Origin of the sequence: Flavobacterium sp. (assembly GCF_039595935.1) — a bacterium.
Lineage (GTDB): Bacteria > Bacteroidota > Bacteroidia > Flavobacteriales > Flavobacteriaceae > Flavobacterium.
Map to the genome: position 1 here is coordinate 115,344 of NZ_JBCNKR010000005.1, position 57,330 is coordinate 172,673.

Annotated in this window: 61 protein-coding genes, 1 tRNA gene and 1 pseudogene (2 of these 63 running past the window's edge); 42 read left to right on the forward strand and 21 right to left on the reverse strand. The window is 34.4% G+C overall.

Annotated features, from left to right (window positions below; genetic code table 11):
• Window positions 1-562: the final stretch of a DUF5686 and carboxypeptidase regulatory-like domain-containing protein gene (locus ABDW27_RS07760; RefSeq protein ID WP_343695375.1), read on the forward strand. 1,928 nt of this gene lie to the left of the window's left edge; only the last 562 of its 2,490 coding nucleotides appear in the window; its start codon lies beyond the left edge, outside the window; its stop codon occupies window positions 560-562.
• A gap of 174 nt (window positions 563-736) precedes the next feature.
• On the opposite strand, the gene ABDW27_RS07765 is transcribed toward ABDW27_RS07760, so the two are convergent.
• The 4 genes and pseudogenes from ABDW27_RS07765 to ABDW27_RS07780 form a co-directional block, all read right to left on the reverse strand.
• A complete protein-coding gene (locus ABDW27_RS07765; RefSeq protein WP_343695376.1) occupies window positions 737-1,615 on the reverse strand; it encodes a cation diffusion facilitator family transporter in 879 nt (292 codons plus the stop codon).
• A gap of 91 nt (window positions 1,616-1,706) precedes the next feature.
• The gene (gene murA / locus ABDW27_RS07770; RefSeq protein WP_073416205.1) at window positions 1,707-3,020 is read right to left on the reverse strand and encodes a UDP-N-acetylglucosamine 1-carboxyvinyltransferase; all 1,314 of its coding nucleotides are present in this window, start codon (window positions 3,018-3,020) and stop codon (window positions 1,707-1,709) included.
• A gap of 97 nt (window positions 3,021-3,117) precedes the next feature.
• Window positions 3,118-3,841: pseudogene (locus tag ABDW27_RS07775) on the reverse strand (DUF4290 domain-containing protein).
• Window positions 3,842-3,845: 4 nt separating this feature from the next.
• Complete coding sequence (locus tag ABDW27_RS07780) at window positions 3,846-4,142, reverse strand: DUF493 family protein (RefSeq protein ID WP_343695377.1); 297 nt, start codon at window positions 4,140-4,142, stop codon at window positions 3,846-3,848.
• A 323-nt stretch (window positions 4,143-4,465) separates the two neighbouring features.
• Between ABDW27_RS07780 and ABDW27_RS07785 the strand changes: the two genes are divergently transcribed.
• From ABDW27_RS07785 to ABDW27_RS07810, 6 genes are all read left to right on the forward strand, one after another.
• Entirely contained in the window at window positions 4,466-5,377 is a 912-nt protein-coding gene (locus tag ABDW27_RS07785; protein WP_343695378.1) for an alpha/beta hydrolase, read from the forward strand.
• A gap of 255 nt (window positions 5,378-5,632) precedes the next feature.
• Window positions 5,633-6,166, forward strand: a complete 534-nt coding sequence (locus ABDW27_RS07790; protein ID WP_343695379.1) for an ATP-binding protein — start codon at window positions 5,633-5,635, stop codon at window positions 6,164-6,166.
• Window positions 6,167-6,232: 66 nt separating this feature from the next.
• The gene (locus ABDW27_RS07795) at window positions 6,233-8,128 is read left to right on the forward strand and encodes an ATP-dependent DNA helicase RecQ (protein WP_343695380.1); all 1,896 of its coding nucleotides are present in this window, start codon (window positions 6,233-6,235) and stop codon (window positions 8,126-8,128) included.
• Complete coding sequence (gene fmt / locus ABDW27_RS07800) at window positions 8,128-9,075, forward strand: methionyl-tRNA formyltransferase (RefSeq protein ID WP_343695381.1); 948 nt, start codon at window positions 8,128-8,130, stop codon at window positions 9,073-9,075. Before ABDW27_RS07795 ends, fmt begins: the two co-directional genes overlap by 1 nt.
• 180 nt (window positions 9,076-9,255) lie before the next feature.
• Entirely contained in the window at window positions 9,256-9,528 is a 273-nt protein-coding gene (locus ABDW27_RS07805) for an HU family DNA-binding protein (RefSeq protein WP_219071075.1), read from the forward strand.
• A 128-nt stretch (window positions 9,529-9,656) separates the two neighbouring features.
• Window positions 9,657-10,217, forward strand: a complete 561-nt coding sequence (locus ABDW27_RS07810; RefSeq protein ID WP_073416430.1) for a YqgE/AlgH family protein — start codon at window positions 9,657-9,659, stop codon at window positions 10,215-10,217.
• On the opposite strand, the gene ABDW27_RS07815 is transcribed toward ABDW27_RS07810, so the two are convergent.
• Both ABDW27_RS07815 and ABDW27_RS07820 read right to left on the reverse strand, forming a co-directional pair.
• Complete coding sequence (locus ABDW27_RS07815; RefSeq protein ID WP_343695382.1) at window positions 10,214-11,050, reverse strand: aminotransferase class IV; 837 nt, start codon at window positions 11,048-11,050, stop codon at window positions 10,214-10,216. The genes ABDW27_RS07810 and ABDW27_RS07815 overlap by 4 nt on opposite strands.
• Before the next feature lie 54 nt (window positions 11,051-11,104).
• Window positions 11,105-11,497 carry an START-like domain-containing protein gene (locus ABDW27_RS07820; protein WP_343695383.1) on the reverse strand — a complete coding sequence of 131 codons (393 nt, stop codon included), beginning with the start codon at window positions 11,495-11,497 and terminating at the stop codon, window positions 11,105-11,107.
• Between the two features lie 151 nt (window positions 11,498-11,648).
• On the opposite strand from ABDW27_RS07820, the gene ABDW27_RS07825 reads away from it, so the two are divergent.
• From ABDW27_RS07825 to ABDW27_RS07860, 8 genes are all read left to right on the forward strand, one after another.
• Window positions 11,649-11,725 (forward strand) — tRNA-Met (locus ABDW27_RS07825).
• 135 nt (window positions 11,726-11,860) lie between these two features.
• On the forward strand, window positions 11,861-12,127 hold the full coding sequence (locus ABDW27_RS07830; RefSeq protein WP_343695384.1) for a hypothetical protein: 267 nt from the start codon (window positions 11,861-11,863) through the stop codon (window positions 12,125-12,127).
• A 221-nt stretch (window positions 12,128-12,348) separates the two neighbouring features.
• Window positions 12,349-14,619: a catalase/peroxidase HPI gene (gene katG / locus ABDW27_RS07835; protein ID WP_343695385.1), complete on the forward strand. Its 2,271-nt coding sequence runs from the start codon at window positions 12,349-12,351 to the stop codon at window positions 14,617-14,619.
• 234 nt (window positions 14,620-14,853) lie between these two features.
• Window positions 14,854-15,375, forward strand: a complete 522-nt coding sequence (locus ABDW27_RS07840) for a sigma-70 family RNA polymerase sigma factor (RefSeq protein WP_343695386.1) — start codon at window positions 14,854-14,856, stop codon at window positions 15,373-15,375.
• 46 nt (window positions 15,376-15,421) lie between these two features.
• Window positions 15,422-15,631: a hypothetical protein gene (locus ABDW27_RS07845; protein ID WP_073416234.1), complete on the forward strand. Its 210-nt coding sequence runs from the start codon at window positions 15,422-15,424 to the stop codon at window positions 15,629-15,631.
• Window positions 15,632-15,643: 12 nt separating this feature from the next.
• Entirely contained in the window at window positions 15,644-16,489 is an 846-nt protein-coding gene (locus ABDW27_RS07850) for a FecR family protein (RefSeq protein ID WP_343695387.1), read from the forward strand.
• A 102-nt stretch (window positions 16,490-16,591) separates the two neighbouring features.
• Window positions 16,592-19,210, forward strand: coding sequence for a TonB-dependent receptor (locus ABDW27_RS07855; RefSeq protein WP_343695388.1), 2,619 nt, complete (start codon window positions 16,592-16,594; stop codon window positions 19,208-19,210).
• Between the two features lie 4 nt (window positions 19,211-19,214).
• Window positions 19,215-20,057: a DUF4249 domain-containing protein gene (locus ABDW27_RS07860; RefSeq protein ID WP_343695389.1), complete on the forward strand. Its 843-nt coding sequence runs from the start codon at window positions 19,215-19,217 to the stop codon at window positions 20,055-20,057.
• Between the two features lie 66 nt (window positions 20,058-20,123).
• On the opposite strand, the gene ABDW27_RS07865 is transcribed toward ABDW27_RS07860, so the two are convergent.
• From ABDW27_RS07865 to ABDW27_RS07895, 7 genes are all read right to left on the reverse strand, one after another.
• Complete coding sequence (locus tag ABDW27_RS07865; protein ID WP_343695390.1) at window positions 20,124-21,044, reverse strand: helix-turn-helix domain-containing protein; 921 nt, start codon at window positions 21,042-21,044, stop codon at window positions 20,124-20,126.
• Window positions 21,045-21,077: 33 nt separating this feature from the next.
• Window positions 21,078-21,911: an SDR family oxidoreductase gene (locus ABDW27_RS07870; protein ID WP_343695391.1), complete on the reverse strand. Its 834-nt coding sequence runs from the start codon at window positions 21,909-21,911 to the stop codon at window positions 21,078-21,080.
• Between the two features lie 168 nt (window positions 21,912-22,079).
• Entirely contained in the window at window positions 22,080-22,814 is a 735-nt protein-coding gene (locus ABDW27_RS07875) for an SDR family oxidoreductase (protein ID WP_343695392.1), read from the reverse strand.
• Window positions 22,815-22,833: 19 nt separating this feature from the next.
• Entirely contained in the window at window positions 22,834-23,586 is a 753-nt protein-coding gene (locus ABDW27_RS07880; protein ID WP_073416239.1) for an SDR family oxidoreductase, read from the reverse strand.
• A gap of 12 nt (window positions 23,587-23,598) precedes the next feature.
• Entirely contained in the window at window positions 23,599-24,069 is a 471-nt protein-coding gene (locus ABDW27_RS07885; protein ID WP_343695393.1) for a DUF1097 domain-containing protein, read from the reverse strand.
• A gap of 11 nt (window positions 24,070-24,080) precedes the next feature.
• On the reverse strand, window positions 24,081-24,821 hold the full coding sequence (locus ABDW27_RS07890) for an SDR family oxidoreductase (protein ID WP_343695394.1): 741 nt from the start codon (window positions 24,819-24,821) through the stop codon (window positions 24,081-24,083).
• A 111-nt stretch (window positions 24,822-24,932) separates the two neighbouring features.
• Entirely contained in the window at window positions 24,933-25,853 is a 921-nt protein-coding gene (locus ABDW27_RS07895; RefSeq protein WP_073416242.1) for an AraC family transcriptional regulator, read from the reverse strand.
• A 161-nt stretch (window positions 25,854-26,014) separates the two neighbouring features.
• Here ABDW27_RS07895 and ABDW27_RS07900 point away from each other — a divergent pair, with 161 nt between their 5' ends.
• The 5 genes from ABDW27_RS07900 (at window position 26,015) to ABDW27_RS07920 (ending at window position 30,507) form a co-directional block, all read left to right on the forward strand.
• On the forward strand, window positions 26,015-27,055 hold the full coding sequence (locus ABDW27_RS07900) for an aldehyde reductase (protein WP_343695395.1): 1,041 nt from the start codon (window positions 26,015-26,017) through the stop codon (window positions 27,053-27,055).
• Window positions 27,056-27,058: 3 nt separating this feature from the next.
• Window positions 27,059-27,706 carry an epimerase gene (locus ABDW27_RS07905; RefSeq protein ID WP_343695396.1) on the forward strand — a complete coding sequence of 216 codons (648 nt, stop codon included), beginning with the start codon at window positions 27,059-27,061 and terminating at the stop codon, window positions 27,704-27,706.
• A 1-nt stretch (window position 27,707) separates the two neighbouring features.
• On the forward strand, window positions 27,708-28,850 hold the full coding sequence (locus ABDW27_RS07910) for an MBL fold metallo-hydrolase (RefSeq protein WP_343695397.1): 1,143 nt from the start codon (window positions 27,708-27,710) through the stop codon (window positions 28,848-28,850).
• Window positions 28,851-28,856: 6 nt separating this feature from the next.
• Entirely contained in the window at window positions 28,857-29,657 is an 801-nt protein-coding gene (locus ABDW27_RS07915) for an AraC family transcriptional regulator (RefSeq protein ID WP_343695398.1), read from the forward strand.
• Window positions 29,658-29,781: 124 nt separating this feature from the next.
• Window positions 29,782-30,507, forward strand: coding sequence for a DUF6193 family natural product biosynthesis protein (locus tag ABDW27_RS07920; RefSeq protein WP_343695399.1), 726 nt, complete (start codon window positions 29,782-29,784; stop codon window positions 30,505-30,507).
• 289 nt (window positions 30,508-30,796) lie between these two features.
• On the opposite strand, the gene ABDW27_RS07925 is transcribed toward ABDW27_RS07920, so the two are convergent.
• Window positions 30,797-31,378 (reverse strand): Crp/Fnr family transcriptional regulator, encoded by a 582-nt coding sequence (locus ABDW27_RS07925; protein WP_343695400.1) that lies wholly within the window; start codon window positions 31,376-31,378, stop codon window positions 30,797-30,799.
• Between the two features lie 144 nt (window positions 31,379-31,522).
• Here ABDW27_RS07925 and ABDW27_RS07930 point away from each other — a divergent pair, with 144 nt between their 5' ends.
• From ABDW27_RS07930 to ABDW27_RS07945, 4 genes are all read left to right on the forward strand, one after another.
• Window positions 31,523-31,963, forward strand: coding sequence for a hypothetical protein (locus ABDW27_RS07930; RefSeq protein ID WP_343695401.1), 441 nt, complete (start codon window positions 31,523-31,525; stop codon window positions 31,961-31,963).
• Between the two features lie 194 nt (window positions 31,964-32,157).
• The gene (gene mgrA / locus ABDW27_RS07935; protein WP_343695402.1) at window positions 32,158-33,153 is read left to right on the forward strand and encodes an L-glyceraldehyde 3-phosphate reductase; all 996 of its coding nucleotides are present in this window, start codon (window positions 32,158-32,160) and stop codon (window positions 33,151-33,153) included.
• A 27-nt stretch (window positions 33,154-33,180) separates the two neighbouring features.
• Window positions 33,181-34,644: a glycoside hydrolase family 30 protein gene (locus ABDW27_RS07940; protein WP_343695403.1), complete on the forward strand. Its 1,464-nt coding sequence runs from the start codon at window positions 33,181-33,183 to the stop codon at window positions 34,642-34,644.
• A gap of 17 nt (window positions 34,645-34,661) precedes the next feature.
• Window positions 34,662-35,315, forward strand: a complete 654-nt coding sequence (locus ABDW27_RS07945; protein WP_343695404.1) for a hypothetical protein — start codon at window positions 34,662-34,664, stop codon at window positions 35,313-35,315.
• An 84-nt stretch (window positions 35,316-35,399) separates the two neighbouring features.
• Here ABDW27_RS07945 and ABDW27_RS07950 read toward each other — a convergent pair whose 3' ends face one another.
• Window positions 35,400-36,422 carry a hypothetical protein gene (locus ABDW27_RS07950; protein WP_343695405.1) on the reverse strand — a complete coding sequence of 341 codons (1,023 nt, stop codon included), beginning with the start codon at window positions 36,420-36,422 and terminating at the stop codon, window positions 35,400-35,402.
• Between the two features lie 200 nt (window positions 36,423-36,622).
• Between ABDW27_RS07950 and ABDW27_RS07955 the strand changes: the two genes are divergently transcribed.
• The 8 genes from ABDW27_RS07955 to ABDW27_RS07990 all read left to right on the forward strand — a co-directional run bounded on the left by ABDW27_RS07955 (window position 36,623) and on the right by ABDW27_RS07990 (window position 44,098).
• Complete coding sequence (locus ABDW27_RS07955) at window positions 36,623-37,138, forward strand: RNA polymerase sigma-70 factor (RefSeq protein ID WP_343695406.1); 516 nt, start codon at window positions 36,623-36,625, stop codon at window positions 37,136-37,138.
• Between the two features lie 49 nt (window positions 37,139-37,187).
• Window positions 37,188-38,087, forward strand: coding sequence for a FecR domain-containing protein (locus tag ABDW27_RS07960; RefSeq protein WP_343695407.1), 900 nt, complete (start codon window positions 37,188-37,190; stop codon window positions 38,085-38,087).
• Window positions 38,088-38,171: 84 nt separating this feature from the next.
• Window positions 38,172-40,619 carry a carboxypeptidase-like regulatory domain-containing protein gene (locus ABDW27_RS07965; RefSeq protein ID WP_343695408.1) on the forward strand — a complete coding sequence of 816 codons (2,448 nt, stop codon included), beginning with the start codon at window positions 38,172-38,174 and terminating at the stop codon, window positions 40,617-40,619.
• 293 nt (window positions 40,620-40,912) lie between these two features.
• Window positions 40,913-41,821: a hypothetical protein gene (locus ABDW27_RS07970; RefSeq protein WP_343695409.1), complete on the forward strand. Its 909-nt coding sequence runs from the start codon at window positions 40,913-40,915 to the stop codon at window positions 41,819-41,821.
• A 114-nt stretch (window positions 41,822-41,935) separates the two neighbouring features.
• Window positions 41,936-42,331 carry a hypothetical protein gene (locus ABDW27_RS07975; protein WP_343695410.1) on the forward strand — a complete coding sequence of 132 codons (396 nt, stop codon included), beginning with the start codon at window positions 41,936-41,938 and terminating at the stop codon, window positions 42,329-42,331.
• A gap of 2 nt (window positions 42,332-42,333) precedes the next feature.
• Window positions 42,334-43,179: a DUF5777 family beta-barrel protein gene (locus ABDW27_RS07980; RefSeq protein ID WP_343695411.1), complete on the forward strand. Its 846-nt coding sequence runs from the start codon at window positions 42,334-42,336 to the stop codon at window positions 43,177-43,179.
• An 11-nt stretch (window positions 43,180-43,190) separates the two neighbouring features.
• Window positions 43,191-43,541, forward strand: coding sequence for a cytochrome c (locus ABDW27_RS07985; protein WP_343695412.1), 351 nt, complete (start codon window positions 43,191-43,193; stop codon window positions 43,539-43,541).
• Window positions 43,542-43,552: 11 nt separating this feature from the next.
• A complete protein-coding gene (locus tag ABDW27_RS07990; RefSeq protein WP_343695413.1) occupies window positions 43,553-44,098 on the forward strand; it encodes a YceI family protein in 546 nt (181 codons plus the stop codon).
• Window positions 44,099-44,393: 295 nt separating this feature from the next.
• On the opposite strand, the gene ABDW27_RS07995 is transcribed toward ABDW27_RS07990, so the two are convergent.
• A complete protein-coding gene (locus ABDW27_RS07995) occupies window positions 44,394-45,374 on the reverse strand; it encodes an aldo/keto reductase (RefSeq protein WP_343695414.1) in 981 nt (326 codons plus the stop codon).
• A gap of 179 nt (window positions 45,375-45,553) precedes the next feature.
• Between ABDW27_RS07995 and ABDW27_RS08000 the strand changes: the two genes are divergently transcribed.
• From ABDW27_RS08000 to ABDW27_RS08025, 6 genes are all read left to right on the forward strand, one after another.
• Window positions 45,554-46,447, forward strand: a complete 894-nt coding sequence (locus ABDW27_RS08000) for a helix-turn-helix domain-containing protein (protein WP_343695415.1) — start codon at window positions 45,554-45,556, stop codon at window positions 46,445-46,447.
• A gap of 4 nt (window positions 46,448-46,451) precedes the next feature.
• Window positions 46,452-48,026 (forward strand): Na+/H+ antiporter, encoded by a 1,575-nt coding sequence (locus ABDW27_RS08005; protein ID WP_343695416.1) that lies wholly within the window; start codon window positions 46,452-46,454, stop codon window positions 48,024-48,026.
• 258 nt (window positions 48,027-48,284) lie between these two features.
• Entirely contained in the window at window positions 48,285-49,751 is a 1,467-nt protein-coding gene (locus tag ABDW27_RS08010) for a glycoside hydrolase family 130 protein (protein WP_343695417.1), read from the forward strand.
• 15 nt (window positions 49,752-49,766) lie between these two features.
• Window positions 49,767-50,342, forward strand: a complete 576-nt coding sequence (locus tag ABDW27_RS08015) for a Crp/Fnr family transcriptional regulator (protein ID WP_343695418.1) — start codon at window positions 49,767-49,769, stop codon at window positions 50,340-50,342.
• A gap of 52 nt (window positions 50,343-50,394) precedes the next feature.
• A complete protein-coding gene (locus ABDW27_RS08020) occupies window positions 50,395-50,805 on the forward strand; it encodes a hypothetical protein (protein ID WP_343695419.1) in 411 nt (136 codons plus the stop codon).
• On the forward strand, window positions 50,802-51,350 hold the full coding sequence (locus ABDW27_RS08025) for a hypothetical protein (RefSeq protein ID WP_343695420.1): 549 nt from the start codon (window positions 50,802-50,804) through the stop codon (window positions 51,348-51,350). The genes ABDW27_RS08020 and ABDW27_RS08025 overlap by 4 nt, the downstream gene beginning before the upstream one ends.
• A 73-nt stretch (window positions 51,351-51,423) precedes the next feature.
• Here the strand turns inward: ABDW27_RS08025 and ABDW27_RS08030 are convergent, their stop codons facing one another.
• The gene (locus ABDW27_RS08030; protein ID WP_343695421.1) at window positions 51,424-52,092 is read right to left on the reverse strand and encodes an SDR family NAD(P)-dependent oxidoreductase; all 669 of its coding nucleotides are present in this window, start codon (window positions 52,090-52,092) and stop codon (window positions 51,424-51,426) included.
• A 17-nt stretch (window positions 52,093-52,109) separates the two neighbouring features.
• The gene (locus ABDW27_RS08035; protein ID WP_343695422.1) at window positions 52,110-52,559 is read right to left on the reverse strand and encodes an ester cyclase; all 450 of its coding nucleotides are present in this window, start codon (window positions 52,557-52,559) and stop codon (window positions 52,110-52,112) included.
• Between the two features lie 162 nt (window positions 52,560-52,721).
• Between ABDW27_RS08035 and ABDW27_RS08040 the strand changes: the two genes are divergently transcribed.
• Window positions 52,722-53,090 carry a helix-turn-helix domain-containing protein gene (locus tag ABDW27_RS08040; RefSeq protein ID WP_343695423.1) on the forward strand — a complete coding sequence of 123 codons (369 nt, stop codon included), beginning with the start codon at window positions 52,722-52,724 and terminating at the stop codon, window positions 53,088-53,090.
• 13 nt (window positions 53,091-53,103) lie between these two features.
• Here the strand turns inward: ABDW27_RS08040 and ABDW27_RS08045 are convergent, their stop codons facing one another.
• A complete protein-coding gene (locus ABDW27_RS08045; RefSeq protein WP_343695424.1) occupies window positions 53,104-53,880 on the reverse strand; it encodes a TIGR03915 family putative DNA repair protein in 777 nt (258 codons plus the stop codon).
• 5 nt (window positions 53,881-53,885) lie between these two features.
• Window positions 53,886-55,145 carry a putative DNA modification/repair radical SAM protein gene (locus tag ABDW27_RS08050; protein WP_343695425.1) on the reverse strand — a complete coding sequence of 420 codons (1,260 nt, stop codon included), beginning with the start codon at window positions 55,143-55,145 and terminating at the stop codon, window positions 53,886-53,888.
• 341 nt (window positions 55,146-55,486) lie between these two features.
• Here ABDW27_RS08050 and ABDW27_RS08055 point away from each other — a divergent pair, with 341 nt between their 5' ends.
• Window positions 55,487-55,729: a hypothetical protein gene (locus ABDW27_RS08055; RefSeq protein WP_343695426.1), complete on the forward strand. Its 243-nt coding sequence runs from the start codon at window positions 55,487-55,489 to the stop codon at window positions 55,727-55,729.
• A gap of 15 nt (window positions 55,730-55,744) precedes the next feature.
• Here the strand turns inward: ABDW27_RS08055 and ABDW27_RS08060 are convergent, their stop codons facing one another.
• Entirely contained in the window at window positions 55,745-56,347 is a 603-nt protein-coding gene (locus ABDW27_RS08060) for a nucleosidase (RefSeq protein WP_343695427.1), read from the reverse strand.
• Between the two features lie 165 nt (window positions 56,348-56,512).
• Between ABDW27_RS08060 and ABDW27_RS08065 the strand changes: the two genes are divergently transcribed.
• Window positions 56,513-57,076, forward strand: a complete 564-nt coding sequence (locus ABDW27_RS08065; protein WP_073416268.1) for a DUF6642 family protein — start codon at window positions 56,513-56,515, stop codon at window positions 57,074-57,076.
• Window positions 57,077-57,079: 3 nt separating this feature from the next.
• On the forward strand, window positions 57,080-57,330 hold the beginning of the coding sequence (locus ABDW27_RS08070; RefSeq protein ID WP_343695428.1) for a helix-turn-helix domain-containing protein. Its footprint extends 670 nt past the window's final position; only the first 251 of its 921 coding nucleotides appear in the window; the start codon lies at window positions 57,080-57,082; its stop codon lies off the right edge, out of view.

Here is a 57,330-nt window from a genome sequence, read left to right on the forward strand (position 1 = left end):
TAAGAATGAAAAATACCCGACTGTATTTCTAGCTTTTGAAAAAGCTTTTGCCGCAAGTGAGAAAAACTATGATTTTGAGCGCATTGGAGCCGCAGTTCAATATGACTTAAAACTAGACAATAAAGGCGTTTTGGGAATGAATTTTAAAGCGGGTAAATTCTTTAATGCCGAAAATATTTCTTTTATAGATTACAGACATTTCAACGGAAACCAAACGCATATTGGCACGAGTGATCGCTATTTGAATGTTTTCAACTTAATGCCATATTATAAAAACAGTACAAACGATAGTTATTTTGAAATGCATTTAGAACACAATGACATGGGATTTATAACGAATAAAATTCCGCTGATTAATCTTTTAAAATCAACAATGAATCTTGGATTTCATTCGCTGGCAATTCCAGACAGAAAACCTTATACAGAGTTTACAGTTGGTTTAGATAATTTAGGTTTCGGAAAATTTAAACTATTCAGAATCGATTACGTACATTCTTATCAAGGCGGAATTCAGCAGAATGGTGTTGTTTTTGGATTGAAGATTTTGAATGTGCTTAATTAAGGTTCAGAGTTGCAAAGGGACAAAGAGACAAAGTTGAAATAGTTTGGCTTCGACTTCGCTCAGCCTGACAAACATATATTAAACAAAAAATCGGTTTATTTCTAAACCGATTTTTTTATTTTTAATCAGGATCGAAAAAACTTTGTCACTTTGAACCTTTGCAACTTTGAACCTCTAAGAATGATAATCATCTGGTTCAATATGAATTAAAACATTTCCTAATTCAGGAATTTGTTCTTTTAAAGTATCTTGTAGTTTATGAGATAAATCATGTCCTTCTTTCACAGAAATCTTAGCCGAAACTATAGCATGAAGATCAACGTGATAACGCATTCCGGCTTTTCTTATGAAACATTTTTCGGTTCCTAAAATTCCGGGTACTGTTAATGATTTTACACGAATTTCTTCGACTAAATCATCATTCATATTTTCATCCATGATTTCGCCAAGAGCAGGTCTGAAAATTTTATAACAATTATATAAGATGAAAAACGCAGCAAAAAGTGCCGCCCAATCATCTGCAGATTCATAACCTTTCCCCATAATCAGTGCAATCGAAATTCCGACAAATGCCGCAACCGAAGTAATGGCGTCACTGCGATGGTGCCAGGCATCTGCGGCAAGAGATGAACTATTGGTTTCTTTGCTTCGTTTCATCACTAAACGATACGAATACTCTTTCCAAAGAATTATAGCTCCTAAAACATACAATGTCCATGATTTTGGTAAATCATGCGAAGATTGAATATTGGCAATACTTTCATAACCAATAATGGTTGCCGAAGTAATTAAAAATCCAACTACCAAAAAGGTTATTAAAGGTTCTGCACGACCGTGACCGTAAGGATGATTTTCATCTGCCGGTTTATTAGAATATTTAATTCCGAATAAAACCAAACACGACGAAAATATATCTGCCGTTGATTCGATTGCATCCGCAATTAAGGCGTATGAATTGCCAAAAAAACCTGCCAAACCTTTTATCAAGGCTAAGCAGGTGTTTCCGACTATACTAAAAATAGTAGCTTTTATAGCTTTTTTTTCATCTGTCATTATAGAAAATTATTTTTTCGCCACTCCCGATAGCTATCGGGATCGCGAATTACAGAAATTTATAATTCGTGAATTTGTGGCTAATAATTTTTTAAGCTCTTACAATTTTTGCTCCAATAGCTCTTAAACGCTCGTCGATACGCTCGTATCCACGGTCGATTTGCTCGATATTTTGAATTGTACTTGTTCCTTTTGCTGAAAGCGCTGCAATCAATAATGAAATTCCCGCACGAATATCAGGAGAAGACATTGTAGTTGCTTTTAATTGAGATTCAAAATTATGTCCCATAACCACAGCTCTGTGCGGATCACATAACATAATTTTGGCTCCCATATCAATTAATTTATCCACGAAGAATAAACGGCTTTCGAACATTTTTTGGTGAATTAAAACGTCTCCTTTTGCCTGTGTTGCCACAACTAAAACAATACTTAATAAGTCAGGAGTAAAACCTGGCCATGGTGCATCGGCAATAGTTAAGATAGATCCGTCGATATCAGTTTTTACTTCATATCCGTCTTTGTGAGCCGGAATGTAAATATCGTCGTTACGTTTTTCGATTGTAATACCTAATTTTCTAAAAGTATTCGGAATTAAACCTAAATTTTCCCAGCTAACATTTTTGATCGTGATTTCGCTTTTTGTCATAGCCGCAAGACCAATCCATGAACCAATTTCGATCATATCCGGTAAAATTGTATGTTCACATCCGCCAAGGCTTTCAACACCTTCAATTGTAAGTAAGTTAGATCCAACACCTGTAATGTTAGCTCCCATAGAGTTTAACATTTTACACAACTGTTGTAAATATGGCTCACACGCAGCATTGTAAACTGTCGTTCTGCCTTTTGCTAAAACAGCAGCCATTACGATGTTTGCTGTTCCGGTTACAGAAGCTTCATCAAGCAGCATATCTGTTCCTTTAAGACCTTCTTCAGGAGTTTCTACACCATAAAAATGATCTTCTCTATTGTATCTGAATTTTGCTCCAAGATTAATAAAACCTTCAAAGTGAGTATCTAATCTACGACGTCCAATTTTATCTCCTCCCGGTTTTGGAATATAACCTTTTCCGAAACGAGCCAAAAGCGGTCCAACAATCATAATAGAACCACGAAGCGCTCCACCTTCTTTTTTGAAAGCTTCCGTTTCTAAATATCCAACATTAACTTCATCAGCCTGAAAAGTAATTGAACCCGGCTCGTTACGTTGAATTTTTACACCTAAATTACCCAGCAAAGTGATTAATTTATTGATGTCTATAATATCAGGAATGTTATTAATTTTTACTTTCTCTCCTGTTAGAAGCACGGCACATAAAATTTGTAACGCCTCATTTTTTGCTCCTTGTGGAGTGATTTCTCCTTTTAAAGGAGTTCCTCCTTCGATTTTAAAAATTCCCATAGATTTTTTTTAAGGTTCTAAGGTTCTGAGATTCTAAGTTTCTAAGGTTGAGCTAAAATCTCAGCACCTTAGCTGCTTAGTATCTTAGCAACTTCTTCTATTTTTGATTATTGTTTTTTTGAAAGTTCTTTTTTTGTCCGCCTTTGTTATTCTTATTATTATTCTGCGTTTTCGTTTGTCCGCTTTGAGTTGTTTTGTTTGAGACACGTTTATTAGTACGCATTAAATCTGTTGTATTCAACAATTCTTCCGTACTGTGCAGACAAATTGATTTTTCCTCCAGACAATTCATATAAATGCTCAAAAATAACATCATCTTTTACCGTGTCTTTGTTCCAGCTCAAGAATGATTTTTTCATGTGGTTGGCAATTACCATGACCAGTGCATTTTTCATCTCGCCTTCTTCCCATTTATTGGCAACATCAATCATGTATTTAATGTTGTTTCCGTAAAATCTGTATTTTGGAAAATTCTGCGGATACTGCAATATCTCAGGTTTTAACTGCAAAACATCTCTTGATGGAATTGGGTAAGGAGATTCAACATTTAATTTAAAATCAGACATAATAAAAAGCTGATCCCATAATTTATGCTGAAAATCGGGTACGTCGCGCAAATGCGGATTTAAGCTTCCCATAACCTGAATGATATATTTCGCCGCTTTGTTGCGCGTTTCATCATCTTCGATTACAGTAGCCTGATCGATCAGTTTTTGTAAATGACGACCATATTCCGGAATAATTAAACGCTGTCTTTCAGAATTGTATTCTAAATTATAAACAACATCACTTGCGGCTTCTCTTTTATATTTTTCGATCATAAGTTTATAATGAAACTATACCTTCAATTGTAGAAACTTCTTTGTATTTACTAATCACATCATCTGAGCTGTTCATAGTAACATCAACAGAAACGCTGGTAAATTTACCGGTTTTAGATTTTGTTGTTTTAATAACTGCCCCCATTCTGTCAAAAGCTTTTTCAACACGCTCTACATTATCAGCAACAGAAGGCACAATGAATTTATATAAGTATTCTGCTGGCCAGATATTTGCATTATCAAGCTCAACTTTTAATCTTTCGTAAAATTCGGCTGTATTTTTTTCTTTATCGTTCTCCATTCGTAATTAAAAATAAACGCAAATATACGGTTTTGATTTTAGACTTTTGATTTTAGATTTTAGATTTTTTTCAGGCTTAAAACTTTGTTTTAAAGGGACAAAGTTACAAAGGCGCAAAGGTGCAGAGAAAAAAGCAATCGAAGATTATTTCTTTGTAAATTTTACTCTTATATTTGAGAAAATAATCTGCTATAATCTATCGCAAAATTTTTATTTAGCCACAGATTTAAAAGATTAAAATGATTTAATAAAATCTGCTCAAATCTGCAAAATCTGCGTGAAACCAAAAGCTTTATTACTTTACGAGATTAAAACACATTATAATGAAAAAAATCCTTTTACTTTTTATTGCATTTACAATCAACCATATTCAGGCGCAGGAAGTTAAAACTTTAACCTATTTCCAAAATGACACTTTAAAACTAGATTTAGATTTATATCTTCCAAAGAAAAAAGCTAACGAAAAGATCCCGTTAGTTATGTTTGCTTTTGGCGGAGGATTTTCTGGCGGAGAACGTACAAGCGAAAAAAACTTCGGTTTGTTTATGGCTCAGAATGGTTATGCGGTTGCAAGCATTTCGTACAGTTTATATATGAAGGGAAAAGATTTTGGCTGTAAAGGAACGTTAACCGAAAAAATAAAAGCAATTCAAATTGGTGTAAGCGATATGTGGCAGGCAACTGCTTTTTTAATCGAAAATGCCGATAAATATAATCTTGATACTTCAAAAATATTTATTTCAGGAATTAGTGCCGGTGCCGAAATTGGTTTTCAGGCTTCGTTTTGGGATTATAAATTAATGAATCTTTATAAAAGCAATCTGCCAGAAAACTTTAAATACAAAGGTTTTATTGGAGGTTCAGGCGCAATTCAGGATATTAATTTAATTACGAAAGAAAAAGCAATTCCGATGTTATTGGCTCACGGAAGTAATGACGAAACGGTTCCGTACAGCGCTGGTTCGCATCGTTCTTGTCCAACAAATGCTTCGGGCTGGTTGATTCTTTTCGGTTCTTATGCGGTTTATAACCAGATGAGAGATTTACATAAAGATGTCGAAATGGTTACTTTTTGCGGCGGCGGACATGAATTCTCCGGTTATCTTTTTCATGACGGACAACAATATGTTCTGGATTTTGTGAATGATGTTTTAAAAGGAAAGAAATTTGAATCGCATATTATTGTGCCTTCTAAAAAGAAAGATTTAAGCGGAAAATATTCGTTTTGTGAATAAATCTTTTTACCTCAAACTGGACTGAAGTCCAGCCCTACAATATTTGGCGAGCCTATGGCTCTTTTCGCACGTCTCAATTTAGTTCCGAAGGAACGTTCCATATTGTAGAGCTGGACTTCAGTCCAGTTTACAGCGACATTTAACGCCCACACACCAAATCCATTTTTTATAAAAATGCCAAATTATTCGCTTTGCATAAAAATTCTTTTTAATTACGAATAAGTTTAGGTAAATTTGCCCTTTATTTTTAGAATAGTGCAAAAACAAATCATAGTACTCATTGGTGGTCCTGGTACGGGAAAATCTACACTTATAAACGAATTAGTCGCTCGTGGCTATTGTTGTTACCCTGAAATTTCAAGAGAAGTTACACTCGAAGCCCAAAAAAGAGGCATCGAACAATTGTTTCTGGAACAGCCTTTATTATTTAGTGAAATGCTTTTAGAAGGACGAATTCAGCAGTTTGAAAGTGCAAAAAATGAGCCTGATGATATCGTTTTTATAGATCGCGGTATTCCCGATGTTGTAGCTTATATGGATTATATTGGCGATGAATATCCAGAAGGTTTTGTAAAAGCGTGCGAGGACTATAAATATTCTAAAACATTTATTTTACCGCCTTGGGAAGAAATTTATCAAAGTGACACAGAACGTTACGAAAATTTTGAACAGGCATTGAGCATCCAGAAACACTTAATTGAAACGTATAAAAAATATGGTTACGATTTAATTGAGGTTCCGAAAGATACGGTTGAAAACAGAATTCTTTATATCTTAGACAAAATTTAGCGGCCGGTTTTAAAGTTGCAAAACTAGAAACTGATTTTCTAAATTTTTAACTTTAAAACACAGGTCATGCAGGACGCACAGGAAATTCTTTTTAAATACTGGAAACATGCCAGTTTTAGACCGCTGCAAAAAGAAATTATTGATTCGGTTTTAGAAGGTCAGGACACATTTGCACTGCTGCCAACTGGAGGAGGAAAATCAATTTGTTTTCAGGTTCCGGCCATGATGCGCGAAGGAATTTGTCTGGTTATTTCGCCTTTGATAGCCTTGATGAAAGATCAGGTGGCAAATTTGCAAAAAAGAGATATCAAAGCCATCGCTCTTACTGGTGGGATTCATACCGAAGAAATAATCGATCTTCTGGATAACTGCCAATTCGGAAATTACAAATTTCTTTATCTTTCTCCGGAACGTTTACAATCAGACTGGATTTTAGAACGCATTAAAAATCTTCCAATCAATTTAATTGCTATTGATGAAGCGCATTGTGTTTCGCAATGGGGTCACGATTTTAGACCGGCTTATTTAAAAATTTCAGAACTTAAAAAATACTTTCCTAAAATTCCTTTTTTGGCTTTGACTGCAACAGCGACTCCAAGAGTTGTTGAAGATATTAAAACCGAACTAGGATTAAAAGACACCAAACTTTTTCAACAGTCTTTTGAAAGAAAGAATATTGCATACATGGTTTTTGAAGTCGAAGACAAATTGTATCGCGTAGAACAGATTTTGAAGAAAAATCCGCAGCCGTCTATTATATATGTAAGAAACCGAAAATCGTGTTTAAATATGTCAACGCAATTGCAATCTTTAGGATTTAGAGCAACCTATTATCATGGCGGACTTTCGGCTCAGGAAAAAGATAAAAATATGCAGTTGTGGATGTCAGAACAAGCTCAGGTTATTGTCGCCACGAATGCATTTGGAATGGGAATTGACAAAGACAATGTAAAAACGGTTATTCATACACAACTTCCTGAAAACCTGGAAAACTATTATCAGGAATCTGGAAGAGCTGGACGAAATGGTGAAAAATCTTTTTCAGTTTTACTATATAATAATTCAGATGCTAATCAAACAGAACAGCAGTTCATAAGTGTTCTTCCTGATAAAAAGTTCCTGAAAACGATGTACGTTAAATTGTGTAATTATTTTCAGATTGCTTACGGAGAAGGCATTGATGATTCATATTCTTTTAAAATGAATCATTTTTGCAATAAATATGATTTCCCAACTTTGAAAACCTATAATGCTCTGCAGTTTTTGAATCAGCAGGGAATTATTACGATGTCTCAGGAATTTTCAGAAAAAGTAACAATGCAGTTTTTAATTGAATCGAAAGAAGTGATTCGATATATGAGTCTGAATCCGAATGACGAAGAAATTATTTTGGCGATTTTAAGAACGTATCCGGGAATTCACGAAATGAAAACACCGCTTAATCTTTCGTTAATTGTAAAAAAATCAAATCATACCGAAGAGCAGGTTACAAATCTTTTAGAAAAACTAAAAGAAAAAGAAATTATCGAATACAAGTCTAAAAACAACGACGCAACCATTTTGTTTAATGAAGTGCGCGAAGACGATTTAACCATAAACCGGGTTTCAAAATATCTTGAAAAACAAAATAAATTAAAACGCGATCAGCTTTCGTCTGTACTTTATTATATAAAGGAAGACAAAACCTGCAAGAACAGATTAGTTCTGGATTATTTTGGAGAAGAAACAAAAGAAAACTGCGGCGTTTGCTCATATTGTATTACTCAAAAAGGAAAAATCACAGAAGCCGATTCAATTGCTGATAAAATTCTGCACTTATTACGAGCAACTGCGTTAACTTCGCGCGAAATTCAAAATCAAATTAAATTAGACACAAAAGACGTACTTTCTGTTCTTCAGGAATTACTCGAAAACAATCATATTGTCATCCTGGCAAATAATAAATACGCTTTAAAATCATAATGGAAAAATTACGAATTATATTTATGGGAACTCCAGAATTTGCTGTCGGCATTTTGGATACCATTATTAAAAACAATTACGAGGTTGTCGGCGTTATTACAGCTGCTGATAAACCGGCGGGACGTGGACAAAAAATAAAATATTCGGCTGTAAAAGAATATGCACTTGCAAACAATCTTACTTTATTACAGCCAACGAATTTAAAAGATGAAAGTTTTTTAGCCGAATTAAAAGCACTAAATGCAAATCTGCAAGTTGTAGTTGCTTTTAGAATGCTCCCAAAAGTAGTTTGGGAAATGCCTGCTTTCGGAACTTTCAATCTTCACGCTTCTCTGCTTCCAAATTACCGTGGTGCTGCTCCTATTAACTGGGCCATTATAAATGGCGAAACCAAAACCGGAGTTACTACTTTCTTTATTGATGATAAAATTGATACCGGAGCGATGATTTTAAATTCTGAAATTGCGATTGAACCAGCAGAAAATGCCGGACAATTACACGATCGTTTAATGAATTTAGGAAGCACAACGGTTATCGATACTTTAAAAGTTATCGAAGCAGGAAATGTTACGACAACAATTCAGGAAGATAATGCAGATATTAAAACAGCTTATAAACTAAACAAAGAAAATTGTAAAATTGACTGGACAAAATCTGGTGATGAAATCAACAACTTAATTCGAGGATTAAGCCCTTATCCTGGTGCGTGGTGTTTTTTGAAAGATAAAAATGAAGAGCTCAATATTAAAATATATGAAGCAAAATTAGTTCCAGACAGCCATTCTTACGAGACAGGAAGCATAATCAGCAGTAAAAAAGAAATCAAAATTGCAATAAAAGATGGTTTCATTCAGTTATTAAGTTTACAATTACCGGGAAAAAAGAGAATGCAAGTGGCCGAATTATTAAACGGGATAACTTTTTCTGATAGTGCAAAGGTCTATTAACCTCAGTAAAACAGGGGTTTCTACCTGTTTTTGATCGATGAACAACATGCTTTATGAACAAAAAAAGCAAGTTATCAACAATTATTGCTAAAATTAGAGAAAACACTTGCACGCAACGGATTTCCTACTAAATTTGTGTATTAACAATTTTTTTTAACCAACAATTAATAACTAATTATTATGAACAAATCAGAATTAATCGATGCTATCGCTGCTGATGCAGGAATTACAAAAGCTGCGGCAAAATTAGCTTTAGAGTCATTTTTAGGAAACGTAGGAACTACTTTGAAAAAAGGCGGAAGAATTTCATTAGTAGGTTTTGGTTCTTGGTCAGTATCTTCAAGAGCTGCTAGAGACGGTAGAAACCCTCAAACAGGAAAAACTATCAAAATTGCTGCTAAAAATGTAGTAAAATTCAAAGCTGGAGCTGAATTAGAAGGTGCAGTGAACTAAGTAAGAAAGTTCTCTAAACTAAATAATATAATTAAAACCCTCTTCTGGAGGGTTTTTTTGTGCGGTTTAACGATTTTTTTTGTGATTTTAATTTTTTTATGACTAAATTTAATAAAAATTGTAGCCGTATGATTTCAGAAAAATTAAAAAAAGGACACCTGCTTATTGCCGAGCCTTCTATAATTGGGGATTTATCTTTTAACAGATCGGTAATTTTATTAGCAGACCATAACAAAGAAGGATCAATAGGTTTTATTATCAATAAGCCATTAAAATATACTATTAATGACTTGATACCGGAAATTGATGCTAACTTCAAAATATATAACGGAGGGCCAGTTGAACAAGACAATTTGTACTTCATTCACAATATTCCAGATTTAATCCCGAATAGTGTCGAGATTTCTAATGGAATTTATTGGGGAGGTGATTTTGAATCAACCAAAGACTTAATAAACGACGGATCGATCAATAAGAACAATATTCGTTTTTTCTTAGGCTATACCGGTTGGGATGAAAATCAGCTCGAAAATGAAATGCAGGGAAACTCCTGGATCATTGCTGATAATAATTACAAAAACAAAATTATCGGAAAATCGACCACTCATTTCTGGAAAGAACAGATTATTGAGCTTGGCGGTGACTATGTTATTTGGTCAAACGCACCAGAAAATCCTTATCTGAATTAATTTTCAGATAGGGTTTCATTTAGTTTTTGCACTAATAAATGAGCCAGATTACTTGTAAACTCCTTTTTTCGATATTTACTTATCGGCTGTATTCCCGTGATTACATTTGTCAAAAATAATTCATCCGCTTTTTGAAGATCAAAAGGCGAAATGATTTCTTCTACAACCTCAACACCTTCTATTTTTTTTGCCAAAGCTAAAATCTGCTTACGCATAATTCCGTTTAAGCAGCCTTCAGAAACTGGCGGCGTAATTAGCTTTTTACCCGAAACCATAAACAAATTGCCCTGAAGTCCTTCGACAACATTTTTAGCATCGTTTATTAAAAGGCAATTGGCAAGACCGTTTTCATCAGCAAAAATACTTCCGGTAACATTAATCATCTTATTAGTCGTTTTAATCGACGATAACAATTGTTTTGTAACATAGAAGTCTTTATACAAATCAACTTCGTATTCAGCTGTATTTAAAACGTATAAAACATTATCAAGAGGCGTTGCGTGTATTAAAAAAGAAACTTCTCTTGTTTTTGGCAGATACAGTCCGCCATCATTTCTATAAACCGTTATTCTCGCTCTTGCCGAAGAAGATATATTTTTTTGCTGAACAAGATTTAAAATCTGTTCTTCAAAATATTCCATTGTAAAACTCATCGGAATCTCCATTCTAACCACCCGCATTGAAGCCATCAGTCTAAAATAATGATCTTCGAGAAACAAGATTTTATTGTTGATTATTTTTACTGTTTCAAAAACGCCGTCTCCGTATAAAAACGCACGATTTTGGGTTAATAAATTTTCTTCCTGCGTAATGTTTCCGTTAAAATTGATCATAAAAAAACCCTGAATTTTGTTCAGGGCAAATATAAGGCATAAAATAGACTTTTACTAAACAGATCCTATAAGATGTTTTAGATCTGAAATTTGATTCTCCCACAATTGTTTAGCCTCTCCTATTTCTTCTTTTTCAGCAAAATCAACTACCATTAATGACACATCTTTAGTTAATTCATCAACTAAAATATGCAATTCAAAAAAATACTCAGTATCCTTACTGCTTTCATCAACCCATTTGAACTTTACTTTTTCACCTGTTTTTTTAGAAGCAAGACGTGCTTTTTCCTGTGAATCATTCCAGATGAACGTAAAAAACTCTCCTCTGGAGTTAACATTGTCAGCAAACCATTCTTGTAAACCTGACGGAGTTGATATATATTGATACAATAATTGTGGCGAAGAATTGATCGGAAACTCGATTTCGTAACGTATTTTTGAATCCATGTGCTACTTTTAATTTTTTTGGAAATATAAGAATATATGTCCAAAAACAAGACGTTTTTAAAAATATTTTTTTTTCTTCATTTTATACTTGTATGCTTTAATATTATTTCTATCTTTGCACCCGCAATCAGGAATTCATGATAGCAGTCCAGGCGAGGTAGCTCAGTTGGTTAGAGCGCAGGATTCATAACCCTGAGGTCACGGGTTCAACTCCCGTCCTCGCTACCAGGTAAAAACATCACTTTTATTAAGTGATGTTTTTTTATTTACAGCAATTTTGATTTATGGCAGAATTTGTAGCTAACATTTTATTTGACCGCCATTAAAAAATAGTATCTTGCAAACTACGTAATTTATAAACAAATGGATATAGTTAAATTTAAAGTCACGTCAAAAACGATAAAAGTAGAAGTACGCAATTCTAATAATTATGTCTTTAATTTTAATACTGCTTTAGAGATCAAAAAAGAAGATAGAGATGTTTTATTAAAACTGTATAATGCATTAGATCTTCTCTTTAAAAAAGATGCCGTTCCAGAGATAAAAAACTATATTTCACCCAACCAGACTAATATATTGGATCAGATTTCTGACATTGATAACTTAGAGCAGAATAAATCAGAAATTTAATTCCATTTTACATATATAATAAACATCACTTTTTAAGTGGTGTTTTTTTGTTTTTACAATACTTCAACCACCAATACAAACTCAATCTCAATTTTCAAAACAATAGTTTTTCTCTATACCACAAGACGCATTTAATATCCGATCGAATCAGTATCTTTTTTCTTAATCCGTAAATTTGAAAGAAGCAAAATTCAAGTTTACTAATTTAAAAATCTCTACTTATGGGTAACACAAATGATGACATCAGCAAATGTCCCTTCCACAACGGCAAATTAAATAATACACCGGGAGGAGGCACAAAAAATCGTGATTGGTGGCCAAACCAGTTAAAAGTAAATATTCTAAGACAGCATTCTCCAAAATCAGATCCTATGGATAAAGATTTCAATTATGCTGAAGCTTTTAAAAGTCTGGATCTTGAAGCAGTAAAAAAAGACCTTCATGCCCTTATGACTGATTCGCAGGACTGGTGGCCAGCAGATTTTGGACATTATGGAGGATTATTTATTCGTATGGCATGGCACAGTGCCGGAACTTATCGTGTAGATGACGGACGCGGAGGCGCAGGTGCCGGACAACAGCGTTTTGCTCCGCTGAACAGCTGGCCAGACAACGTAAGTCTTGACAAAGCACGCCGATTATTATGGCCAATCAAACAAAAATATGGTAAAAAAATCTCTTGGGCAGATTTGATGATACTTACAGGAAATGTTGCTCTGGAATCAATGGGCTTTAAAACTTTTGGTTTTGCCGGAGGACGTGAAGATGTATGGGAACCAGATGAAGCTGTTTACTGGGGATCTGAAACTACATGGCTTGGCGGCGATGACCGTTATGGAAAAGGCTCACCTGGTGTTCCTAAAGATCATGGTGTAGTTTCTTCTGATGATGATGCAGACGGAGATATTCATTCAAGAAATCTTGAAAAACCTTTAGCAGCTGTACAAATGGGACTTATTTATGTAAATCCTGAAGGCCCGGACGGTAATCCTGACCCGATTGCGGCTGCGAGAGATATTCGCGATACTTTTGGACGTATGGCCATGAATGATGAAGAAACTGTAGCACTTATTGCCGGAGGACATACTTTTGGAAAAACACACGGTGCTGCATCATCAGATAATGTGGGTAAGGAACCGGAAGCATCTGATTTGGAAATGCAGGGTTTTGGCTGGAACAACAAATACGGTTCAGGTAAAGGTGCAGATGCCATCACCAGCGGTCTGGAAGTTATCTGGACTAAAACGCCTACACAGTGGAGCAATAATTTCTTTGAAAATCTTTTTGAATTCGAATGGGAACTTACAAAAAGCCCGGCCGGTGCACATCAATGGGTAGCAAAAAATGCCGAAGCTATTATTCCGGATGCTTACGATTCTTCTAAAAAACATCTCCCAACCATGCTTACAACAGATTTATCATTACGATTAGATCCTGTTTATGAAAAAATATCCCGTCGTTTTCTTGAAAATCCGGATGAATTTGCAGATGCTTTTGCACGTGCATGGTTTAAACTGACACATCGTGACATGGGACCTCGCGCTCGTTATCTGGGAGCAGATGTACCACAGGAAGAATTACTATGGCAGGACCCAATACCAGAAGTAAATCATGCCTTAATAGATGCCAATGATGCAGCTCAGTTAAAATCAAAAATTAAAGCTTCAGGCTTAAGCGTATCTCAACTGGTTTCAACTGCCTGGGCTTCTGCTTCTACTTTTAGAGGCTCTGATAAACGAGGCGGAGCCAATGGTTCACGTATTAGATTAGCTCCTCAAAAAGACTGGGAAGTTAATAATCCTGCACAGCTAAAAGAAGTATTGGCTAAACTAGAACAAATTCAAACAGAATTTAATAATACTAATAACGGTAAAAAAGTTTCGCTTGCCGATTTAATAGTTTTGGCGGGTTCAACAGGAATAGAAATTGCGGCTGAGAAAGCTGGAAGTTCTATTACTGTTCCTTTCTCTCCGGGACGTATGGATGCTTCTCAGGAACAAACCGATATTGAATCTGTTGGTTATCTTGAACCAAAAGCAGATGGATTCCGTAATTATCGCAAAATAAAATCTCCTGTTTTTACAGAAGAACTTTTAATAGATAAAGCGCATTTGTTAACGCTTACGGCGCCAGAACTGACTGTACTTTTAGGCGGTTTAAGAGTATTAGAAATTAATACCGACGGTTCTAAAAATGGTGTATTTACAAATCGTCCGGGGCAGCTTACAAATGATTTCTTTGTAAATCTTCTTGACATGAGTACAGAGTGGAAAGCTTTATCAGATGATAAAGAACTTTATTCTGGAAGTGATCGTACAAGCGGCCAGCTTAAATGGATTGGAACTCGTGCTGATCTTGTTTTTGGTTCTAACTCTGAATTAAGAGCTATTGCCGAAGTTTACGCCAGCAGCGATGCCAAAGAAAAATTTCTGAACGATTTTGTAAGGGTATGGACTAAAGTTATGAATCTGGATCGTTTTGATTTAAAATAATTTTTCAAACAAAAAACAATCTGAAAAGCGTCTCTGAGGCGCTTTTTTTTATTTTATATAAAATAATCCGCCCTTTATTGTAACATTTTCTCGCTAGAGCGTCTAACGTTAAAATTAAATTACAGTACTTTGTAACTTATTACATTCAAAATTTGAAACCCTTCATTTTTGAATACAATAATATTAGACTCAATGAGTTTTGACTAGATAAAACTAGCAGCGATATTTTTCGTTATGGACAATAAAAAGTTTATTATAAGTTTAAAAAAAGGTAATGAAGCAGCCTTCAAAGAGGTTTACTTCACTTACTACGATAAACTAATAAATATTGCCAAACGTTTTGATCTTACCGTACTTACGCCGGAAGATTTTGTTCAGGAAAGTCTTTTACGACTATACAATAAACGAGAATTACTTAATGAAGATGTTTTGTTTGACAAGCAATTGTTTACCATCTGCAAAAACATTATCATCAATCACGTTAACAGAGAAAATAAAATCGTTCAGCTTAATCCTTCACAAGCTGAAATCTTAGACGAAGAAACTGATTCAGGAATTTTTGAGGAAAGACAAGAAAAATTACACACCTTCATTAATCAGCTTCCTGAGCAGCAGCAAAAAATTTTTACTTTACACAAACTGGAAAACCTTAGCTATAAGGAGATTGCAGAAATTACGGATCTTTCTGAAAAGACCATTGCCAATCACATTTATCTCGCCAGTAAATTTATTCGAAAAAAAATCGAAAACCATTAGGAACTTTTTTGTTCTCGTTTGTTATATCTAAAAACAAGGACAAAAAATGCACATTGAAGCGTATAAAACGAATATTAGAACAAAAAAGGACGCAAGTTATATTGTGGCTCTTTTGCAGTTCATTATTTCTGATTGTATCATAAATTTTGATTTTAAGAACCGCGAAAGAATTCTAAAAATCGAAACCAATAGAGAAATTCAGGAAATGGTTTATGGTGTTTTTAATAAACAAGGATTTTATTGTAAAAAACTTTAACACCGAGAGGTCATGGATAAAGAAAACTTAGAAGACGAGTTAAAAAAATTATGGGACGAAATCCCGGCTTCGCATTCAGATACTGAAAAAGAAGCTTCGTGGGAAGAATTCCGCTCGAAAGCTTTTGCTCCCAAAAAACGAACGTTTAAACCGTGGCGTTATGCTGCCGCAGCGGCCGTTTTACTTTTTGTACTTATCGGAACTACAATTTATTTTAAGAATGAGCCTTTATCCGAAACTCATCTTGTAGCAGCAAAAAATGTAATCGAAAACCAGACTTCAAAAATAAAATATGTTGTCTTGCCAGATAGTTCAAAAGTAGAATTGAGTCCAAATGCTAAAATTTGTTATGGTGATAATTTTGCTCTAAACAGAAAAATAGAAGTCGATGGTTTGGTATATTTCAAAGTAAAAAAAGACAAACAGCATCCTTTTCAGGTTTTTTCTAACGAAACTACTACTACTGTTTTAGGAACTTGTTTTACTGTAAATGAAACTGAAGACGAAGATGTAATAGTGGAACTTTTTGAAGGAAGCGTTCAAATGAATGTAAAAGGCCAAAATCAAAAATGGATATTAAAACCCGGCGAAAAATTCACATATTCTAACCAAACTGCTTCTGTAACAGAATTTAACCGATTTGTAGATTTTGATAACGAAAAGCTGACTTCTGTAAGCTCTTATATTGAGAAAAACTACGGATATAAAGTAATTCTTCCGGAAGAATACCTGAATCAGAAAATCACGATTCGAATCAATAAAAAAGAAGACTTAAAAACAATTGTACAATTAATATCAGAAATGTATAACCTAAACTTTGAAATAAATGAAGATTTAAAACAGATTACTTTTCAATAGAAAAGAAAAAAGGATGTAAGCCGCGAAACTCCACATCCTCCTCATATTCAGGTATAACACGAGGTTATTCCAGTTAATAATTATTCAAAAATACAAAATTTCATGAAGCATATAATTTCAGCATGCTTTTTTTTATTCAGTTTAGGTATGTCTGCCCAGAACGTTACCGTAACTGTAGATCAAAATGTAACCTTAAAAGAATTCTTCAGGCAAATCGAAAATCAGACTGATTTTAAATTTGCTTTTACGGATCAAATTGACACCAGCAAAAAGTATTTCAATAAAAAAAGCACTTTTAAGCAGATTACTATTGAAAAACTAATTTCAGAATTAAACAAAATTTCATCTGTACAATTTTCTGTTGTGGGGAACAATATTTTTGTGAAACAGAAATCTCAATCTACTAAAGCAGCTAAAAAAAAAAGCACGCTAAAGGGACAGATCTCTGATGATGAAAAACAACCTGTTATTGGTGCCAATGTTTTTATTAAAGAATTAGAAACCGGCACCGTAACAGATTCTAACGGAAAGTTCAGCTTTGAAGTTGCAAACGGAAATTATACGCTTGTAATAAGTTATGTTGGGTTTAAAAATCAGGAAAAATATGTTACAGTTTCCGGTGATGTAAATTACAATTTCAACATCGAATCAGACAGTCAGCAATTGGGTGAAGTTATTGTAACCAACACTAAAGCTGTAGATGTTAAAGCCACTCAAATGAGTGTGAACAGACTTACGATGCAGGAAATAAAACGAATTCCGGTTGCGATGGGCGAACCAGATCCTTTAAAATCAATCTTAACTTTACCCGGAGTTACCAATGCCGGAGAAGCTTCTTCGGGATTTAATGTCCGCGGTGGAGCTGCCGATCAGAACTTGATTCTCTTAGACGGCGCACCAGTTTATGCAGATTCGCACATGTTTGGTTTTTTCTCCATTTTTAATGCCGATATCGTAAACGGTCTGGATTTATATAAAGGCGGAATTCCGTCTAAATTTGGAGGACGTGTTTCTTCTGTTTTAGACGTAACCCAACAAACGGGAGATTTTGAGAATTTTAAAGTTAACGGAGGAATCGGAATTATTTCGAGCCGACTTTTAGTTCAGGGGCCTTTACAGAAAGAAAAAGGTTCTTTTATCCTTTCAGGAAGGACTTCTTACGCGCATTTATTTTTAAAACTGGCAGATAATCAAAACTCGGCTATGTTTTATGATTTGAATGCCAAATTAAATTATCGTTTTGATGCTAAAAATTCGTTGTCATTTTCAGGTTATTTCGGAAATGATTTATTCGATATCAACGATCGTTTTGCAAGTACTTACGGAAGCACAATGGGTATCTTAAGCTGGAAACATAAATTCTCAGATCGTTTAAACAGCAATTTATCTACTTTTTACAGCGAGTACCGATTTAATCTTGAAATTCCGGTTGAAAGTTTTAAATGGGACAGCAGCATTCAGAGTTATGGATTGAAATACAACTGGAATTACCAGCAGTCTGAAAAGTTTAAAATTAGTTATGGTATCGATGGTTTGTATTACAATTTTAATCCCGGAGTGGTTCAGCCTACAGCTTCAGATTCTCAGTTTAATTACAAACAGCTTGACAAAAAATACGCTTTAGAAACTTCTGCATATCTTGATTTTGAAAATCAGATTACAGAGAAACTGAATTTCCGTTACGGATTGCGTTACAGCTCATTTTATCGTTTCGGACCAGAACCAATCAATACTTACGAAAATGGACAGGCCGTAGTATATAATCCGTTATATAAAATTTACGAAGAAGGAACACCAAACGGCACCATAAATTACAAAAATGGTCAGGCGATCAGCACTTTTAATAATTTTGAGCCAAGAGCTGCTTTGTCTTATTCTTTTAATGATAATACTTCTGTAAAAGCAAGTTACAACAGAATGGCACAGTACATTCATATTTTATCGAATACGCAGTCTCCGCTGCCAATGAGTATCTGGACACCAAGCGGGCCATTTACTAAACCTCAGCTTTTAGATCAATATGCTTTGGGTTATTTTAAAAATTTCAGAGACGGCGATTACTCTTTAGAAACCGAGTTGTTTTATAAAAATGTTCAAAACCGTATTGATTATATTGACGGTGCCGATGTTTTGGCGAATAACAATATTGAGCAGGTAATTTTAAATGGTAAAGCCAGATCGTACGGAATGGAATTATTATTGAGAAAAAACACCGGAGTTTTCACCGGATGGATTTCATATACTTTGTCTCGTGCTGAGCAAAAAACACCGGGAAGAACTCCAGAAGAACCGGGAATTGCAAATGGTGACTGGTATTTATCAGGATATGATAAATTACATAATTTGAGCGTTGTAGGAAGTTATGAATTTAGCCCGAAATGGTCTTTCAACGGAAACTTCACTTTGCAGTCAGGTCAGCCGGTTACATACGCAACAGGGTATTATGAAATTGGAGGCATTCATGTTCCGAACTATTCTTTAAGAAACGAAAACAGATTACCGCTTTTCCACCATTTAGATCTTGCAGCTACTTATACGCCAAAACCAGATAAAAAGAAAGGATGGCAAAGCTATTGGGTTTTTAGCCTTTATAATGTTTACAACAGAAAAAATGCAGCTTCTATGAGTTTTACAACTAATGAAGATACGGGAGCAAATGAAACCAGAAGACTTTCTATTTTCGGGATTGTACCTGGGGTTTCTTATAATTTTAAATTTTAATGCTATGAATAAATTGATAAAAAATAGGGTAATGAACAGAGCGCTGGCATTAATAAGTCTTCTTTTTGCTTTTTCTTTTACTTCGTGTGAAGATGTTGTAAATCTTGATCTGGAAACAGGCGAAACAAAATTGGTTATCGATGCCGAAATTATCTGGAAAAAAGGAACTTCCGGAAACGAGCAAACTATCAAAATCAGTAAAACGGCTCCTTATTACAACAATTCAACACCAAAGGTTTCAGGCGCACAGGTTAGAGTTGAAAACAGTAACGGAGATGTTTTTACATTTAATGAAACAGAAACCGGAGTTTATAAATGCACGAATTTTGTTCCGGTAATCGACATGGAATATAAATTGTTTATTACTGCAGAAGGGCAAAGTTATACCGCAACAGAAAAATTAACTTCTGCTACTCCCATAAATAAAATTGAACAGAAAATAGTTCCTGATTTTGGCGGAGAAGATGTTATTGAACTTACGTTTTACTACAACGATCCGGTTGACCAGAAAAACTTTTATGTAACCGATTATCAAAGTGACTTTTTAATTTATCCGGAATACGAAATCACTGATGATGAATTCTATAACGGAAATGAAATAAGCACAAGATATTCTCATGAAGATGACATAAAACCCGGAAGTATTGTAAAAATTACACACAGAGGCGTTTCTAAAAACTTCTTTAATTACTGGAAATTAATTCTTGAAGCTTCAAACTCAAATCCTTTTTCTGTTCCACCGGGAAGTATTAAAGGAAACATTCTAAATACAAGTGATTCTGGCAATTATGCTTTCGGTTATTTTAGACTTTGCGAAGCAGATGAACGCTCTTATGTTGTGCAATAAAAACATTTTCAATAAAAGACAAAACCCTTAAATACTAACATTTAAGGGTTTTGTCTTTTTATAAAATCAATTTAAACCTTGACGAAACTCTGCAGGCGAAATTCCGGTTTTCATTTTAAACAATTTATTAAACGACTGCGGATGTTCAAAACCTAATTCGTATCCTATTTCGGCAGCCGTTAAATTTGTTGAAGTCAGCTTTTCTTTCGCAATATCAATTAATTTTGAGTGAATGTGCTGCTGTGTATTTAATCCCGTTGCACTTCTGAGCATATCGCTGAGGTAACTCGCAGAAAGGTTTAATTTATCTGAAAAGTATTTTACTGTCGGTAATCCTTTCAATATTGATTCTTTCGAATTAAAATAATCAGCCAGAAGATTTTCAAATTTTTCGACATGTGTCGTGTTAACCACTTTTCTGGTAATGAATTGCCTTTTGTAATATCTGTTGCTGTAATTCAGTAAAACTTCAATATACGAAATAATTAAATCCTGACTAATTTCATCGATAGAGGCATTTAATTCCTGATGAATATCTTCAAAAACACTTGTAATTTTCTCTCGTTCACGATCAGACAAATGAAGCGATTCGTTTATGTTGTAAGCAAAAAAACCATATTTAGAAATACTTTTGCTTAACGGATACGATAAGAGAAAATCAGGATGAAAGAACAAACTAAACCCTTCACATTCATCACTGTCATCTACTACTGACAAAGCCTGATTGGGCGAAACAAAAATCAATCCGCCGTCATCAAAATCATAATATCCCTGACCATATTTCATTTTACCTTTCAAATTGGTTTTATATGAAACCATATAAAAATTTGCCACTAAATTTCTAACATCAGAAGCCGGTGAAATTTCACTATGATTAAAAAAAGTAATAAGCGGATGCAAGGGTTTTGACACACCCAAAGCATCTGTCAATTCTGCAATAGAATTGAAATAACGCAGCTGGTTCTTTTTTATTGATTTATCGATCATAATACTGAAAATGTAAATTTACGATAGAAGTCATTAACTTTTACCAGAAAAAATACTGTTTGTGAGAGCATTATATTCTTCTTCAGATGAACTGCGTCGAGCATCTAAAAACAGTTTAATATCATTTGTAGGTGTGTATCTAAATTGATCTGAATTATCATTTGCTGCTTCAAAAATAGAAGCCACTACTTTTTCAAGTGCATCATGATCTACATTATTTTCCAAACCGCCGTATAACTTTCCAATGTGTTCTAAAAACGGAACATAATCTTCAATAAACTGAACATTTCCGCTTTCTCCTCCTACTCGTGCCTGAAAATTAGTTTCTAAAGCCCCGCCCGGTTCAATTACTTTAACTTTAATTCCCAGCGATCCTAATTCATAACGAAGACTTTCTGAAAAACCTTCCAATGCAAATTTTGAAGCGCTGTAAAGAGACGCCATCGGAAAACCAATTGCTCCTGCTCCTGAACTCACATTTATAATAGTCCCTGATTTGTTAGTACGAAAATGCGGCAGAATCGCACGGCTGACATCCATCGCTCCAAATACATTTACATTAAACTGCGCCTGAATTGCTTCTCTTGAAGCGCCTTCAAAAATTCCGAAAAGCCCATAACCCGCATTATTAACAATAACATCAATACGCCCAAAATGTTGAATTCCCGACTCAATAGCTGAATGTATTGTAGTAATATCTTCGACATTGAGTTTTCCAACCCAAACATTTTTCATGTTTAATAGTTTTCCTGCTTTACTTACATCTCTCATTGTGGCAATAACATTCCAATTATTTTCTGCAAAGAATTGCGCTGCAGCTAGTCCAAAACCAGAAGAAGTTCCTGTAATTAATACTGTTTTTTTCATTTTTATATCATTAAAATTATTTGATACAAAACTAGTTCGCAAGTTTTCGGGCGAATAAGTAGAAATGAGGAACAAATAAGCCAAAATGAGGATTCTAAAAATACTCCAATAAAAAAGTCAGGTTTTAATAACACAAAACCTGACTTTTTTAAAAACTTTATAATAAGATTAAACCAAAACAGTTCCGCCGTCGATCGTTATAATCTGACCTGTAGCAAATGTCTGTTTCATTAAAAAAGTAAATGTCTGAGCAATTTCTTCAGGATTACCAACTCGTTTTACCAATAATGAATCGCCAACCGATTTATAAAACCCTTCTCTTGTACTCTCGTCCATACTATTCCAAAGGTTTGTTTTGATAACACCCGGCGCAACGGCATTTACACGAATAGGAGCCAGTTCTACCGCCAAAGCTCTGCAAAGTCCATCCATTGCGCCGCAGATACTTGCCGCCAATGCCCATCCTGAACCGGGTCTCTGGCTTGCAATTCCGCTCATTAACCCAATAGAACCGCCTTCATTAATATATTTTGAAGCATATTTTACAGCCGCAAGTGCGCCCCAATAACGAATTGTGAAAAAGTTCTTTGCGTTTTCAATATCAGTATCGTCAAGCGTAGTCAGATTCAAATTCTCGCCTGCTGAGTAAACCAGATGATCAAAATTACCTATGTTTTCAAACAGGTTTTTGATGTTTTCTTCTTTACTTAAATCAACCACAAATCCAGTAGATTCTGTCGATAATTGTTTAAGCGCATCATTGATTCTGTTTTGATTACTTGAAACAATAATCACATTTGCACCTTCCTGAGAAGCTTCTTTTGCGGTGGCCAATCCTAAACCAGAAGTTCCGCCCAAAATGACTACTTTTTTTCCTTTTAAGGAATTTCTATTATTTTCCATTTCTAAAATATTTGATTTATTATTGATTTGCACCGCCGTTTACAAGCAAATGCTGACCGTTTACAAAAGAAGATAAATCGCTTGCAAAAAATTCAGCAATATTAGCAACATCTTCTACCTCGGCCAATCTTCCCATTGGGCAGCTGTCGATTAATGATTTTCTCAGTTCAGGATAACTGTCTGCATCAGCAAAAATTCCGGAATGATCTACCGCAAACGGAATAATACTGTTTACCGTAATTCCTTTATGGCCGATTTCTTTAGACAAAACATCAACCATATATCTAGGCGTGCTTTTACTTCCGCCATAAATTGCCATTCCCGGAATTGGGAAAGCGGTTGTACTCGAAGCAATGTAAATGATTCTTCCGTTGTTTTCTACTTTTTTGGCCGCTTGCTGCATCGTGAAATAAGCACCTTTTGTATTGATAGAAAATAGTTTGTCAAACTGAGATTCTGTAAATTCAGTAACCGGGGTTTCTACCATTTCGATTCCGGCATTGGCCACTACGATATCAACTTTACCAAAAGCTTTAATAGCTTCTTCAAATAATCTTTCGATATCGGCAACTTTGCTAACATCGGCCTGAACGGCAATTACTTTTACGCCCATTGCCGTAATATTTGAAACTACTTCATCTGCAGAAGCTTTATCTTTTGAATAATTAATTACAATATTAGCTCCCAATGATGCATATCTTTCTGCAATAGCTTTTCCTAAACCTCTGGCAGAACCTGTTATTAATGCGACTTTATTATTTAATATTTTCATGATTTTTAAATTTTAATTATTGAATGATTTTGATACGATTTGAAGTGATGAATCATTGAGCCAGGCAAATGTAAAACCCGCAATTATTGGAATCAGCAAACTTGCAACAGCCGCAAATTCAAGTTCAGGATGCACTCCGAAAATGATTATTAAGCCGATAAACCAGGCCGGAATACTTTTTAAACCTTCTATTTTGGATAAAAAAGCCAATGATCCGATGAATAAAAATACAGCCAGTTGAAAACCTGCAACTCCAATTATAGTTTCAAAAAATTTAGCTGAAACCATTATGGCAACTCCCATCAATATTCCGAAGATGATTTGCACAAAGACCGGAATTGAAGTTTTAATTGATTTTCCGAATAAATAATAACTTACCCAGGCCAGGAACATCGTCCAAGTTGGCCATTGCAGCATGAAAGAAACCGTAATGGCAACTGCGCCAAACAATCCTAATATTATAGCGTTTATGTATGTTTTCATAATTTCTACGATTAAGCCATTCCGCCGTTAACACCAATATTCTGCGCATTGATCCATTTTGCATCGTCAGAAGCAAGAAACACTGCAACATTTGCAATATCATTGGTTTCGCCAATTCTGTTAAAAGCAGATAATGATGCTAATCTTGCGATAACTTCTTCAGATTTTCCGTTTGTGAACAATTCTGTGTTTGTTGGTCCTGGCGAAACTGAGTTTACATTAATTCCTCTTGAACCAATTTCTTTAGAAAAAACTCTTGTCAATTGCTCCACAGCCGATTTTGTGGCTACATAAGTGGCGTAACCCGGAAGCATAATTCGATTTACAGAAGTTGAGAAATTGATAATACTTCCGTTATCAGCTAGTTTTTCAGCAGCTTCACGCATGGTATTAAAAGTTCCTTTTACATTAATGTTGAAGTGACGGTCAAAATCTTCATCCGTAGTATCTTTGATTAATTTGGTAATCATAATACCAGCGTTGTTAATCAAAACATCGATTTTGCCAAAATGCGCAATACTTTCGTCAAATAAAGCTTTTACTTCTGCCGAATTACTAACGTCTGCTTTGATTGCGATAGCCTGACCACCGCTGGCTATGATTTCCTGAGCCAGTTTTTCGGCAGGTTCTTTACTTCCTGCATAATTGATAATAACTTTGGCTCCGGCCTCAGAAACTTTTTGAGCAATTGCGGCTCCAATTCCTCTTGATGAACCTGTAATTAAAACTACTTTGTCTTGTAAATTTTTCATGATTATTTGAATTTTGTGTTATGTCATTATCGACAGTACAAAATTGCAAATAGAATGTAACGGGGTTGTTGCGAAGATTACAGATTGAAATGCAAAATTCAAAGCATACCCTTAATCAGCAGATTTTCTATATTCCTCAGGCGAGGTTTTGGTGTTTTTTTTGAAGTAATTACTAAAATGCGACGTTTCTATGAAACCCAATTTATACGCTATTTCTTTAATAGAAAGCGTAGAGTTTTTTAAAAGCGATTTAGCTTCTGTAATCAGTTTATCCGAAATCCAGTTACTTACTGATTTCCCCGTTTTACTTTTAATAACGTTGTTGAGATAATTTTCATGAAGATTCTGCGCCAAAGCATAATCTTTTACCCGAAGCTGTTTATCTGTTTTTCCGTCGAGTAATTCTCGAAAATGATGTTCAAGGTTTTTCTTGAAGTTTTTTACGATTTGCGAACTTTTATTTCCTTCGTAAATTGGATTGTAATTATTCCAGAAAGCTTCTTTTATTTTTAGAAGAAGAATAAGCAGAAATCCCCCAATTATTTTATTTTTTATGGAAGATTCTGATTTGAATTCTTTTTCGATTTGAAGATAAATCGTTTCGAATTCTTTAAAAGCGGTTTCATTCAAATTTCTCGGATACACCGTTTCCGATAATAAAAAAGGAAACTCCTTAAAGATATTCGTGTGCACATTCTCTTTTAAAAAAGTCTCTGTAATGGTTATCAAATAAACATCTTTAATTTCATTCCACTCAAAAGATTTAAAGTGACCCGGATTTGTAAAATAAACCGTTCCCGGTTCTGTATTAAAAGAAACATCATCAGTCGTGTATTTCCCTTTAGCATCTTTTACAAATAAAAAAGAAAAGTAACCCGGTCTGAATCCGATGGATTTAAACGGCAGTTCCGGATGCAGGTCTTTTAAATTATTAATTGTTAAGCCATCATTGTCGGTAATTTCATTTACAGGAAGCCCCATATTTTTATAGGTTTCGTGTAAATTTTTAAATGAAACTATTTCTTTAGACATGGCTTTTTCTTTTTAATCATAGCGAATATAAGATTTTTTTCAGAAAATCAATTGATTTTTCCACTTCAGGATTCTGGACCTCTCAACAAAATAACTTTGGACTTTACAACAAAATAAGTTCTTGGCTTTCTTCTGAAATTTGCCCTATAAAAATACAATCGATGATACATTCAAATCAAAAAGTATTAGTTACCGGCGGAACAGGTTTTGTTGCCATACATAGTATTTTGCAATTACTCAATCGCGGTTATCAGGTTCGAACAACCGTTCGTTCCTTAAAAAGTAAAGACAAGATTTTTGAAATGCTGCAAAACGGCGGCATAACGGATTTCAGTACATTAGAATTTATTGAAACCGATTTAACTAGCGATAAAAACTGGCCGGAAGCGATGATCGACTGCGACTACGTTTTGCATATTGCTTCGCCTATATTTTTAAGATTGCCAAAAGATGAAGACGAAATGATTCGCCCAGCCGTTGATGGAACTTTAAGAGTTTTAAAAGCAGCAAGAGATTCAGGTGTAAAACGTGTCGTGATGACATCTAACTTTGGCGCTGTCGGCTACAGTCATAAAGATAAAAATTCACTTATTACCGAAGAAAGCTGGACAGATCCTAACGAAAAAGGACTTTCAACATATAATAAATCTAAAGTTCTGGCAGAAAAAGCAGCTTGGGATTTTATGAAAAATGAAGGCGGAGCATTAGAACTTTCTGTAATTAATCCGATGGGGATTTTTGGACCTTCTTTAAACGAAGATTTGTCAAGCGGTTTTGAATTACTGAAAAAATTATTAGACGGTTCGATGAAAGCCATTCCGGATATTCGATTAGGAATTGTCGACGTAAGAGACGTTGCCGAATTACATATTCTGGCAATGGAAAAACCGGAAGCAAAAGGCCAGCGATTTTTAGCTCTTTCGGGCGGAACAATGTCTTTAATGGAAATTGTAAAATTCCTAAAAGAAAAAATGCCGTATGTAACCGAAAAAGCACCTTCAAAATCTTTGCCTACCTTTATAATACGTTTAACTGCTTTATTTAACGATCAGGCAAAAGCGATTTTACCTTTGGTTGGCATTAACCGAAATGCAAGCAACAAAAAAGCAAAAACAATATTGGGCTGGACTCCGCGTACCAATGAAGAAGCGATTATGGCAAGTATTATTAGTTTAATAAAATGGAAATCTCTTAAAGTTTAAAAGATGAAAGTAATTGTAACTGGCGCAACCGGAATGGTTGGCGAAGGCGTTTTAATAGAATGTCTTGAAAATAATCAAGTAAAATCAGTTTTATATGTGGGAAGAAAACCAAGCGGAAAATCACATCCTAAATTAACCGAATATCTTGTTTCTGATTTTCTTTCGCTGAAAAAAGACGATACTAAACTTTCAGGTTATGATGTCTGTTTTTATTGCGCGGGAATCAGCAGCATGGGACTTGACGAAGCGCAATACACTTATATTACGTACGATACAACGATTCATTTTGCAGAAGTTGTACTCAACCAAAATCCGAATTTGGTTTTCAATTTTATTTCAGGATCACATACCGATAGTTCTGAAAACGGAAAAGTAATGTGGGCGCGTGTAAAAGGAAAAACCGAAAATGCTTTGCAAAAAATGTCTTTTAAAGCGCAGTACAATTTTCGTCCGGGATTAATGAAACCGGATCCAACACAAATTCATTTAAAAGGATTTAATAAATACATTAAGTTTCTGTACCCAATTATGGGATTATTTTATACCGGCTGCGAAACCAGAGAAATTGGTCGTGCGATGATTTCGACAGCTCGTTTCGGATTTTCTAAAAAAATATTGGAAGCTATTGACATTAAAAAAGCAGCGAATTAAAATGAAAAAAAGAATTCTAAAAATAATCAAACGAATGCTTATTGTTATCGTAATTTTAATTCTGATTTTGGGTTTCAGCACTTGGCTGTATATGCAAAAAGCAACTTTTGGAAGTTTGCCTTCGGGAGAAACTAAGCTAAGAATTGAAAAATCATCTCATTATAAAAATGGAGAATTTCAGAATAAAACGTACACGCCAACTTTTGCTCCGGGTTATACTTTTTGGGGCGTAATACGAAGCCAGATTTTTGATAAAAAAGTTCCAACTGAACCTTCTGGCAAAATTCAGTCGGTAAAAAGAGATTTGAAACATTTGCCAAAAGATCAAAACCTTTTGGTTTGGTTTGGACATTCTTCTACCCTTTTACAAATTGATGGAAAGACATTCTTAATTGATCCGATTTTTAGTGATAATGCTTCTCCTATTCCGAATAGTGTAACCGTTTTTGCAGGAACAAATTCATATCATGTTGAAGATTTACCCGAAATTGATTATCTGCTAATTTCTCATGATCATTACGATCATTTGGATTATGAAACCATTTTGGCACTAAAAAATAAAGTCAAAACTGTCATTTGCGGTTTGGGCGTTGGTGCACATTTTGAACGCTGGGGTTATCCTAAAAATAAAATTATGGAAGAAGACTGGAACGATTCGGTAACTGTTGGAAAAGATTTCACGATTCATACACTTCCGGCGAGACATAAATCAGGGCGCGGATTTACACAAAACCAATCTTTGTGGGCATCATATTTAATTAGTTCGCCAACTATGAAAGTATTCTACAGCGGCGATGGTGGTTACGACACACATTTTGCCGAAATCGGAAAGAAATTTGGTTCAATCGATGTTGCTCTTCTGGAAAACGGACAATACAACAAAGCGTGGCATTATATTCATATGCTTCCCGAAGAAACTTTGCAGGCCGCAAAAGATTTAAATGCTAAAAGTATGGTTCCCGTTCATAATTCGAAATTTGCATTAGCAAAACACCGATGGAATGAACCGCTAAATGAAATTACCCGTTTGAATAAAAAATATCATATTCCGCTGATTACGCCTATTATGGGAGAAATCGTTAATTTTGATAATCATAAAGTTTTTCCCGAATGGTGGAAAAACAGTGCTGAAAAACCAATTTGATTTGTCATGAAATATACAGAAATCAAAAGTTGTTATATAGGTCCCGAAATATCACCGGAACATTTTATTGCAGAACATTTCTTTTTGTATCTGGCAAAAGGCTCGATTGAAGGTTACGACGGCGTTAATAAATACAACCTAAAACCGGGCGAATACTGCATTGCCCGAAAAAATCATCTGGCGAGATACAACAAACAAAAACAAGACGGAGAATTTGAAAAAGTTGTCGTGATTTTTGATACCTTATTTTTAAAAGCTTTTGCCGAAAAACATAAAATCAAAGCTCAAAAAAGTGAAGATGACGCGGCATTTGCTGCTTTGAAGAAAACAAATCTGGTTCCTAATTTCATTCTTTCGCTGATGCCGTACTATAATGATGGCGGCGAAATCGACGAAACTTTTTCGAATATAAAACGTGAAGAACTGCTTTTGATTCTGCTAAAAGAAAATCCGCAGCTGACAGACATTTTATTTGATTTTGCACCACCTCAAAAAATTGATCTCGAAGCATATATGAATCGAAATTATAAGTTCAACATCAGCATGGAACGTTTTGCGTATTTAACCGGAAGAAGTATTTCGGCTTTTAAACGTGACTTTGCTGCTATTTTTTCAGATACGCCAAGCCGCTGGCTCATTCAACGCCGACTGAAAGAAGGTTATTTTTTACTGGAAAAGAAAGGCAAAAAACCTTCTGATATTTATCTTGATCTTGGTTTTGAAGATCTCTCCCACTTTTCTTTTGCTTTTAAAAAGAAATATGGATTTGCTCCTTCGGATGTTTTGAAATTGGGGAAGGAAGTGTAATTGCAGGTTTAAAACAGTAACTGTTTCTTAGAATATTTTCTACATTAGCAATACTAAATCTTTTGGAAAATTTATGAATAGGTTGTTACGAAAACTAAAAAAAATTCTTCGGAAAACAACATCTTTGAAATCAGAACAAACCGTTCAGATTTCAAAAATCTTAGCTGACGAATTACTCAAAATAAATTCAAACTTAAAACTGGAAGAGCAGAATCATGGCAGGCACATATTAATCAAAAATCAAAACAAATTATCCCAAATTACTATTGAAGAAACAGGTCGCTATACAATTGACTTTTGGAGAAATGGTGTTTGTTTAGCCAGCGGTGGTACCGAAACTGTTTCAGAAATTGCAAAAGCTTTAGATCTCTGGTTTAGTCAGGATATAACCGCCCGTTTACTTTGTGAAAATTTTAATTTTGCTAAGACAGATGAAAGAGCCACCGCCTTTGATGAAAACAGAGAAATTGAATTTCAATGGAACCTCTTATTAAAAGAAGACTATTGGGCTCTTAAAGAGTTTTTTGTCTTAGCCTTTAAAGATCCTGTTGTTGGTAATTTATTCCCTTTTATAAGTCTCTATACTTTATGCTTTAGTAAATGCACCGGCTATCCTTATGATCGTTCTAATCTTCCTTATGTAACTGCTAAAGAATTTGAAGTTTTTGCCTTTCAGATTGGCAGGTCAGATAAAAAAGAGAAACTACCTACAAATGAAAAAGAATTTGTTGTTGTCGCCTATAATGGAGAATATCTTGGTGAAGGAAATGCGCTGACTGCATTAAAAATTGTCCGAGAGAATCTCCCTCCTGATTTAAAACGAGCACGGAAAGGAACTTCAAAAGATTAAAAAAACTCTCATTTCTCTTTTATTTTTAAAATAAATATGGATTTGTACCTTCGGATGTTTTGAAATTGGAGAAGAATGTATAGACATTCCGTTAGGAATGTTTCGTTGGTAGAAAATAAAATAGATTCGCAGAATTTACGTTCCGTAGGAACGTTTGATAAATTAAATTGTTTAAAAAACGTGTCTAAAGACCAAACGTTCCTACGGAACGTAATGCGGTCGATAGCTATTTTTTCTACCAACGAAATGTTCCTACGGAACAAGGAAACCTATATATTAAAATCTAAATTCACCCATTCTTCAAATGCTTCGCTCTTAATCTGCTTAAAAATTCAGGTGTAATTCCTAAATAAGAAGCGATATATTGCTGTGAAACGCGTTGCGAAATCATTGGGTAACGAGTCACAAACTCAATATACTGATCCATTGCCGTTGCCGAAACAGTTTTAAACAATCGTTTTTGCAACTTCGACAAATGCCTCTGAATCATCAATCGGAACATTCTTTCTAACTGCGGAACTTCATTTATCAAATTTTCTTTTGCCTGACGGGTTAAAACCAGTAATTCGCAATCTTCAAGGGTTTCAATATACATATCACTCGGAATTTGGTCTTCAAAACTCGTAATATCACTTACCCACCAGTCTTCGGTTGCAAATTGTAAAGTCAGTTCAATTCCGTTTCCATCAATAAAATATTCGCGAATACAGCCTTTATTAATGTAAGCTTCAAAATTGCATACTTCGCCCGCACTCAATAAAATAGTTTTCTTAGGAATTTTTCTCAATTCCAGACTGTTCTCAAAAATTTTAAGTTCCTTTTCCGTCAAGCGGACAGTCCTTGAAAGATAGTCTCGTATTTTATCAAACATTTTCTATTGATTTATAAAGATTGAATCCGATTACAAAATGTAAATATAAGATGATTTATTTATTAATATTTCTTGATCTAGTTTAAGAAATTAAGAAACAAAAAATTTAATCTTTGAAACCTTAACATTTTATAAATCAAAACAATGAACGACCAAATTCTACACTTGCGAATTACTTTGGCATTACTGGCTATAGAAGATCTGATTCCCAGCTATATGGAAATTCCGGAAGACAAAGCAATTTCTAACGGAAATGTAGCTATCTGTGTGATTGACGAAGAAGGCACAGTTTACGGCCGTATGTACGGAAATGACAAAGCCCGAAAAAGACAATCGTATAAAATAGCCTGGATAAAAGCAAGTCAGGTTTGGCTTACCGGAGTGAAAACAGGTGATTATGAAAAATTGGTTTTTAATAATATTGTAGAAGAAAACGCAAACGGAATTGACGCTCCTGATCTTATTGGCTGGCAGGGCGGGCAACCTTTAACTCTTTCTGACGGAACAAAACTTTCTGTTGGTTTCAGCGGATTTAGAGGTGTTTCTGATTTAGAAATTGTAATAAAAGCATTCAAAAAAATATAAGAACCAACTCTTTGAAATATAGTAACCGAATAATTTTTAAACACATAGAAACATAGTTTTTGCTGACGTTGAAAGGCGTTTCACTTGCAGTAAAAAACATAGGCTATGTGTAAATGATGTATCATTTATTTTAATCTTTATTCGCTTAATAAATCTATGTTTCTATGTGTTTAAAAATTCAATCAAAATAAAATATGAGTTATATACCTGATTCAAACCGATATCAAAAAATGGAATACCGTCGCTGCGGAAACAGCGGATTAATGCTTCCTGCCCTTTCCCTTGGGCTGTGGCACAACTTTGGCGCGATCGATAGTTTCGAAAACGCCCGAAACATTTTACATACTGCTTTTGACAATGGCATCTGTCATTTTGATTTAGCTAATAATTATGGTCCGCCGGCGGGATCTGCAGAACAAACTTTTGGACAATTATTCAAAGAAGATTTTAAATCTTTTCGCGATGAACTTGTGATTTCCAGTAAAGCTGGATGGCCTATGTGGGATGGTCCATACGGTGACTGGGGATCAAAAAAACATTTAGTTGCGAGTTTAGACCAAAGCCTTTCCCGTCTCGGATTAGATTATGTGGATATTTTTTATCATCACAGACCAGATCCAAATACACCATTAGAAGAAACCATGGCAGCACTTGATTTAATTGTTCGTCAGGGAAAAGCACTTTACGTTGGTATTTCGAGCTACGACCCAGAAGAAACTCAAAAAGCCATTAACATTTTGAAAGAATTAGGAACACCTTGTTTAATTCATCAGCCGAAATATTCAATGCTGGAACGTACAATTGAAAACGGTTTACTGGATGTTTTAGAAACCAACAAAGTTGGCAGCATTGCTTTTTCTCCTTTGGCACAAGGACTTCTTACGAATAAATATTTAAACGGAATTCCTGAAAATTCAAGAGCAAATGCACACCGCGGAAACGGAGCAATTGAGCAAGATGCGATTACACCGGAGAATATTGCAAAAGTTCGTCAGCTTAATGAAATGGCTTTAGAACGCGGACAAAGTCTGGCACAAATGGCTTTGTCATGGGTTTTAAAAGATAAAAGAATCAGTTCTGTAATCATTGGCGCAAGTAAACCAGAACAGGTTTTAGACTCTATAGGCTGTCTTAAAAACACTGATTTCTCTGCTGATGAGCTTCAGAAAATCGATACTATTCTAGCGTAAAACGATACTAACTATTTAACCATAATTATGAAAACATACCAAATCAATACATGCCTGACCATCATGTTATCCGGTTTTCTGGCGACGGGTTTATCGGCGCAGAAAAAAACACCTAAAGCCTCAGATTATAAAAGTGTTACTATTTATTTAACGGCAAAAAACACCGATAATAAATTAACCAAAACAGAGACTTTATCATTTTTTGACAAACCGCAGCCTACGGAAAAAGAAACTTCTGTTTTTGTTGATCCTTCAAAAACGTATCAAACTCTGCTTGGAATTGGCGGTGCACTTACTGACGCTTCCGCAGAAGTTTTCTACGCACTTCCAAAAGATAAACAAGAAGAAATCCTGACAGCTTATTACGATAAAGACCAAGGAATTGGTTATACTTTGGCTCGTACGAATATGCAGAGCTGTGATTTCTCGAGTGATATTTACAGTTATATTGCTGAAGGCGACAAAGATTTAAAAACTTTCGACATTAGCCACGACAAAAAATACAGAATTCCGTTAATAAAAGAAGCGATTGCAAAAGCCGGAGGAAAATTAACTTTATACGCCTCACCCTGGAGTCCGCCGGCGTGGATGAAAACCAATAATAATGTTTTGCAGGGAGGTGCTTTAAAAGCCGAATACCACCAAAGCTGGGCTAACTTTTTTGTAAAATTCATTCAGGAATACGAAAAAGAAGGAATTCCGATTTGGGGTTACACTGTTCAAAACGAACCAATGGCGGTTCAAAAATGGGAATCATGCATTTTTACTGCCGAAGAAGAACGTGATTTTATAAAAAACTTTCTTGGGCCAACGATGCAAAAAGCCGGAATGTCTAAAAAGAAACTGATTATGTGGGATCACAATCGTGATTTAATGTATCAGCGTGTCAGCACTGTTTTAGAAGATAAAGATGCTGCCAAATATGTTTGGGGAGTTGGCTATCACTGGTACGAAGACTGGATGAAAAACGGAATGAATTTCGAAGCTGAACGCCGTGTTGCAGAAGCTTTCCCTGATAAACCGCTTATTTTAACAGAAGGCTGCGCGGCAGATTTTGACCAAAAATTATTAACGGAATGGAGTTACGGTGAAAAATACGGTATGTCGATGATTAACGATTTCAATATCGGAACGGTTGCCTGGACAGACTGGAATATTTTGCTTGATGAAAAAGGCGGACCAAATCATGTTCAGAACTTTTGCATGTCGCCTATTCATGCCGATCTTAAAACCGGAAAACTGATTTACACCAACGGATATTATTATTTAGGGCATTTTTCTAAATTCATTAAACCGGGTGCAAAACGTGTGGCTTGTAATTCGAGCAGTAATAAATTGTTGTCTACGGCTTTTGTAAATCAGGATAATAATTTAGAAGTTGTAGTTATGAACCAATCTGAGAATGATGTAGAATATTTTCTATGGATAAAAGGAAAAGCTTCTAAAATAACAAGTCCAGCGCATTCTATCTCAACTTTAGAAATACGTTAATTTTAAAATTGACTACTATGAAAAAAGTATTGTTATTTCTGAATGTCTTTGTTTTGTTGAATTGCTTTTCGACGTTTGCTCAATCATCGGCTGAAAAGCCAAAACCTTTTAAAAAACAGCAGATTCCCGGAAAAATAGAATGCGAATTTTATGATTTGGGAGGCGAAGGAATTGCATATCATGATACGGATGAGGTAAATAACGGAAGCGGAAAACTGAATCCGGTAAACGGAAATCCTTTAAACGAATTCAGGATAAAGGAAGGGGTTGATATTTCGTATACCAAAACAGACAGCATTGACGACACGCCTTATACCAAAGTTCCGATAAAAATGAAACAGCTTTATGTGGGCTGGACGCAGCCATCGGAATGGATTAATTATACGGTTGAGGTTAAAAAATCAGGAAAATATAAAATTGGTGTTTTATATACCGCAAATGGTGACGGATTAATTTCGATTGCCGTAAACGGAAAAGATGCAACCGGAAACATGAAAATTGTTTCTACACACGACGATAAAGATCCTGTTGCGTGGAGACAATGGCATCATTGGAACAGTTTAGAAAATATTGGAATGATTACATTAGAAAAAGGAAAACAGTTACTCACTTTACATATCGTTGAAAACGGTAATATGAATTTAGATTATTTGACCTTTACGCTCTATTAATAATGATTTATGATTAGTTAACTCCGAATTCTGGCCGTGCAATTCAAACCAAATTGTACGGTCAGTTTTCATTTTTAATCTAATTTATTGTTTTTCAAAGTAAAGATAATTCGTGCTGGCACTTACATCTCTTAGTCGGATTTGGGAATTATTAAACTCAAACAGTTTCCAGCTATTGTTCAAATTACTGAGCAATACAGAATTAAAAGTGAGTTTTAATTCTCTAACATTATTTTGAACCGAAGTTTCCCATTGTCCAGTTTCTGTAGCCGCTCCTTTTGTAGCCACAACAGTATTATCGCTTTTAAATACAAATGAATAACCACTATAAGAAGAAGTTTTATCTGAAGTATTAAAGAAATACGGAATATCCCACGAACCTTTTGTAATTACCGTAGCCAAATCTAGTGTTACAATATTATTTTCAGGACAGTAATCAATAGCATATTTGATGGCGTTTTCGAAGTCTAAATTACTCGTAACAGATTTCGTTTGTCCATGATAATCAACTATAGAAATTGGGTATTTTAATGAAATGTACTGACTCGCGTTGAGGTTTTTAATAAAGTTGAAAAAAGCCTGATCGCTTATAATTGTTTGAGAACTTCCGGCCTGATTGGCGCTGTTGTAAATATTAATCGTAATTGGGTAATTGATATTGAGTCCGTTAATTTTAGAAAGAAGATCAGGATATTGGTTCCAGTAATCGATTAAATCATTAAAATCAGATTCCTGCGGAATAAATTTTTCGATGTAATTATAGTAAACCATCGTTACCGGAAAATCTATTTTTACAATATCATCATCGTAATTATTGGCATTGATATTATCAACAACTTTTTGATAATCGGCTGCACTGTTAACCGCAATATTTTCGCCATTAACTGTAACAGAGTAAGGGAATTTTATAGTACAATAAGTAGACCCGTCGATTACATTATCCTGTACAGTAGGAACCATGGCAACCCTTTGCAGATAAGAGGTAAGAGGTGAAGCATTTGTGATGGTTCCTTGGTCATTACTATCCTGATCGTCAGACTCATTTTGACAAGATAATAAGAGTAAGAAAACTACTGCTATTGATAAATATTTTTTAAAAGGTAACATATTTATATTTTTACAAAGGTAATAAATTTTAAGAAACTCTTTTTTAATAAATTCGGCTTCAAATAGTTCTGTTTCATATTTTTAATTTAAAATTATTGCCGAAAATCAGCATTTGATGTTTATATAAAACAATCAGCTTTGCTTTTACCCTACTTAAACTAAAAACAAATACTTTTGCATCATACCAATCACAAATATAAATGCCAACTAAGAACCAATCAGATACTTGTGACGAAATAGTTTTTTCGTCTTTTTTTAAAAGCCACGTAAAAGCGCTCCGAAATTTTCTGCTTTACAAATTTGGTAATGCTGAGCAGGCAGAAGATGTAACGCAGGAAGCTTTTGTAAAACTTTGGCAGAATTGTGCATCGGTACCCATTGAAAAAGCAAAATCTTACGTATATACAATTGCCAACAACAGCAGTCTGAACCAGATCGCACATCAAAAAGTGGTTTTAAAATACGAAAAAAACTTTACTGGTTTGGATAAAACCAATGAAAGCCCCGAATATCTTTTAGAAGAAAAACAATTTCAGACAAAGCTTTTAAAAGCCATCGAAAACTTAAACGAAAAGCAGCGCGTTGCTTTTTTAATGCATAGAATTGACGGAAAAAAATACAGTGAAATTGCTGCCGATTTAAACATTAGTGTAAAAGCGGTAGAAAAACGAATTCACTTAGCTCTGTTAAGTCTTCGTAAAGAAATTGATTTATAAAAGTAGGGTAAACTTAATTCTAATTGTTTTAATTAAATAATACGATACAATGAAAAAGAATCGCTTATTAGCAAAATGGCTCAATGATGATTTATCTCCGGATGAATTAGCAGCATTTGAGGCAAGTCCTGATTTTGAAAAATATCAAAAAATCAAGGATTATACTGCTCGTTTAGAAGTAGATAATCTGGACGAAAATGCTATGCTGTCGAATATTTTAAGCCAGAAAAAAGCAACTCCAAAAGTAGTTCCGCTTTATAGAAAATGGGCTTTTAGAGCGGCTGCTATATTGGTTTTGGCATTGGGAATAACCTTTGCCATGAGATTTTTTGTGCCGCAGACTGAAACAGCTGATTTTGGAAAAAAGACCACTTTTGCACTGCCTGATAATTCTGAAGTTGTGCTGAATTCCGGTTCTGAAATAAAATATAAAAAATGGAACTGGGACAGCAACAGACGTCTTGAATTACAAGGTGAAGCTTATTTTAGAGTAGCAAAAGGAAGACGATTTGAGGTGCAGACGAATTTAGGAAAAGTAACGGTTTTAGGAACTCAGTTTAATGTAAAAGCCCGAAAAAACAGATTTGATGTCGTTTGTTATGAAGGACGTGTAAAAGTAAATTATGCCAGCACTCAAATTTTATTAACTCACGGTCAAAGCGTTAGTTTTGAGAACGGAAAACAAGTTAGCCTCAATGTAGATTCTGTAAAACCGGAATGGATCGAAAATCAAATGAGTTTTCAGCAGGAAAATATCAGAAGCTTGTTAGACGAGGTTGAAAGGCAGTATAATATTACAATCGAATTAAAAACTAAAAATAAAAATTCCTTATTTACAGGAAAATTACCATCTAAAGACTTAAATACAGCCTTGCAGATCATTAGTACAACATATCATTTAGAGGCTCAGAAAGCTTCAGAAAATAAAATAATTTTTGACGAAAAATAAATGTTGCTCCCCAAACAATTTCATTTTTTGTTGTTGCTTTTTTTTCTTGGCCTGAAGGTTTTTGCTCAGGACAAAGGAAAAACTATGCCTTTTAAAAAAATCATAATTGAAATTGAACAGCAGCACGGAGTAAGCTTTAATTATACCGAAAATAATATTGAAGGTCTGGAATTAATTCCGCCAAATAGTTCACTTTCTTTAGAACAAAAACTGGAATATCTTTCCAAAAATAGCCATTTGGCTTTTGAAAATATTGGCAACCGATTTATCAATATTTATAAAAAGGAAAATGAAAAGCCTTTAATATGCGGTTACGTTTTTTCTGCTAAGGATAAAAAACCAATCGAAAACGCCAATATCAGTTTTCTTAGTAAAACTCAGGCTTCAACTGATTCAAACGGTTATTTTGAATTTAGGGGAAATAATAAAAATCAGTTTCTCATAAGTCATGTTGGTTTTGTCACCAAAAAAATGGCAATTCTAAATCCGGATTCAAAAGATTGTCTTCAAATAGTTTTAGAACCTGAAATTACAGAGCTTAAAGAAATTAAGACAAACGCTATTCTGGCATCGGGAATTTCTAAAAACGCTGACGGATCGTTTGAAATTAAACCCAAGAAATTTGGTATTCTTCCCGGACTTATCGAACCTGACGCTTTGCAGACTATGCAGCAAATTCCGGGTGTAAACAGTATCGACGAAAGTGTTTCAAGCATCAATGTTCGTGGCGGCACACATGACCAGAATTTATTTTTATGGAATGGAATAAGGATGTACCAAACGGGACATTTTTTTGGTTTAATATCCGTTTTTAATCCTAATCTGGCACATACCATTTCGATTTACAAAAACGGAAGTTCTGCCTTTTACGGAGAAAGTGTATCGAGTGTCGTGGCTATTTCTTCTACTCCTGAAAAAGCTGAAAAAAATACGGTAAGCGCCGGAATCAATATGATTAATGCTGATATTTATGGAAAATATAATCTTTCGAAAAAGAGTTATATTGAAATTTCGGCACGTAAATCGATTACAGATTATGTAGAAACGCCTACTTACAAAGAGTATTTCAACAAAGTATTTCAAAACACGACAATCACAGATTTCTCAGACAAGCAAAATGTTAATTATCAAAGTGATAAAAAATTTGGCTTTTATGATGCCACACTAAAATTCGCTCAAAAAATTGGCAGTAAAGACGAAGTAATATTAGATTTAATTACCATAAAAGATAAACTTGAAGTTTTTCAGAGTGCAACGGTTTACGACATCAATAAATCTGAAAATAATGTTTTACGCCAGCAGAATTATGGCGGAAATTTATCGTGGAAAAGAAACTGGAATAGTTTTAATACCACAAAAATCAATGTTTATAATTCGGCTTACGAACTTTTGGCTGATCAAAGTACCAGCGAAGGCCAGATTGTAATTCAGGAAAATACCGTTAACAACAACGGAATTAATCTGGAAAACAACCATATTCTTAGTTCTAAATTTACTTTTAATAACGGATATCAGTTTAACGAAGTCGGGATCACAAATTTAGAGGATGTAACAAACCCTGATTTTTACCGAAAAGTTAAAGATGTATTGCGAACGCACGCTTTGATTCTGGAAGGAAAATACAACGATACTATTTCCCGAATTTATTTTAAGGCCGGAGCCCGAATTAATTATATCGAAAAGTTTAAAAAAATTATTCCTGAACCCCGAATTCAACTTGGCTACGGCATTAGTAAAAGTCTAAATCTAGAATTACTGGGCGAACTCAAAAGCCAGAATTCACAACAGATTATTGAACTCCAGAAAGATTATTTTGGAATTGAAAAAAGACGCTGGATCATCTCAAACAATACTACAATTCCGATTCAAAAAAGCAGACAGATTTCTTTAAACCTGTCTTATATAAAAAATGACTGGCTTTTTGATGTAGAAAATTTCTATAAAAAAGTAGCCGGAATTACTACTTCAAGTCAGGGATTTCAGAATCAGTTAGAATTTGTTAAAACCACTGGCGATTATACCGTTTGGGGAACAGAAATGCTGATTCAAAAAAAAATGAATCACTTTTTGACCTGGCTAAGTTATACGTATAACCATAATAATTATCATTTTTCTCATTATGAATTTCCAATTTTCCCAAATAATTTTGAGGTTATGCATACCGTTTCTTGGGCGGGAATTTATGAGAAAAACAATTTTAAAATTGCTCTGGGAACAAAATGGACTTCGGGCAGGCCTAAAACTTCTCCTGATAATTCTCAGATTGATCCGTCAAATCCAACCTTAATTTACAATAGACCTAATAATACCAATCTGCATATTTTTTCGCAGGTTAATTTTTCTACTACTTACAAATGGGAATCTGATAACGGAATTCAGTACAAATTAGGAATTTCTATTCTGAATATTCTCAACAGAAAAAACGAAATCAGCGAATATTACAGAATAAGTTCGCTGACAAATTCTATCGAAGAAGTCGAAACTTTTTCACTGCAAAGAACTCCTAATCTGAGCTTTAGGATTTCATTATAATTTCCTTCAAGTTCGGATTTTAAAAATCTTACATTTTTTTTTCAAAAAAATTCAATTCTTTGGTAGGGTAATCTACATCAAGGCTGTTTTACTATTGAACCTTATCAATAGAATGAAAAATGACCGCCTTACAAAACTTCATAAAATACCACGAAGGGTTTTTCTTTTACGACAGTTCGTAGCAAAACAAAATGTTTAAAAGAAACCGCTTCTTGATAGTAATCAAAACAATATACTTTACGCTTTCAGTAAAGTTCATTTTACCCATATCAATTAACTTAAATTAAAAAACGATGAAATTAAAACAACTTAAATTCGCTGCAGCCCTTGCAATAACAACATTCTTTTTAAGCTGCAGCAGCGACAATGGAGATGGTGGAGACAACGGAAATAACAATCCTCCAACTCCTGAAGTTAAAGTAGAAGTTACACTTGCTACAAGTGGAACATTAGGTTCTTATCTTGTAGATAAAGAAGGCAGATCTTTATATTTTTTCTCAACAGATTCTAAAGGACAATCTTCTTGTACGGGAGGATGCGAAGCTGTTTGGCCTCCATTTTATGTTGATAATTTAACTGCTGCTAAATTAGGTACTGGTTTAACATTATCTGATTTTGCAACCATTACTACTCCATCTTCTAAAAAACAATTAACTTATAAAGGATGGCCTTTATACTACTATGCTCCAGGTACTGACGATGGTTATGGCAATACAGCTAATAAATTGGAAGAACCGGGAAAAACTACCGGAGACGGAGTTGGCGGAATTTGGTTTATTGCAAAACCAGATTATTCTATCATGATTGTTAGAAGCCAGCTTGTAGGTCATGATGGTAAAAACTACAAATCTGATTATACAGTTGGAGACGGTCAGACAACTTATTTTACAGATGCTAAAGGTTTGACATTATATACTTTTAAAAGCGATAATTTCAAGAAAAACAACTTTACTAAATCTGATTTTTCAAACAATGCGGTTTGGCCAATTTATGAAACAGACAAAATTGTTGTGCCTTCTATTCTTGATAAATCTAAATTCTCTGTAATTACTGTATTTGGTAAATCCCAATTGGTTTACAATGGCTGGCCTTTATACTATTTCGGTCAGGATGCGAGTGTAATGGGGGCTAATAAAGGAATCAGTTTTCCAAGTCCTGGTATTTGGCCTGTTCCTGTAAAAGATATTCCGCTTGCTATCTAAAAATCAAAACATGACTTATTTCAAATTAGTTCGATTTCGATTGGACTAATTTGAAATTATCAAAAGGGAAAAGTTCTGATACACTTCTTCAAAAAAATTTAAATCATAAAATTCATGAGTAAAACAAAAATCAAGATTTTGATCTTTTTACTAGTGATAAGTTTTGGCCCGTATTACATCTATCAATATGTTTTATACAAAGACGCCAGGGATGTCACTAGTGAAAAATCAATGTTTACCATTTCTGCAAAGAATTTAGAAAGTCAATATGCTGACAATCCTACGCAGGCAGACACAAAATATTTGAATAAAACAATTGAAGTTGAAGGAATTGTTTCTGAAGTTACAGATTCTTCTATGGTAATTGATGGAAAAGTGTTTTGTAAAATGAATGAAAAAACGAAAATGAATTTCATGAATAAATCCATCAATATAAAAGGAAGATGTATTGGTTTTGATGATTTATTCGAAATAGTAAAATTGGATCAATGCAGTATACAACAACATTAAATATGAAAAAACGAATATTTTTACTAGCCAGTTTTTTAATCTGCTTGTTTGCCAATGCGCAGGAAGATTTACTTTCTACACTCGATTCTACGCAGGTTGTAGATAAAAATGCTGCAGCCACTTTTAAAGGTCTGCAGATTATAACGCTGCAGTCGACAAAACTGGCAGCCAAAAAAGAACTTTATATCGTTATATCGCACCGTTTCGGATCTGTTAAAGGCGGAATTTCGGAGTTTTTTGGCTTTGATGATGCGACTACGAAAATTGGCGGTATTTACGGAGTAACCGACTGGCTTTCTGTAAGTGCTTCTCGCCACACTTTGCTTAAAATTTATGAAACCTCCGTAAAATACAGATTAGCAAGACAAAATGATCAATTCCCGTTTGATATTGTGGGTTACAACACCATCGATATTAACAGCGGATTGAAAAAAGATGATTATCCTAAAATAGAATTCTCTGACCGATTAACGTATATCAATCAGCTTTTAATCTCCAGAAAATTCTCTGAAAAATTCTCTCTTGAACTGGCTCCTTCTTATATTCATAAAAACCTGTATAATCCGGATAACGAAAATGATAATCAATTTACATTAAGTGCCGGCGGAAGAATGAAATTAACCAAAAGACTCTCTTTAAATCTGGAATATGGTGAGAATTTCAATAAACCCGATTTTTATCATAATCCGCTGTCTGTAGGTTTAGATATTGATACCGGCGGACACATTTTTCAATTGATTTTTACCAATTCTCAATCAATGACAGAGAGCGGGTATTTAACAAACGCAACTGGCGATTGGGGCAAAGGCGATTTCTTCTTTGGATTTAATTTATACAGAGTTTTCTAAAAATATAAAATATGAAAAAATACATTTTCCTATCAGGTATATTATTGTCCCTTTACAGCTGTGATTCTACCACTTACGAAAGTCTCGAAGAACCAGAAGTGATAACGGGTCCGGTTACGTACAATGCAAACGTAAAATCGATAATCAATTCAAATTGTATTGCCTGTCATGCTTCTGGAGGAACACTTGCTCCTTTAGAAACGTATGCCGAAGTTAAAGATGCCGTTTTAAATACTGATCTTTTAGACCGAATTCAGCGTCAGAACGGAACTCCGGGACAAATGCCAAAAGGCGGAAGAATGTCTCAGGATAAAATTAATACCATTTTGCAATGGAGTACAGACGGATTATTAGAAAATTAAATCTATAAGGAATGAAAAAACAAATTGTAATGCTGTTTTTATTTGTTGGAATATTTCATGTTTCAGCCCAAAAATATGCAACAAAAACAGGAAATTTAAAATTTGAAGCTTCTGTTGATTCTTTTGAAGAAGTGGCTGCAGAAAACAAAAATACCTCAGCCATTTTAGATTCGGGAACGGGAGACATTGCCGTTTTAACGCTGATGAAAGGATTTCGATTTAAAGTCGCTTTGATGGAAGAGCATTTTAATGAAAATTATGTAGAATCAGACAAGTTCCCAAAAGCTTCTTTTAAAGGAAAAATTGAAGATTTTGATGTTTCTAAACTTTCTGCTTCGGCGAAACCAGTAAAGATTTCAGGAGATTTGACTTTACACGGAAGAATCAAAAAAATTACGGCAAATGCCAAAATTCAAAAAGTCGATGATAAAATTACAATCACAGGAAATTTTGAAGTAACACCTGGTGATTTTGCCATCGAAATTCCAAAAATTGTAAGTAAAAAAGTGGCCGATAAAATAAAAGTAAATTTTAATCTGCCACTTTCAAAAATGTAAATTTTTAGTTCATGGTGTTAGTTACTTTAAAAGAAGTTGTCTGAAAAGTATTGAACAACCAAAGATGAGCTTTGGAAAAGCGAAATATTTATAGAAATTGTATTTATTATCAATTACAAAGCTCCAGAGGAGCGATATATTTTTTTTCTAAATACTGTTATATTTCGCTCCTCCGGAGCTGTTTTGGATTCGTGTTTTTAAATTTCTATAAATATTCTGCCCCGCTGGGGCTTTAACAAAAGTAGAAATATAAAAATATTACTTTTTAGACAGCCTCTTTTATATTTTCAACTATTTATTTCCCTGTTGTCTGTTGAATATGAGATGGGTAGCGATCTCCCTGAATAGTAGTCTGAGCAAAAGCATCATCAATTTTTTTAACATCTTCTGCAGATAAATTAATAGAAGCGCCGCCAATATTTTCAGTTAATCGATGTGATTTTGTTGTACCCGGAATTGGCGCAATCCAAGGTTTTTGAGCCAAAAGCCAGCCTAATGCAATTTGTGAAGGCGTTGCTTGTTTTTGAGTCGCAATTACTGATAAAAGATCAACTAATTTTTGGTTTGCTTTTCTGTTTTCTTCACTAAAACGAGGCAGATTATTTCTAAAATCTGTCGCTTCAAAACTGGTTTTTTCAGTGATAGCACCAGTCAAAAATCCTCTTCCTAACGGACTAAACGGTACAAAACCAATTCCTAATTCTTCCAAAACTGGTAAAACTTCTAACTCAGGTTCACGCCACCAAATAGAATATTCGCTTTGCAAAGCAGAAACAGGCAAAACTGCATTTGCTTTTCTAATCGTTGCTGCACCAGCTTCAGACATTCCAAAGTATTTTACTTTTCCTTCCTGTATAAGATCTTTAACCGTTCCGGCAACATCTTCAATTGGCACATTTTGATCCACTCTGTGCTGATAAAATAAATCTATAACATCTGTTTTTAAACGTCTTAAAGATTCTTCGGCAACCGCTCTTATATTTTCAGGCCGGCTGTCCTGACCATTAAAAGCCTGTCCGTCTTTAAAACCGAATTTAGTGGCAATCACAACATCTTTTCTAAAAGGAGCCACAGCCTCTCCTACTAACTCTTCATTTGCAATACCGTAAGCTTCGGCAGTATCAAAAAAATTAATTCCCTGCTCGTATGCTTCTCTAATAATTTTAATTCCGTGTTGTTTGTCAACCGCAGTACCATAAGCAAAACTTAACCCCATACAGCCAAGTCCTAATGCCGAAACTTCTAAACCTTGTGTTCCTAATATTCTCTTTTCCATAATTTTATTTATATAAAAGTTTATTTGTTATTTTTAACAGTACAAATTTCCTTTAATAAAACCAGCTGTATATAATACAGATTACTGCTATTATTACCATTTTTACTGATTTGAATAATCATGCTAAGTTATTAATAATCTGAACAGTATATTTGTATAGCTAATTTTAAAAACAGATCATGGAACAAATAAAACTTGAAAAAGTTACACAATACAATCAGTTAAAAGGAGTCGAAACACAGCATCCTTTAATAAGCTTTTTTGATAACACAAACAGCAAACCTCTGCCTAATAATACCCGCTTACATTTTGGTTTTTATGCTATATTTTTAAAAGCCGGAAATTGCGGTGAATTAAAATACGGCCGCAATAATTATGATTATGACGATGGCACAATGATTTTTGTAGCGCCCGGGCAGGTTCTCGAAGTAAATAATACCGATGATTATAAATCGACAGGATTAACACTTTTATTTCATCCTGATTTTATAAAAGGATCTGCATTATCTAAAAACATAAATCAGTATTCTTTTTTTTCTTATGATTCGCATGAAGCCCTTCATTTATCACTCAAAGAACAGCAAATCATAAAAGATTTATTCAGCAAATTAGAATACGAATTAAGCCAGAATATAGACAAACACACCAAAAATATTATTTGCAATACTATTGATCTTCTTTTAAATTATTGTGTTCGTTTTTATGACAGACAATTCATCAGCCGTGAAAACATCAATACTGATATTTTATCCAAATTTGAAAACAGTTTAAATGACTATTTTCAGTCAGAAAATGCAGAAAATGCAGGATTGCCGTCTGTAGGTTACTTTGCCGATCTTTTACATCTTTCGCCTAATTATTTTGGCGATTTAATCAAAAAAGAAACCGGAAAATCAGCTCAGGAACATATTCAGCTAAAATTGATCAACCTGGCAAAAGAGCGAATTTTTGATACCGAAAAATCGATTAGTCAGATCGCTTTTGAATTAGGTTTCAAATATCCGCAGCACTTTAATCGAATGTTTAAAAAAAATACGGGTTACACTCCTGTCGAATATAGAAATCTAAATTAAAAAAATGCTGGACAACTTTCCTTTTTACCTTGGTCTGTTAATCATTATTTTATTGCTCATTATGCTGGCCAATAAAATAAAAGTCGCTTATCCTGTTCTTTTAGTACTGGCAGGATTGGCTATAAGTTTTTTTCCGGGAGTTCCCGTAATCAAAATCGATCCCGAACTCATATTCTTTATTTTCCTGCCTCCGTTGTTATACGAAGCGGCATGGACGGTTTCATGGAAACAAATGTGGCGCTGGCGCCGTATTATTACAAGCTTTGCTTTTATTGTTGTTTTTGTGTCAGCGTTTTCTGTAGCAATCGTGGCGAATTATTTTATTCCGGGATTCTCATTGGCATTAGGTTTTGTTTTGGGCGCAATTGTATCTCCTCCCGATGCTGTAAGTGCGGGCGCTATTTTAAAATTTGTTAAAGTACCCAAAACCCTTTCCTCAATATTAGAAGGCGAAAGTTTATTAAACGATGCTTCGTCTTTAATCATTTTCAGGTTTGCTATGATTGCCGTTGCAACAGAGCAGTTTATATTTTACAAAGCGGCAATAAGTTTTAGCTGGATGGTTTTTGGAGGCGTAGCGATTGGTTTATTAATAGGATGGCTTTTTATGAAAGCACACAAATATTTACCAACTGATGCTAATTTAGATATCTTTCTCTCTTTGTTAACACCTTATATTATTTATCTCGCTGCCGAAGAAGTACATAGCTCCGGAGTATTGGCCGTTGTAAGCTGCGGATTGCTATTGTCTAATAATCGTCATCGTTTTTTGAGCAGTAAATCTCGTTTACAAAGTCTCAATGTCTGGGAAAGTTTATGTTTCATTTTAAATGGATTGGTGTTTATGCTTATCGGCTTAGATTTACCTGAAATTACAAAAGGACTTGAAGAAACCAGCCTCATGACAGCAATTGGATACGGTGTACTAATTACTTTTGTTTTAATTATAAGCCGAATTATATCTTCTTACGGTGCCGTAATTGTTACGCTCATTGCCCGAAATTTTATTACGGTTGCTGATAACCGAAATCCCGGTTACAAAACACCTTTTATTTTGGGCTGGACAGGAATGCGCGGTGTTGTTTCGCTGGCTGCGGCATTATCTATTCCGGTTTACTTAAATAACGGCAATGGATTTCCACAGCGTAATCTTATCTTATTTATCACTTTTATTGTGATTCTTTTGACCTTATTAATTCAGGGATTAACGCTTCCTTATTTTATTAAAAAAATTAAACTGAATGATATTTATGATCCTGTACCTCGCCATGAAGCTGCTAATCATTTAAAACAGGAACTGGCTGAGTTTGTTTTGGATTATTTAAAAACAAATTATGAAGGTCAGACAGAACATAACCCTTCTTTACAGCATCTTATTCAAAAATGGGAACAGCATATTAAAGGAATCGATAATGAAATTATAAGTCAGGACCACAAACATATTTATCTTGATTTAATAATCCAGCAGCGAAAATGGCTCATTAATAAAAATAAAGAAGATCAGACTTTAGACGAATCTATTATTCGCAGACAAATGCATTATCTCGATATTGAAGAAGAAAAACTGCGCTATATTTAAAACTAATTTAATCTTTATGCTGATCTAAAAGAATTAGAAAAACCAATGCCCAGAGAGATTTTAATAAAAAATTAAGCTTTTTCTTTAACAAAATTATTAACTTGTTATAGCAAAAGAAATAATAACCTGTGTATTATTTCTTTTTGCAGCAGGCATAACTCTAAATTTTCTCAGCAAATTAAAAGGTATCTTTATACCGCAATTAATTTGTAATACGTAAATGCCTTTATTTTTTTATTACAATTTAAAACCAAAACCATGCGAGTATCCGTAGTTCGAAAAAGTATAAAATTTACCCCAGATTCCAGAAGAGTAGTTGCCCGTTATTTTATGAATGGTTATGAAAGAACCCAGCAAATGGTGCTTCGTATAATGACTTTGGATGAAAAACAAGTTCTGGAAACCTTAGAGCAGACACTTCGTGAATTTGCCAGACGACACCGAAATATTTCGGCAGTATTTTTTAGACACTGCGAAAAAATCAGACCTATAATCGAAGACATGAAGATTGATTATGAAGCTATGTCGCTAAATCGAAAAATGCTCATTGGTTCGTATTGCACAATGGAATATGCAATTGAATCGGCAGCGATTTTTAATCCTTCAATTGTAGAAGATTTTGATCAATCAGGTTTAGAAATGGGAGAAAAACGTGTTATTATTTCTTTCCGCGCTACGGGTGAAGGTCATATTTCTTCGATTGTTTTTAGAAGAGGAATTCTCGATCGTGACAATAATCTGCAGATCATGAAAATTGGTCACCATATTGATAAAGCCGAAATTGAACACAAAACGCTATTCAACAAAGAGCGTTTTTTGACCAAATTGCTCGAAATGCATACGCAGGACAAATACATCGATCAAATCATGCAGGATCTGCCGGATGAATTTGAATTTGCGATTTTAAAAAATACTTTAAAAACTGCTTTAAGTGATGCGTCTATTCGTCAGGAAAGACGAGTGGCGCTCGAAGAAATACTCTGGCTTGCCAATTCTTTTTATGATTTGCAGTTCAAACACGATTCTGATATTACAGAACGTGTCATTTTCCCGATTTCCGATTCTGAAAGCCGCGGAATTGAAGACGCACGTTTTGTTCGTTTTACCGATGATGATAATTCCGTACGTGTTATGGCAACTTACACGGCCTATAATGGCCACGCCATATTACCCAAACTTATTTCAACAGAAGATTTTTATTCATTCAGAGTAATGCCGCTGCATGGAGAAGGTGCACAAAATAAAAACCTGGCTTTGTTTCCGAGAAAAATAAAAGGAAAATACGCCATGCTTTCCCGTATTGACGGTGTAAATAATTATATTATGTATTCGAACCGTGTTACACAATGGAACACGCCTGTTTTATTGCAACAGCCGCGCTACACCTGGGAACTCACTCAAATAGGAAACTGTGGATCGCCGCTTTGGACAGAAGAAGGCTGGCTTGTTATCACACATGGCGTGGGTACAATGCGACGTTATTGTATTGGTGCATCTCTTTTTGATCTTGACGATCCGTCAAAAGAAATTGGAAGATTGAGCGAACCTTTGCTTTCTCCTCTTGAAGACGAACGTGAAGGTTATGTGCCAAATGTGGTATATTCCTGCGGAGCCATTATTCACAATAACAGTTTAATTTTACCGTATGCTGTATCTGATTATTCGTCTACTTATGGTGTGGTTGATATGGTTGAATTGTTGGATGCTTTGAAAAAAAGTAAGTAAAATTGATGATCAATAATGGAATCACTACGCATTATTTTTACTGAAACTCTAGGATTAAGTTCTGATCATTATGAAGAATTCCTGAAACAATTACATTTTAAAACTCTCAAGAAAAAAGAACATTTAATTCAGGAAGGTTCTGTCTGCGATTTTATTGCTATTGTAATTTCAGGAACAATGAGATCGTATGTACAAAATAATGACGGCGAATTTAATAACGATTTTTATCTCGAAAACAGTTTTGCAAGTGCGTACACGAGTTTTTTAACTCAAATGCCAACAAACTGTAATATAGAAGCCTTAACGGATGTTGAGTTGTATTATATTACTCATCAGCAATTTCATTTCTTGATTGAAAAAGACACTAACTATTTAAAACTTGCCAAATACATCTCTGATAATTATTTTATTAGAAAATGCAAAAGAGAAACTTCTTTTCTAAAAAATTCTGCTGCAGAAAGATTAGAAATGATCCGAAAACTCTATCCTGAAATTGAACAAAAAGTTCCTCAATATCATATTGCTTCTTATTTAGGAATTAAACCCGAATCTTTAAGCAGAATAAAACTCTTAACATACATCAATAAATAAGTCTGCTGTTATAATAAGCTTTGTACTTCATTAATTTTTAAATATTTGAAGTATGCCAATTATAAATTTAAAAGTAAGCGGAAAAGAAGACGCTGCTTTAGCAAAAGAATTAGCGATAATTATTAGCGATCTTACCAAAAAAATTCTCAATAAAAAACCCGAAGTTACGGTTGTAAATGTCTCATTTCTTCCAGACAATTTTTGGTTTATTAATTCCGAATCGCTGGAAGATTTAAACATAAAAAGTTTCCATCTTACAATTAAAATCTCCGATTCGACAAATCTCAAAGATGATAAAGCCAATTATATCGATGCGGTACATGAAGCATTGGCACTTCGATTGGGTGGAATTCATCCTGTGAGTTATACCGCAATCGAAGAAATGAAAGCTGATGCCTATGGTTATGAAGGATTAACTATTGAATATAAAGTGATTCATAACCGTAAAAAGCTAGAAAAATGAGAGCCGTAAAACTATTGATTTTTAGCTGTTTGATTTTCATCCAAAATATAAATGCTCAATCCAAAACAGATAACAAAAAAGAAATAAATGACATTATAGAAAAATACAGCGAAAGCGTAATTAAAAGAGATTCTATAGCTTTTTATAATTTATTTAATGACGGAATCGTAACTTGGTGTGCCGCGCTTATGGATAAATCTCAAAATAAAGAAGTTGAGAAAAAAGGAATTGAAAAAGCCGGATCAAATTATTTTTCCGGAACTTATAAAGGTTTTATGAGAAGTTTATTCCGTCATCAATTTACCGAAGATAAGTTTGACAATATTCACATTATTGAAGATGGAACTGTAGCTTCTGTAACAATGGATTATAGTTTTTGGGCCGATAATAAAATGACCAACTGGGGCGGTAAATATTTAACTCTAATAAAAAGAGACGGCAAATGGAAAATTACAAGTGTCATTTATTCATTAGAACTTACTTCCTATTTTGAACAGCCTTCACTTTCGAAAAGAAAAAAGGAAAAGAAATTACAATTATTATAAAGTCTTAACTTAAAAATAAAACCCTTAAACAAATTATAGTTTAAGGGTTTTATTGATAAGATTTATGTCCCAATTAATCGATGCCGGGAATCGTTATATCCCAAAATTTACCCGATTCTGTGTTTAAAAGAATAGCGTTATAAATTCCGTCTGCAGAATCTTTTGTTGTAAATGGCGCTTGGTTTCCTCCCAGTTTAGTTTGAACCCAGCCCGGATGAATTGGCGTTACAATAATTTGCTTTTCTACAACTCGGGTTGCCAGCATTGCTGCGTACATATTAATGGCATTTTTTGAAATTCGATAAGCAGTTCCGTTTGGCGCCGCATTTTTCAACAATCCCATGCTGCTTGAAATAAAAGCAATTTTTCCGCTCGTTTTGATATTTTTCAATAACGATTCTGTAAAGAAAATTACACTCGTAACATTGGTATTTATTGTTTCCGTGAAAGAATCAAGGTCAGGTTGATTTGAAAAAGCATCCGGAGCAATTCCGGCATTGTTTACCAATAAATCAACATCAGTTGTAATAGCTAAAATTTCGCTGATTGCGTTATCTCTACTTTCCTGACTTGTAGCTTCTAATGGAATCACTTTTAAATTCGGATGCGAAAAATCCTCCAGCTTTCCAGACCTTGTTGTTCCAATTACATTATAATTTTCGTTCAGTAATTTTTTGGTTAATGCTAACCCAATTCCGCTGCTTATTCCTGTTACAACAGCTGTTTTATATAATTTGTTCATTTTCTTTTTATCTTAAATTAATTATTGTTTTTAAATCCGCCGCTTTGCATTAATAAACCAAACCAGTCTTCTAAATGCCAGGTGTGCGTTATTTTTCCATCTTTTAAATAATGAAATTCATGTATTGCCACTGATACTTTTTTGTTGGTTGCCGGTATTCCAATTAATTCCTTATCATGCGTAAATACAATCTCAGCTCTTACTCCCGCACGTTCATGCGTTCCAAAAATCTCTAAAATATTGATTTCTATATCGGGAAAGTCAGCGGTAAGACCTTTAATAATATCTTGCAAACCTTTTGGTCCTTTTGCCTGATTAGGTAAAAGCGGAATATCTTTCCAGTCAGGAGTACAGATTTCATCTAATAATTCAGGTTGTTTTGTTCCCCAAAGTGCGTAAAAAGTTGTGATTGATTCTATTTCGGATGTTGTTAATCCTCTGACCATTTCTTCTTTGTTAATCTTCATAATTTTTCATGTTTTTCAGTCGTTTTTTCTGCAGAAAAATGGCTCTTATTATTTCTTAAGTACTTTTGTTCCCAATAGTTCTACAAATAAACTATCAATAGTTTATATTTGCAACTAATGAGAATTGATTTAAGAAAAATTGCGGTAACCGAAAAGTAACTTATGGCACGAAAACTAATTGAGAACAAAGATTTTTGTTCAATGCTTCACACAATGAATATTATTGGCAATAAATGGAAACCAATTATTTTGTATTTACTAGCCAATAAAAGTGTCCGTTTTGGGAAACTGCTTTTCTTTATGGAAGGTGTTTCTAGAAAAGTATTAACCGATCAGCTTCGTGAACTCGAAGATGATGGTTTTATTCTAAGACAGAAATTTGGAGAAGTACCGCCAAGAGTAGAATATTCCTTAACAGAAAAAGGAAAATCTTTTCTTCCGGTTTTGAAACAAATGTGCGAATGGACAATTAAATGGAATCCTGAAATTTCTTTTATGGATTGCAAAATTGTATTAGAAGCAGAAGATTAAATTCAACTAATTCTTATTTCTTCAAATTTGGGATTTTCTCCGTCAAATTCTTCCAATACCGTTTTGGCATGTGCTGTAAGTGCAGTTTTGTATTTTTTCTCGATTCGATATTGACACTTTTAAAAAACTGTCGCCAAAGATTCTGGAAAAACTCTTCGTTATCATCACTTATTTCGGCTAAAAATTGAGACGAATTAGAATTGGCATTAAATTCCAATTGTACCGAAGTAGTATTTTCGAGATCATAATAAATTCCGTATTTGCGTTTCGCATCATAAATTAACCATCGCTGGTCAGCATAACGGTTTGTAAAATGTTTTTCTATTAAAGGCAAAACATCACAATCCGGTTCGACGATGGCATAATACAAATTGTCTTTGGTTAGTTTAAATCGCACAAAAGCTTTCATTCTATGGCTTTCTCTTCCGGTTAAATATGCCGCTTTTCTAACTTCTAAAACTGGTGAATTAGACAAATCATCTTCCACATTTATGGCGCTCGAAAAAATATACTTTACATATTGAAACAAGGTTTCATCCATTTTATCAATTTCAGATAAAAAAGCTTTGTAAATATTCGCAAAACCTTCAGATGAAAGTTTTTGTTTCAATCCGTTTAAAACACGTTTTGCTTTTTGTAAATCTGTTTCTACAAAATATCTTTCAGAAAAAAGTAATGTATTAGAAACTTCGCTTTTAGCAAAAACAACATCTTCGAATTTCTGTTCATAAATCTCAAATACTGCCGTCAGCCAGCCTTCAAAAGTACTATCGTAAATTACTTGTGTCATTTGGCTTAAAATAAAGAAAGCTGATTCGAAAAATCGTTTTTGTATTTGCTATTCTGCGTATTTAGAATATGATCTTTTATTTGAATGGAAGTCAAATCCCGCTGTAACTGAAATGGCGAAGCAAAAGCCAAAAAGTATTTTGACCTGCTGTACGCAATTCCTAATTTTTGCAGATCTTCGGGCTGTAATCTTTTAAACTTTCGGGCAGCAACAATCTTGTGAGCACCTGAAACGCCAATTCCGGGAATTCTCAGAATTAATTCTAAATCGGCCGTATTGACATCAACCGGAAATTTATCCAGATTTCGCAAAGCCCAGCCGAGTTTTGGGTCAATATCCAAATCAAGATTCGGCTGATCGAAACCTACAATTTCGTTGACATTAAATCCGTAAAAACGCAAAAGCCAATCGGCCTGATACAACCGATTTTCGCGAATCATTGGTACAGGCGTTCCAATTACCGGAAGTCGATTATCATAACTTATTGGCACATATCCCGAATAATAAACCCGACGCATGTTCATCTTTTCATAGAAATAATTAGACATACCGAGGATTTCCAAATCATTTTCCTGAGTTGCACCAATTACCATTTGCGTACTTTGCCCGGCCGGAGCAAAAAGCGGTGTTTTGTAGTTTTTCTTTTTTTCTTCATTATAACCAACGATTTCTTCTTTTAGAAATTCCATTGGTTTAATTACATCGATATGGTTTTTATCAGGAGCCAGAAGTTTAAGACTTTTTTCTGTGGGCATTTCGACATTTACACTTAAACGATCGGCATAAAGCCCGGCTTCTCTCAGCAATTCAGCACTCGCGCCCGGAATTGCTTTTAAATGAATATATCCGTTGAAATTTTCTTCCAGCCGAAGTTTCTTTACGATTCTAACTAAACGTTCCATCGTATAATCGGGATTGTCAAAAATACCCGAACTTAAAAACAAGCCTTCGATATAATTTCTTCTATAAAAACCAATCGTTAAGTCTACCACTTCCTGAACCGTAAAAGCGGCACGTTTGATATCGTTGCTTTTTCTGCTTACGCAATACGCACAGTCGAAAATACAATGATTGGTCAATAGAATTTTAAGCAGCGAAACACAGCGTCCGTCTTCAGTATATGCGTGACAAATTCCGTTTCCTGAGGCATCACCCAAACCTTTATTTTTATTTTTTCGGGTGCTGTTACTAGACGAACACGAAACATCATATTTTGCAGCGTCGGCTAAAATTGCCAGTTTCTCCATCACTCTTTCGTGTACCATTTTGACTTTTTTTAGTTGTTTTTGAATGAAATTCTATCACTTCAAAATTAGGAATTTGGTATTGAGAAAGGTTGAAAACCACTGTTCTAAATTGTATCAAATTTTCACGCTAAAGCCAACAATAACAAAGCTTTTCTTAATAATTTGATTCACGAAAAAATAACATTTAAAATCTAAAAACAGGTATTTATACCTGGTCTAAAATTTTTGAATATTTATACATTGCACTGACAGTTTCGAAAAATTTTTTAGCCCCCCTTATAATTATTTTTCAACTCTTTTTTTGTGAAACGAGATTACTGTGCTAGCGAATAATAGTAAATAAAGTAAAAGCTAAAACAATGATTTTTGTAAAAGGACAAGATGTATCCTACACAGCAATAAGTGGGAGATCTTACAGGGCTATCGTGTTAGAACGAAAAATTGATTTTAAAAAAGGACTTATCAAAAAATCTGCAATTAAAGAAATGACCTATCATTACTTGATTGAGATTCAAAAAAATAATTTTACTCAGAGGATTCTTTGTACTGAGAATCAGATTACTCTTTTGGAGAAAAAAGAATTTGTGCAAAAAGCGGCTTAGTTTTTATATTTAAAACTAAGCTAAAACATCTTCTTTATTCAATCCTAAAATTTTACCATAAGCAACAGCAGCTTTGTGCACCTGAACTGTCCAGTCTTCGGCGGCATTATCGTCTGCACCATCAGAAATATATTTAAGACATAAAAACGGAATATTCTCTTTCATGGCAATCATGGCGAGAGCATACGCTTCCATATCGACAACATTATAAGCGTCAGAGCAATGTCCCATTTCAAAATTATCGCCGGTTCCGCAAATACCTTCCTGCAAACCGTCCATTTTTAAACCATATTGCAGAACTGGAGGAAGTCCAGACAATGGGGTTTCATAATGTGCAAAACCTAAACCACGAACATCCATATCTCTCTGCACAAATTTTGTACAGCAAATCACGTCTCCTTTTTGAAAACAACTGCTACCCGCCGATCCTAAATTTATGATTATTGAAGGCTTTTTCTTTTGTATTGCTTTTGACAATTCATAAGCGGCGTTGACTTTTCCGATTCCGGTAATTAAGGTATTACAGTTTTTAAAAACTTCTGCAGCTTCAGATTCAAGGGCAAAAGAGAATAATATATCTTCAATAGCAAAAGATTGGTCTGCGTTAATTTGTATCATGAGTGATTCTGGTTTTTGAAGCAGCAAAAATACGTTTATCTTCTTTAAAATATAGTTCTAAATTCCAAAAACCACGTTAAAATCCCAATGAAACAGTAGTTTTTCCATTTAAAAAAATATATTTGTCTAAACCCAAGTTTTCCAAGAACCGAAAAAAACATTTGTATGGATAATGAAAAATTTATTTTCTGCCTCGAAGGCGTTCAGGATGTAGATACCGTTACGACTACAGATGTGGTTAAAAATCTGGAAGAAATTGCTTTTGATCAGGGCATTGCGAGTATTTACAAAACCTGCGATACAATTGAAGGTTTAGAAGAAAGTTTGAATACCCTGCTTTATGATGATCATAATTTTAAGGATTATGAAATCATTTATTTGGTAATGCCGGGGCAGGAAAATAATATCTGCCTTCATGATTATTATTACAGTCTTGAAGAAATAGCCGAGCTTTTTGAGGGAAAAATGAAAGGAAAAATTATTCATTTTGCCAATAAAAAACGCCTTGACCTCAACGAAGAAGAAGCCCAATATTTTCTAGACATTACCGGCGCACGTGCCATTTCTGGTTATGGCTCAACTTATAATAAAATTGCCAGCTGCAGTACAATCGATAAAGCGTTTTTTAGTTTGTATCAGGAAAACGATGATCTTACCGAAGTGGTTGAAGACTTGTTTCAAAAACATTATGCACTTTGCAAATTGCTTGATTTTAGATTGTATTATTAAGTTATGAGTGCAAAGACGGCTGAAAAAATAAAAACCTACAGTACAACAGGATTTAGAGAAAAGTTTTTGGGAGAAGACAATCCGATTCATTTGCTTTTCAAGTCAAATTCTGATCATTTTTTCTGTCTGGAAATTGAAGAAATAATGCAGATGCAGCATCCGGTTCCACCATGCAAACATTCTTGCCATACTTTAATTTTTATTTCTTCGGGCCAGCATGTTATGAAATTAGGTTATCAGGAATATACCACTAC

Excerpts from the sequence above, each read along its gene's own strand:
- ABDW27_RS07905 (WP_343695396.1), top strand. The coding sequence starts at position 27,059 with ATGAAAGTAATTGTAACTGGCGCAACCGGAATGGTTGGCGAAGGCGTT.
- ABDW27_RS07910 (WP_343695397.1), top strand. The coding sequence starts at position 27,708 with ATGAAAAAAAGAATTCTAAAAATAATCAAACGAATGCTTATTGTTATC.
- ABDW27_RS07980 (WP_343695411.1), top strand. The coding sequence starts at position 42,334 with ATGAAAAAACGAATATTTTTACTAGCCAGTTTTTTAATCTGCTTGTTT.
- ABDW27_RS07925 (WP_343695400.1), bottom strand. The coding sequence starts at position 31,378 with ATGTTTGATAAAATACGAGACTATCTTTCAAGGACTGTCCGCTTGACG.
- ABDW27_RS08030 (WP_343695421.1), bottom strand. The coding sequence starts at position 52,092 with ATGAACAAATTATATAAAACAGCTGTTGTAACAGGAATAAGCAGCGGA.
- ABDW27_RS07820 (WP_343695383.1), bottom strand. The coding sequence starts at position 11,497 with ATGGATTCAAAAATACGTTACGAAATCGAGTTTCCGATCAATTCTTCG.
- ABDW27_RS08035 (WP_343695422.1), bottom strand. The coding sequence starts at position 52,559 with ATGAAGATTAACAAAGAAGAAATGGTCAGAGGATTAACAACATCCGAA.
- ABDW27_RS07965 (WP_343695408.1), top strand. The coding sequence starts at position 38,172 with ATGCCTTTTAAAAAAATCATAATTGAAATTGAACAGCAGCACGGAGTA.
- ABDW27_RS07815 (WP_343695382.1), bottom strand. The coding sequence starts at position 11,050 with ATGATCAATTTTAACGGAAACATTACGCAGGAAGAAAATTTATTAACC.
- ABDW27_RS07855 (WP_343695388.1), top strand. The coding sequence starts at position 16,592 with ATGAAGCATATAATTTCAGCATGCTTTTTTTTATTCAGTTTAGGTATG.
- ABDW27_RS07860 (WP_343695389.1), top strand. The coding sequence starts at position 19,215 with ATGAATAAATTGATAAAAAATAGGGTAATGAACAGAGCGCTGGCATTA.
- ABDW27_RS07930 (WP_343695401.1), top strand. The coding sequence starts at position 31,523 with ATGAACGACCAAATTCTACACTTGCGAATTACTTTGGCATTACTGGCT.
- ABDW27_RS07785 (WP_343695378.1), top strand. The coding sequence starts at position 4,466 with ATGAAAAAAATCCTTTTACTTTTTATTGCATTTACAATCAACCATATT.
- ABDW27_RS07970 (WP_343695409.1), top strand. The coding sequence starts at position 40,913 with ATGAAATTAAAACAACTTAAATTCGCTGCAGCCCTTGCAATAACAACA.
- ABDW27_RS07975 (WP_343695410.1), top strand. The coding sequence starts at position 41,936 with ATGAGTAAAACAAAAATCAAGATTTTGATCTTTTTACTAGTGATAAGT.
- ABDW27_RS07875 (WP_343695392.1), bottom strand. The coding sequence starts at position 22,814 with ATGGAAAATAATAGAAATTCCTTAAAAGGAAAAAAAGTAGTCATTTTG.
- ABDW27_RS08055 (WP_343695426.1), top strand. The coding sequence starts at position 55,487 with ATGATTTTTGTAAAAGGACAAGATGTATCCTACACAGCAATAAGTGGG.
- ABDW27_RS08010 (WP_343695417.1), top strand. The coding sequence starts at position 48,285 with ATGCGAGTATCCGTAGTTCGAAAAAGTATAAAATTTACCCCAGATTCC.
- ABDW27_RS07950 (WP_343695405.1), bottom strand. The coding sequence starts at position 36,422 with ATGTTACCTTTTAAAAAATATTTATCAATAGCAGTAGTTTTCTTACTC.
- katG (WP_343695385.1), top strand. The coding sequence starts at position 12,349 with ATGGGTAACACAAATGATGACATCAGCAAATGTCCCTTCCACAACGGC.
- mgrA (WP_343695402.1), top strand. The coding sequence starts at position 32,158 with ATGAGTTATATACCTGATTCAAACCGATATCAAAAAATGGAATACCGT.
- ABDW27_RS07880 (WP_073416239.1), bottom strand. The coding sequence starts at position 23,586 with ATGAAAATATTAAATAATAAAGTCGCATTAATAACAGGTTCTGCCAGA.
- ABDW27_RS07895 (WP_073416242.1), bottom strand. The coding sequence starts at position 25,853 with ATGTCTAAAGAAATAGTTTCATTTAAAAATTTACACGAAACCTATAAA.
- ABDW27_RS07915 (WP_343695398.1), top strand. The coding sequence starts at position 28,857 with ATGAAATATACAGAAATCAAAAGTTGTTATATAGGTCCCGAAATATCA.
- ABDW27_RS08040 (WP_343695423.1), top strand. The coding sequence starts at position 52,722 with ATGGCACGAAAACTAATTGAGAACAAAGATTTTTGTTCAATGCTTCAC.
- ABDW27_RS07805 (WP_219071075.1), top strand. The coding sequence starts at position 9,256 with ATGAACAAATCAGAATTAATCGATGCTATCGCTGCTGATGCAGGAATT.
- ABDW27_RS07885 (WP_343695393.1), bottom strand. The coding sequence starts at position 24,069 with ATGAAAACATACATAAACGCTATAATATTAGGATTGTTTGGCGCAGTT.
- ABDW27_RS07870 (WP_343695391.1), bottom strand. The coding sequence starts at position 21,911 with ATGAAAAAAACAGTATTAATTACAGGAACTTCTTCTGGTTTTGGACTA.
- ABDW27_RS07850 (WP_343695387.1), top strand. The coding sequence starts at position 15,644 with ATGGATAAAGAAAACTTAGAAGACGAGTTAAAAAAATTATGGGACGAA.
- ABDW27_RS07955 (WP_343695406.1), top strand. The coding sequence starts at position 36,623 with ATGCCAACTAAGAACCAATCAGATACTTGTGACGAAATAGTTTTTTCG.
- fmt (WP_343695381.1), top strand. The coding sequence starts at position 8,128 with ATGGAAAAATTACGAATTATATTTATGGGAACTCCAGAATTTGCTGTC.
- ABDW27_RS08005 (WP_343695416.1), top strand. The coding sequence starts at position 46,452 with ATGCTGGACAACTTTCCTTTTTACCTTGGTCTGTTAATCATTATTTTA.
- ABDW27_RS07890 (WP_343695394.1), bottom strand. The coding sequence starts at position 24,821 with ATGAAAAATTTACAAGACAAAGTAGTTTTAATTACAGGTTCATCAAGA.
- ABDW27_RS07960 (WP_343695407.1), top strand. The coding sequence starts at position 37,188 with ATGAAAAAGAATCGCTTATTAGCAAAATGGCTCAATGATGATTTATCT.
- ABDW27_RS07795 (WP_343695380.1), top strand. The coding sequence starts at position 6,233 with ATGCAGGACGCACAGGAAATTCTTTTTAAATACTGGAAACATGCCAGT.
- ABDW27_RS08045 (WP_343695424.1), bottom strand. The coding sequence starts at position 53,880 with ATGACACAAGTAATTTACGATAGTACTTTTGAAGGCTGGCTGACGGCA.
- ABDW27_RS07945 (WP_343695404.1), top strand. The coding sequence starts at position 34,662 with ATGAAAAAAGTATTGTTATTTCTGAATGTCTTTGTTTTGTTGAATTGC.
- ABDW27_RS07940 (WP_343695403.1), top strand. The coding sequence starts at position 33,181 with ATGAAAACATACCAAATCAATACATGCCTGACCATCATGTTATCCGGT.
- ABDW27_RS07765 (WP_343695376.1), bottom strand. The coding sequence starts at position 1,615 with ATGACAGATGAAAAAAAAGCTATAAAAGCTACTATTTTTAGTATAGTC.
- ABDW27_RS08020 (WP_343695419.1), top strand. The coding sequence starts at position 50,395 with ATGCCAATTATAAATTTAAAAGTAAGCGGAAAAGAAGACGCTGCTTTA.
- murA (WP_073416205.1), bottom strand. The coding sequence starts at position 3,020 with ATGGGAATTTTTAAAATCGAAGGAGGAACTCCTTTAAAAGGAGAAATC.
- ABDW27_RS07780 (WP_343695377.1), bottom strand. The coding sequence starts at position 4,142 with ATGGAGAACGATAAAGAAAAAAATACAGCCGAATTTTACGAAAGATTA.
- ABDW27_RS07985 (WP_343695412.1), top strand. The coding sequence starts at position 43,191 with ATGAAAAAATACATTTTCCTATCAGGTATATTATTGTCCCTTTACAGC.
- ABDW27_RS07810 (WP_073416430.1), top strand. The coding sequence starts at position 9,657 with ATGATTTCAGAAAAATTAAAAAAAGGACACCTGCTTATTGCCGAGCCT.
- ABDW27_RS08050 (WP_343695425.1), bottom strand. The coding sequence starts at position 55,145 with ATGGTACACGAAAGAGTGATGGAGAAACTGGCAATTTTAGCCGACGCT.
- ABDW27_RS07830 (WP_343695384.1), top strand. The coding sequence starts at position 11,861 with ATGGATATAGTTAAATTTAAAGTCACGTCAAAAACGATAAAAGTAGAA.
- ABDW27_RS08025 (WP_343695420.1), top strand. The coding sequence starts at position 50,802 with ATGAGAGCCGTAAAACTATTGATTTTTAGCTGTTTGATTTTCATCCAA.
- ABDW27_RS08000 (WP_343695415.1), top strand. The coding sequence starts at position 45,554 with ATGGAACAAATAAAACTTGAAAAAGTTACACAATACAATCAGTTAAAA.
- ABDW27_RS08060 (WP_343695427.1), bottom strand. The coding sequence starts at position 56,347 with ATGATACAAATTAACGCAGACCAATCTTTTGCTATTGAAGATATATTA.
- ABDW27_RS07845 (WP_073416234.1), top strand. The coding sequence starts at position 15,422 with ATGCACATTGAAGCGTATAAAACGAATATTAGAACAAAAAAGGACGCA.
- ABDW27_RS07995 (WP_343695414.1), bottom strand. The coding sequence starts at position 45,374 with ATGGAAAAGAGAATATTAGGAACACAAGGTTTAGAAGTTTCGGCATTA.
- ABDW27_RS07990 (WP_343695413.1), top strand. The coding sequence starts at position 43,553 with ATGAAAAAACAAATTGTAATGCTGTTTTTATTTGTTGGAATATTTCAT.
- ABDW27_RS07865 (WP_343695390.1), bottom strand. The coding sequence starts at position 21,044 with ATGATCGATAAATCAATAAAAAAGAACCAGCTGCGTTATTTCAATTCT.
- ABDW27_RS08065 (WP_073416268.1), top strand. The coding sequence starts at position 56,513 with ATGGATAATGAAAAATTTATTTTCTGCCTCGAAGGCGTTCAGGATGTA.
- ABDW27_RS08015 (WP_343695418.1), top strand. The coding sequence starts at position 49,767 with ATGGAATCACTACGCATTATTTTTACTGAAACTCTAGGATTAAGTTCT.
- ABDW27_RS07900 (WP_343695395.1), top strand. The coding sequence starts at position 26,015 with ATGATACATTCAAATCAAAAAGTATTAGTTACCGGCGGAACAGGTTTT.
- ABDW27_RS07840 (WP_343695386.1), top strand. The coding sequence starts at position 14,854 with ATGGACAATAAAAAGTTTATTATAAGTTTAAAAAAAGGTAATGAAGCA.